This is a genomic window from Streptomyces sp. NPDC101776 (genome assembly GCF_044766845.1).
In the GTDB taxonomy this organism is placed as follows: Bacteria; Actinomycetota; Actinomycetes; order Streptomycetales; family Streptomycetaceae; genus Streptomyces.
In genome coordinates this window covers 1-57,671 of record NZ_JBIWMV010000015.1, presented here as the reverse complement: position 1 = coordinate 57,671, position 57,671 = coordinate 1, and the positions used below count along the sequence as shown (strand labels likewise).

The window sequence follows — 57,671 nt, the reverse complement described above, 5'->3', positions numbered from 1 at the left end:
GCCTTCGGGGGCCGGGAATTCGGGGTACGGCACGTCGCGCCTGCCGGACGGGACGCCGGCCCACGGGATGCCGGGACTGGTCGATGGCACGCCTGCGCGGGGAGTTCCTCGGGTACGGGGTACGGGGCCTGCTCAATGGGGGGCGCGTCCTGATGGGACTCCGGCGCAGGGTGTGCCGGGTTTCCAGGGGCCGCCGTCGGCGCAGGGCGTACCGGGTTTTGAGGGTGGGACCCCGGCGCAAGGCGTACCGGGTTTCCAGGGAGTGGCGCCTGCTCAACGGGGGCCGCGTCTTCCGGACGGGACTCCGGTTCACGGCGTACCGCGCTTCCAGGGGCCGCCGTCCGCGCAGGGTGCGCCGCGTTCTGCGGACGGGACTCCGGCTCATGGAGTGCCGCGTCTTCCTGATGGGACCCCGAGTCACGGAGTACCGCGCTTCCAGGGGCAGTCGCCCGCTCAAGGTGGGCCGCGCCTAGCCGATGGGACCCCCGCTCACGGGTTGCCGCGTTTCTTCGGCGGCGCTTCTGCGGATGGAGGCTCACGTCCCCCTGACGGCACTCCCGCGCGCGGGGTCCCGCGTTCGCCGAATGGCACGCCTGGGCAGGGTGCGCAGGGTTTCGCGGGCGGTACTCCGGCTCACGGAGTTCCCCGGCTTCCGGACGGCACGCCGGCTCACGGGTTTCCCAGGTTGGCTGACGGCACCCCGGCCCACGGGTTTCCGACGCTGCCCGATGGCACTCCCGCGCGCGGTGTCCCGCGTCTCCCCGACGGGACCCCGGCTCACGGCACCTCCCGTACCCACGCCGGGCACCCCGAGCAGCCCGAATCCGGCGGTGGCTGGGGGGAGTTGAGAGGGCGGGCCGGGGCCGGGCGCGGTCAGCCGCGTGGGGCGCACAGCGGGCCCGGTACACCCGGCGCGTCCGGCGTGCCCCAAACCCCCGTTGCCGGTATGCCGGACGGTTCGAGGCCGGGGCTTCCCATACCCCGGCAGCGGCAGGCCCCTCAGGGCGGTTCTCGGCGGCGTGGGCAGGGTGGTCGTGGGCCCCGGCAGGATTACGTCGACGCCTTCGGGGCGGATGTCGACGGTGACGACGTCTTCGCGACCCGTACAAGTGTCGCGACGCACCCCTCCGACCCGTACGCCTCCGTCACCGACTGGACCGAGACCACAGAGGGCTCCGAGAGCGACACCGGCGGCGGTGACACGGGCCCTGCCCGCCCCGACGGCACCCCCGTCAAGGGTCGCAAGGGGCGGACGTACACCGGCATCGCGGCCGCCGCCGTCACCACCGTGCTGGCCGTCATCGTGGCCGGGCAGGTCGTGAAGGACGGTGACAAGAGCGGCGCGCAGTCGCAGGCGGCCACCGACCGGGCGCGCGATGTGCGGAGTTCCGCCTCCGCGCCGCAGCCCAGCGCCTCCGCTTCGCCGCGCGTGGCGACCCTGACGTACGCGCAGAAGATGGACAAGAAGTACCCGCTCAGCGCCAAGCTCACGGGGCCGGACAAGTTCGACGCGGTGCCCGGTGTCGACAAGGCGCCCGGCAAGGGGCGCAAGTACACGTACCGCGTGGACGTCGAACAGGGGCTCGGGCTCGACGGCACGCTTTTCGCGCAGGCCGTGCAGAAGACGCTGAACGACAAACGGAGTTGGGCCCACAACGGGGCCCGTACCTTCGAGCGCGTCTACTCGGGAAAACCGGACTTCGTGATCACTCTCGCGAGCCCTGGTACTACGGCCAAGTGGTGCGCCAAGTCCGGGCTCGACACCACCGAGGACAACGTGTCGTGCGACTCGGCGTCCACGGAACGTGTGTTGATCAATGCGTATCGATGGGCGCAGGGGTCGTCAACATATGGGGACAAGATGTACGCGTACAGAGAGATGTTGATCAACCATGAGGTCGGTCATCGTCTCGGCTACGGGCACGTCACCTGCGACAAGGACGGCGAGTTGGCCCCGGTCATGCAGCAGCAGACCAAGTTCCTCGACCACGACGGGATCCACTGCCTGGCGAACCCCTGGCCGTACCCGGGCAGTTGACAGGCGACGCTTATGTCACATTGACACGAGCCGCTGCTTCCTTCATATTTTTGGGCATGTGGTCTAGTCATGTCGCGCATCGCGCCGCCTTCGAGCTGGCGCTCATTGGCGTGACCCCGCTCTGCGTGGCCGACATCCTCTGTCGCTGAACACCGCCCCTGGCGTCCGTGTCGCGACCGCACCACCTCGCCCTTGACCGTTGACCACGGCAGGGCATTTCCGACGACCTGACGCCGGGGCAGACGCCTGTTCATTTCCGTCTCACTCCTCGTCCATCCGTCTCAATATTCGGGAAACCCCATGAGAATTCCCGAACATCCCCCCCGAGAGGTCGTCATTCCGATGCGTCAACCGTCCGTCATAGCCCGGCGCGTGGCCGTGGCATCCGTCAGCCTGGCCGTGGCGGCGGGCGCCGCCGCCTGCGGGCCGAAGGACAACGATGCCAAGGGCTCCGGCGGCGACTCCACGCCGCGCAAGGGCGGCACGCTCACGGTCCTGAACTCCAACCCCCAGGAGGACTTCGACCCGGCGCGCCTGTACACCTCCGGCGGCGGCAACGTCCCCTCCCTCGTCTTCCGCACCCTTACCACTCGCAACCGTGAGAACGGCGCGGCCGGCGCCAAGGTCGTCCCGGACCTCGCCACCGACACCGGGCGCCCCAACAAGGACGCGACCGTGTGGACGTACACCCTGAAGAAGGGCCTCAAGTACGAGGACGGCACCGCGATCACCTCGGCCGACATCAAGTACGGCATCGAGCGCTCCTTCGCCCCCGAACTCTCCGGCGGCGCGCCCTACTTGAGGGACTGGCTGGTCGGCGCGGCCGACTACCAGGGGCCGTACAAGGACAAGAAGGGGCTCTCCGCGATCGAGACGCCCGACAGCCTGACGATCGTCTTCCATCTCAACAAGCCCGAGGGCGAGTTCCCCTACCTCGCCACGCAGACGCAGTTCACGCCCGTCCCGAAGGCGAAGGACACGGGGACGAAGTACGAGCAGCACCCGATCTCCTCGGGGCCGTACAAGGTCGTCAGCAACCAGAACGACGGTGAGACGCTCCTCCTGGAGCGCAACAAGTACTGGTCCACGGCCACGGACGCCGAGCGCAAGGCCTACCCGGACAAGATCGACGTGAAGTCGGGGCTCGACTCCTCCGTGATCAACCAGCGGCTGTCGTCGTCCCAGGGGGCGGACGCCGCCGCCGTCACGACCGACACCAACCTCGGTCCCGCCGAGCTCGCCAAGGTCACCGGCGACAAGGAACTCGCGGCACGCGTCGGCACCGGGCACTTCGGTTACACGAACTACATCGCGTTCAACCCCACGGTCGCGCCGTTCAACAACGCCAAGGTGCGGCAGGCGATCTCGTACGCCGTCGACCGTTCGTCGGTGGTCAACGCGGCGGGCGGGTCGTCGCTCGCCGAGGCCGCGACCACCTTCCTGCCGAACCAGAAGTCCTTCGGGTACGACCCCTACGACCTCTTCCCGGCGGGCGCGTCCGGCAACGCTGCCAAGGCCAAGGAACTGCTCACGGAGGCCGGTTACCCGAAGGGGATCACCGTCACCCTGACGCACTCCAACGACAAGGACTTCGAGACCAGCCCGGAGATCGCGACCGCGATCCAGGACGCGCTCAAGAAGGCCGGCATCACCGTGAAGCTCCAGGGCCTGGAGAGCAACGACTACTCGGACAAGATCCACAACGTCAAGACCGAGCCCGGCTTCTTCCTCGCCCACTGGGGTGCCGACTGGCCCTCCGGCGGTCCCTTCCTCGCCCCGATCTTCGACGGCCGCCAGATCGTCAAGGACGGCGCGAACTTCAACACCGGCCTGCTCAATGATGAGTCGGTCAATGCCGAGATTGATTCGATCAACAAGTTGACGAATCTTGACGAGGCCGCCAAGCGGTGGGGTGCACTGGACAAGAAGATCGGCGCGCAGGCCCTGACCGTGCCGCTGTTCCACCCCGTCTACAAGCGACTGGTCGGCAAGGACATCAAGAACGTCGTGATCAGCGACTGGACCGGCGTCCTGGACATCTCCCAGGTCGCGGTCAAGTAACCCCATGAGCGAGGCACTTGTCGCCTCCCAGGCCGCCGGGACGGACCTCTCCGTCCCGGCGGGCTCGGGGGCCCGTCAGTTCTGGCGGCGGCTGCGAGCGCAGCGCGCCGCCCTCGTCGCGGCGGCCGTCGTCGCCCTGCTCGTCCTGGTCGCGCTCGGCGCGCCGCTGCTCACCGCGATCGAGGGCCAGGACCCGTTCACCTACCACCCCTCGCTGATCGACTCCGCGCGCGGAGGCGTGCCGACCGGTTCCCTCGGGGGCATCAGCGGCGACCACTGGCTCGGCGTCGAACCGCAGACCGGCCGCGACCTGTTCGCGCGTCTTGCCTACGGCGCCCGGGTCTCGCTCGGCGTCGCCCTGGGGGCGACCGTCGTACAGGTCACCTTCGGAGTCGTCGTCGGAGTCGCCGCCGGGCTCGGCAGCCGATGGGTTGATCAACTGTTGAGCCGGATCACCGACATCATCGTGGCGATGCCGTTGATGATCATGTCGTTGGCGCTGCTCGCGATCGTGCCCAGCAGCTTCCCGCGCCCTCTGCTCGTCGCACTCGTCATCGGACTCATCGCCTGGGGCAACACCGCGAAGATCGTGCGCGCCCAGACGCTCACCCTCAAGGAACTCGACTACGTCTCCGCCGCCCGGCTCAGCGGCTGGGGCACCTGGCGCATCGCCCGCCGCGAACTGCTGCCAGGACTGGCCGCGCCCGTCATCACGTACGCGGCACTCCTCGTACCGATCAACATCAGTACCGAAGCCGCCCTGTCCTTCCTCGGCGTCGGCGTGAAGCCGCCGACGCCCTCCTGGGGGCAGATGCTCACCGCCGCCGACGTCTGGTACCAGGCCGCCCCGCAGTACCTGCTGCTGCCCGCCGGCGCCCTCTTCGTCACCGTCCTGGCGCTGACCGTCCTGGGCGACGGCATCCGCACGGCCCTCGACCCGCGCGCGGCCTCCCGCCTGCGCATCGGCACCGGCCGCAAGCGGGAAGCGAAGACGGACGCAGGGACCAAGGGTGCAGGGACCAAGGGTGCAGGAACCAAGGGTGCGGGAACCAAGGGCGTGAGCGGCAAGGGCACCACTACGGAGAGCACGACTACCAACAGCACGACTACTAAGAGCACGACTACTAAGAGCACGAGTTCCAAGGAGGCCACTTCATGAGCGGCTTCGGAGGATTCGTCCTGCGCCGCGCGGTCGGCACCGTGATCACCCTGCTCGCCATCTCGGTGATCGTCTACGTCGTCTTCTTCGTCACCCCCGGCAACGTCGCCCAGATCAGTTGCGGCCCGCGCTGCTCCCCGGAGCAAGTGCACCAGGTGGCCCAGCAGTTGAGGCTCGACGACCCGCTGTACCTGCGCTACTGGCACTTCCTCCAGGGCATCCTCGTCGGCCAGGACTACTCGACGGGTACCTCCGTGGAGCACTGCTCGGCGCCCTGCCTCGGGCTGTCGTACCAGGGCGACCAGCAGGTCACCCAGCTGATCCTGACGAAGCTGCCGGTCAGTCTGTCGCTCGTGGTCGGCGCGATGGTGCTGTGGCTGATCCTCGGCGTCGGCACGGGCGTCCTGTCGGCGTGGCGGCGCGGCCGGTTCACCGAGCGCCTGCTGACCGGCATCACCCTCGCGGGCGTCGCCACCCCGGTGTTCGTGATCGGCCTGGTGCTGATGATCGTCGTCTGCGGGCAGCTCCAACTGCTGCCCTTCCCGCAGTATGTCGGCCTCACCGAAGACCCCGAACAGTGGGCCTGGAACCTGCTCTTGCCCTGGCTCTCGCTGGCCCTCATCGAGGCCGCCGCGTTCGCCCGGCTCACCCGGGCGTCGATGCTGGAGACCCTCGCCGAGGACCACATCCGCACCTTCCGCGCGTACGGCGTCGGTGAACGGTCGATCATCGGGCGGCACGCGCTGCGCGGGGCGTTCGCGCCGATCATCGCGCTCAACGCCAACAACGTCGGCTCGGCGATCGGCGGCGCGGTGCTCACCGAGACGCTCTTCGGGCTGCCCGGCATCGGACAGGAACTCGTCCATGCCGTCAATGTCGTGGACCTGCCGGTGGTCGTCGGCATGGTCCTCGTCATCGGCTTCTTCGTAGTCATCGCCAACGCCGTCGCGGACGTGCTGTACGCGGTGGCCGACCGACGGGTGGTGCTCGCATGAGTTCGGTGGACAGCTCCGAGGTCGGCTCGGTGGACGTCTTGGTGGAAGTGACCGACCTGACGGTCGGGTTCGGATCGCTGCGTGCCGTCGACGGCCTCTCGTTCCGGCTGGAGAGGGGCGCCGCGCTCGGCCTGGTCGGCGAGTCGGGCTCGGGCAAGTCCACAGTCGCCTCCGCCCTGTTGGGACTGCACCGCGGCACGGGCGCCGACGTCGGCGGCTCGGTACGCGTGGCCGGCATCGACGTACAGGAGGCGTCCGACGCGGACCTGCGGCTGTTGCGCGGCGGCAAGGCCGCGATGGTCTTCCAGGACCCGCTGTCGTCCCTGGACCCGTACTACGCGATCGGCGACCAGATAGCCGAGGTCTATCGCGTGCACACGCGCGTGTCGCGTCGGGCCGCACGCGCGCGTGCCGTCGACGTACTGGACCGGGTCGGAATCCCGGACGCGGTACGGCGATCCCGTTCGCGCCCGCACGAGTTCAGCGGCGGTATGCGCCAACGCGCCCTGATCGCCATGGCGTTGGCGTGCGAGCCGGACCTGCTGATCGCCGACGAGCCGACGACCGCACTCGACGTCACCGTCCAGGCGCAGATCCTCGACCTGCTGCACACGCTGCGCGAGGAGACCGGCCTGGGGCTGCTGCTCGTCACGCACGACGTGGGCGTCGCCGCCGAGAGCGTCGACGAGATCCTGGTCATGCGGCACGGGCGGGCCGTCGAGCACGGCCCGGTGGGCACCGTCCTCGGGGCGCCGACCGAGCCGTACACCCGGGATCTGCTCGGCGCGGTCCCACGCGTGGACGCGCCGCGCGCGCCCTCAGAGGCGTCCTCGGCGGCCCAGGAGGTCGTCCTGGAGGCCACGGGCCTGCGGCGCGAATTCGGGCGCGGGAAGCGGGCGTTCGCGGCCGTGGACGACGTGTCGCTGACGATCCACCGGGGCGAGACCCTCGGGATCGTGGGCGAGAGCGGCAGCGGCAAGACGACACTGGGCCGGATGCTGGTCGGGCTGCTGAAGCCGACGGTCGGCGAGATCAAGCCCGGCGGCGGCGTCCGCCCCGACGTCCAGATGGTGTTCCAGGACCCCGTCTCCTCCCTCAACCCCCGCCGCAGCGTGGGCGATTCGATCGCCGACCCGCTCCGCGCGCGTGGCGAGCGCGACGAGCAGCGCATCCGGGGGCGCGTACGCGAACTCCTGGAGCGCGTGGGGCTCGAAGGGGCGCACTACGACCGCTACCCGCACGAGTTCAGCGGCGGGCAGCGCCAACGCGTGGGCATCGCGCGGGCGCTCGCGGCCGACCCGCGCGTGATCGTGTGCGACGAGCCGGTCTCCGCGCTCGACGTCACCACACAGGCCCAGGTCGTCGCCCTGCTCGGCGAACTCCAGCGCGAACTCGGTCTCGCGCTCGTGTTCGTCGCCCACGACCTCGCCGTCGTACGCCAGGTCAGTGACCGGGTCGCGGTGATGCGACGCGGGAGGATCGTTGAACAAGGCCCCGCCGACGAGGTGTACGACTCTCCGAAGGACCCGTACACGAAGCAGCTCCTGGCCGCCGTACCGGCCCTCGATCCGGAGGTGGCGGCCCAGCGCAGGGCGGCACGGCGGGAGTTGACGACGGCCTGAGGATCGTTGAACGATCTGCCCCCCAGGGTCCCGTAGAGATCTCGTAGAGGGTCTCCTGATGATCCCGTAGTGATCCCTTAGCGCGAGCGAACGCGAACCGCACGGGAAAGTTACGACCGTTCACCCCTTTTGGTGGCGCGATGGACAACCGTCCGTCGCGCCACCGCCTTGTCCGCATACGTTCGTCCCGCTGCGAGCCGCCGGGTCAACGGCGGCTCCCCATATGGGAGATCGGGGGTGTACCCGTGCGCATAGGACTGCTTACGGAGGGTGGCTATCCGTATGTGAGCGGTGACGCCAGACTCTGGTGCGACCGGCTCGTACGCGGGCTCGGGCAGCACGAGTTCGACATCTACGCGCTCAGCCGCAGCGAGCACCAGGAGAGCGGGGGCTGGGTCGAACTGCCGTCCCAGGTGGGCCGGGTGCGTACCGCTCCGCTGTGGAGCGCCGACGACGACGGGGTGACCCTCGGGCGCCGTGCGCGCCGGCGCTTCGGCGAGTGCTACGAGGAGTTGGCGGCGGTTTTGTGCGCGGGGGATGCGCACGGGATGGCGTCGGTGCCTGTTCCTGTTCCTGTTCGTGGTCCTGTTTCTGGGCCGGTGTCTCGCGTGTCGGGGTCGGCCCCGTCCGAGTCGACCGTGTCCGAATCCGCTGTGCCCGCATCTGCTGTGGCCGAGTCGGTCGAGTCGGCCGTGCCCGGCGCGGGGGTGTCCGGCGCGGCCGTGTCGCAGTCGGCCGATTTCGCGTCGCTCGCGGATTTGTCGGAGCCCCTGCCCGCAGGGCCTTCTGTTCTCCCCGGGGCGGGCTCCGCCGATGTGGCGGACCGTTTCGCCAACGCGTTGTACGGGCTCGCGGAACTCGCCCGCGACGAGGGCGGACTCGTAGGCGCACTGCGCTCCGAACGCGCCGTACGTGCGCTGGAAAGCGCTTGTCGTGCGCCGGGCGCACTCCGTACGGCACGCGAGGCGCGCGTACCCGAACTCCTCGCCGTCGCCGCGCACTTGGAACGCGCCCTGCGCCCCCTCTCGCTCGACTGGTACGAGGACGACGCCCTCGGCTCCGTGGACCTCTGCCACGCGACGGCCGGCGGCACCGCGGCCCTGCCGGGGCTGCTCGCCCAGCACTTCGCGGGCGTACCGCTGCTGGTGACCGAGTACGGCGTGCAGTTGCGGACGCACTACCTGGCCTCGGCGGACGCGCCGCCCGCCGTACGGGCCCTGCTCGCCGCCTTCCACGGCAGGCTGGCCGCCGAGATCTACCGGCGGGCCGCGCTGATCACGCCCGGCAACAGCCACACCCGCCGCTGGCAGGAACGCTGCGGCGCCGACCGTACGAAGCTCCGCACGGTCCACCCCGGCATGGAGGCGTCCCGCTTCGCGGAGGTGGGCGAGGCGCCCGACGGCGCGGACCCGGACACGCTGGTGTGGGTCGGCCGTATCGAACCGGCGAAGGACCTGATCTCCCTGCTGCACGCCTTCGCGGAGATCCGCAAGGAGGAGCCCAAGGCACGCCTGCGGATCGTCGGCGCGGCCTCCGGCGCCGAGGGGGCGGCCTACCTGGGGCACTGCCGGGCGCTCGCCGCGCAGCTCTTTCCCGACGAGGCCGAGGGTGTGCACGCGGTCGGCGACAACCCGGTGGCCTTCGAGGAGATCGGCGGCCCCGAGGCCCCCACGCTCGCCGAGGCGTACGCGGCCGGCACGGTGATCGTCCTCTCCAGTGTTGTCGAGGGCTTCCCGCTCAACCTCGTCGAGGCCATGTTCTGCGGCCGGGCGACCGTGTCCACGGACGTCGGCGCGGTGGTCGAGGTCATCGGCGGTACGGGGCTCGTCGTGCCCCCGCGCAATCCGCGGGCGCTCGCCGAAGCGTGCGTGAGCCTGTTGCGCGACCCCGAGCGCCGTGAGCGCCTGGGCGCCGCCGCGCGCGCCCGCGCACTCGAACTGTTCACCGTCGAGCAGAACATCGCGGCATTTCACGGCATTTACCTGGAGGTCGTCTCGCACTCCCCGGTACACCGGGTCGTCCTGAACGAGGCAGGCGAACCCCTCCCCTTCGCGGCCCCAGCCGAGTCCCACGTCCGCGGCCGCTGGACCGGCCCCATGGCCCGCGTCGTGGCACGCGGTGGCCCCACCTGGGCGACAGGATCCCCGGTACGCGCCACCACTCCCGTGCCGACGACGGAGACAGCCCGATGAGCGGCCTCGGCGAACTCGACCGCCCCGCAACACCCGGCGGCGCGGGGGCGTGGGACGCGCGGTCGGAGGAGTTGCTCGGAGGGCGGGGGGAGCTGGAGCGGGCGGGTGAGCGGGGGGCGGCGGGTGTTCCGGAGGCCGGCGACACCGGCGTCGCGGTGGCCGACGAGGTGTTGCGCCCGGCTGCGGGCCAGGGCACCAGCGATGCCCGTGTCGAGACCGTCCGTGACGAGGAGTTGCCGGCTGTCGGCCAGGACCCCGCCTATGTCCGTGTTGCCGCGGCTCGCGACAAGCACCGCCCGGCAGCAGGCCAACGCACCGATACCGCCCCTGCCCCCGTCGACCACGCCGAGCACCCGCCGGTCGCCGACCAGGACACCTACGACTACGACGCCCGTGTCATCGCGGCCCCCGCCCCGCACGCCGCCCGCCCCGACAGCCGCCCTGACAGCCGTCCCGTAGCCGACGCCGAGCAGTCACGCGCCCGTACGGCACCCGGACAGACCTCCCGCGCAACCGACGGCAAAACGGGCGCCACCCGGCCCACCCCCGCCCGGCGCGGTGCCGCCGACCCCGTGAAGGCGCTGATGCACCGTCACCGTGAGCTGTGCGAGCGGGCCGTCGACCCGTTGGAGATCGCGGCGGGGTTGGAGGCGCACGGTGTCACCGATCGGACCGCCGGGCGATTCCGGCACCGGGACGTGTTCTCGCTCGCCGAGGAGATGTACGCGCGCGTGCCCCGCGACGACGCGGCGGCCCCGCCCTCCGACGCCGTGACGGAACCGGCGCCCCGCGCCCGCTGGGCCGTACTCGCCCTCCTGCCCGGAGTCCTGGGCGCCGCGACCGTCACCGGTGTGCGGCTCACGGAAGGTCGGCTGCGGCTGACGGTGGTCGTCGTCGGTGTGCTCGCCGTCGCGCTCGGCGTGCGCGTCGCCCTCCGTCGCGGCCCGCTGAGCAACCCGCCCGGCACGCACGCGTGGCGCACACCCCCGGGCACCCGCCTCTGGACGTACTGGCTGCTGAGCTACGCCCTCCTCGGCGACGGACTGCTCCGCGCCGCGGACGGCGGCGGCCTCGACGCCCTGCCGACCGGCCTCGCGGGCGGACCCTGGTCCACGGCCACCGCACCGGTCCTGGCCCTCACCCTGGCCTGCGCCCCCGCAGCCTGGTGCGCCCACCACTTCGCCGTACGCGCCCGCCGCAAGCTCGCGACCAGCCGCGGCCTGGCGGACTTCGCCGACTCCGTACGACCGCTGCTGCTCGGCACGTTCGCCTTGTTCGTGTGTGCGCTGACCGCCCTCCTCGCCCTCTGCGGCGCGGCCCTGGGCGAGCCCGCCGCGTACGCCCAGGGCATCACCCTGGGCGCCCTGTTGCTGCTCGCCCGCCTCCTCACCGTCCACGGCTTCACCCACGCCCCGACCCTCGCGCTCGGCACGGCGGCCGCGACGGAAGCGACGGCCCTGTCTCTGGACCTCACCGGCCGGCTCCCCGGCTGCGGCTTCCTGGCCGGCCCCGTCGAAGCCGTCCTGGAGTCCTGGGGCCCGGGCGGCATCCCGGCCCTGGCCTGCGGAGCGGCCGCCCTGACCCTCCTGTTCCACACCACCCGCACGCTGACCAGAGCCTCCGCGCACGCGCCGGCGAACGAGCCGCGGTGACACCGCCATGACCTGCACCGATCAGACGCGTCACCCAGTCGCAGGCGCCCGGCCCCACCGCCGGAGGCAACCGCATCACCTTGTGAAGGAGAACACCAGATGATCACCTCCCGATCCGGAGAGTCGGCCCCGGGAGCCGTCCGATGAGGGTCCTGCTGATCGGAGCCAACGGCTACCTCGGTCGCTTCGTCGCCGACCGCCTGCTCGCCGACCCGGCCGTCCAGCTCACCGCGCTCGGCCGCGGCGACGACGCGGACGTCCGCTTCGACCTCGCGTCCGGCAGCCCCGGCGCACTCACCCGCTTCCTGGACGCCGTCCACCCCGGGGTCGTCATCAACTGCGCGGGTGCCACCAGAGGCGGCGCCCGCGAACTCACCCGGCACAACACCGTCGCCGTCGCGACCGTCTGCGAGGCCCTGCGCCGCAGCGGCTGCGGCGCCCGGCTGGTGCAGATCGGGTGCGGCGCCGAGTACGGCCCCAGCCAGTCCGGTTCCTCCACGGCCGAGGACGCCGTACCCCGACCCGGCGGCCCGTACGGCGTCAGCAAACTCGCCGCCACCGAACTGGTCCTGGGCTCCGGCCTCGACGCCGTAGTGCTGCGCGTCTTCTCACCGGCCGGACCGGGCACCCCCGCCGGTTCCCCGCTCGGCCGGCTCGCCGAGGCCATGCGCCGGGCCATGCAGTCCGGCGACGGCGAACTCAAGCTCGGCGGCCTGGGCGCGCAACGCGACTTCGTCGACGTACGGGACGTGGCCCGCGCCGTCCACGCGGCCTCGCTCTCCGCCGCGCAGGGCGTCATCAACATCGGCTCGGGCCGCGCGGTCCGGCTGCGCGACGCCGCCGCCGTCCTCGCCCGCGTCGCCGGATACGGCGGTGCCCTGCACGAACTCGACGCCCCGCCCGGCCCGCTGCGGGCCGCCATCGGCCACCCCCGCACCGACCCCGACCACGCGGCCCCGGTCGCGTACCCGTACCCGGACGGCTGCGGAAGCTGGCAGCAGGCCGATGTGCGCACCGCGCGCGACCGGCTGGGCTGGCGTCCCCGGATCAACCTCGAAGAGTCCCTCGCCGACATCTGGATGGAGGCGGCGTGCCGCATCTGACCAGCACGACCCCGGGCACCGCGAGCACCGGCGTCCGCACCGGCTTCGGCATCCCCGGCTACGCGCACCCCCTCGTCGCCCCCACCGAATGGGGCGAACTCACCCGCCCCGGCACCCCCTTGCACTGGGTCGTCCTCAACGTCTCCTCCGGCCCGGGGACCCGTCCCGACCCGCACTGTCTGGAGGCGGCCGGGCGGCTCCGCAACACGGGCGTCCGGGTCCTGGGCCATCTCGACGCCACCCACGGCGCCCGCGCCTTCGGCGACCTGATCTCCGAGGCGCACCGCTACCTCGACTGGTACCGCGTCGACGGCTTCCTCCTGGACCGCTGCCCCACCGAACGCACCGCGCTCCCCGAGGTCCGCCGCACGGTCACCACGCTCCGCGAGATCAGCGACGGCGCCCACATCGTCCTGGGACACGGCACCCACCCGCACCCCGGATACGCCGAGTACGCCGACCAGTTGGTGACCTTCTCCGGCTCCTGGAGCGACTACCGCTGGTCGCAGGTCGCCGAGTGGACCGCCGACCATCCGCCCGAACGCTTCTGCCACTTCGTGCACGGCGTCCCGCGCGGCCATCTCGACGAGGCGCTGCGCATCGCCCGCTGGCAGGGCGCGTCGACCATCTACTTCACGGACCGCACCGATCACGGTGGCCGCACCGACCCCTGGGAGACGATGCCCGGGTACTGGGACGAGATCGTCTCGCGGGTCGGAACGGGTGTCTCGGAATGAAGAAGGGCGTGGCACTGTTACGGGGAGAACAACTGTAGTGATTGACCGACCAACGGAGTCCCCGTGTCGCTGCCACCCCTGGTCGAGCCGGCTGCCGAGCTCACCGTAGACGAGGTCCGCAGGTACTCCCGCCACCTGATCATCCCCGACGTGGGCATGGACGGGCAGAAGCGGCTGAAGAACGCCAAGGTGCTCTGTGTGGGCGCCGGCGGTCTGGGTTCGCCGGCGCTGATGTACCTGGCCGCGGCGGGCGTGGGCACGCTCGGCATCGTGGAGTTCGACGAGGTCGACGAGTCGAACCTGCAGCGCCAGATCATCCACAGCCAGGCCGACATCGGCCGCTCCAAGGCCCAGTCGGCGCGCGACTCCGTACTGGGCATCAACCCGTACGTGAACGTGATCCTTCACGAAGAGCGGCTCGAGGCCGAGAACGTGATGGACATCTTCAGCCAGTACGACCTGATCGTCGACGGCACGGACAACTTCGCGACCCGCTACCTGGTCAACGACGCCGCCGTACTGCTGAACAAGCCGTACGTGTGGGGTTCGATCTACCGCTTCGACGGCCAGGCCTCCGTCTTCTGGTCCGAGCACGGCCCCTGCTACCGCTGCCTCTACCCGGAGCCCCCGCCCCCCGGCATGGTCCCCTCCTGCGCCGAGGGCGGCGTCCTGGGCGTGCTGTGCGCGTCCATCGGCTCCATCCAGGTCACCGAGGCGATCAAGGTCCTCACCGGCATCGGCGACCCGCTCGTCGGCCGCCTGATGATCTACGACGCCCTGGAGATGCAGTACCGCCAGGTCAAGGTCCGCAAGGACCCCAACTGCGCGGTCTGCGGCGAGAACCCGACCGTCACCGAGCTCATCGACTACGAGGCCTTCTGCGGCGTCGTCTCCGAGGAGGCCCAGCAGGCGGCCGCCGGCTCGACGATCACTCCCAAGCAGCTCAAGGAGTGGATCGACGACGGCGAGAACATCGAGATCATCGACGTCCGCGAGGTCAACGAGTACGAGATCGTCTCGATCCCCGGCGCCAAGCTGATCCCCAAGAATGAGTTCCTCATGGGCACCGCCCTGGCGACGCTCCCGCAGGACAAGAAGATCGTCCTGCACTGCAAGACGGGTGTCCGCAGCGCGGAGGTCCTTGCCGTCCTCAAGTCGGCCGGGTTCGCGGACGCGGTCCACGTCGGCGGCGGCGTGATCGGCTGGGTCAACCAGATCGAGCCCGACAAGCCGGTCTACTAGACCCACGCTTTCCCGGGAGGGGCTCGGCACCACAGGTGCCGGGCCCCTTTCCGCCGCCCGGCCGGAAGTTCGGACAGCGGTCCGGGCGGGCGTGCGGGCTAGGAGGCGCAGACCTTGCCGTCCTTCGGCACCGTCCCCTTCAGCAGATACGCGTCCACCGTCGAGTCGACACAGTCGCTCCCACTCCCGTACGCCCCGTGTCCCTCGCCCTTCCAGGTGAGCTCCACGCCGACGCCCTTGCCCAGCTCGTCCACCATCTTCCGCGCGCCCTCGTACGGCGTCGCCGGGTCCCCGGTGTTGCCGACCACCAGGATCGGCGCCGCACCGGGCGCGCTGACCTCCGGGGTGTCGTACTGCCCGGCCACCGGCCAGTCGTGGCACCACCCGGCCGTGTCCCAGCCCAGGAAGTCGCCGAACACGGGCGAGATCTTCTCGAACTCGGGCAGCTGCTTCTGCGTCTGCTCGGGCGTCGGTCGCTGCTTGTCGTCCAAGCACGATATGACCCGTTGGGAATGGGTCGTCGTGCCGTAGTGCCCCGCGCTGTCACGGTCGTTGTAGCCGTCGGCGAGCGCCAGCAGCTCCGAACCGTCGCCCTCCTCCGCGGAGTTCAGGGCGCTGGTCAGGGTGGGCCAGCTTTCCTTGCTGTACAGCGGGAGGACGATGCCGGTCAGCGCGAGCGTCTGGGTCAGCTTCCGCCCCGTCGAAGTGGCCAGTGGCTCGGCGTCGATCTGCTTCAGCAGAGCCGCGATCTTCTTCGAACCCTGTGCCGGTTGCTGTCCCGTCGACTTGAGATAGTCGTCCAGCGCGCGCTGGAAACCCCGCGTCTGGTTCAGGGCGTGGCCCACCGAGTCGGCGCTCGGGTCGACGACCGCGTCCAGGATCAGCCGTCCCACCTGCTTCGGGAACAAGTGGGCGTAGACACCGCCGAGTTCAGTGCCGTACGAGATGCCGAAGTAGTGCATCTTCGTGTCGCCCAGGACCTGGCGCATCAGGTCCATGTCGCGGGCCGTGTCGGTCGTCGACACATGCGCCATCAGCTTTCCGGCGGCCTTCTCGCAGCCCTTGCCGAAGTCGGTCGCGTCCTGGAAGTACGCCTTCTCCTCGGCCGGTGTGTCCGGTGTGGCGTCCACGTCCTCTGAGGCCTGGATCGCCTTGTCGCTCCGGCAGCGGACACCCTCGCTGGCCCCGACCCCGCGCGGATCCCAGCTCACCAGGTCGTAGCGCTCGTGCAGCGCGGACACTGCGGTGGCGTACGCCGGCATGTAGTCCACGCCCGAGCCGCCGGGGCCGCCGAAGTTGAACAGCAGCGAGCCGATGCGCTCGCCGCCCGTCGACTTGGAGCGGATCAGGGCGAGCCCGATCGTGGAGCCGTCCGGCTTCGCCCAGTCCAGCGGCACCTTCAGCGTCGCGCACTGCCAGTCGCTGCTCGGCGCGGCCGAGTCGGCGGTGGCCTTGCAGCGCCCCCAGTCCAGCTTCTGCGCGGTCAGCGACGCGGGCAGCGCGGCCGTGGTGGACGTAGCGGACGAGTCGGTTGCGGACGGCTTGGCGTCCCCCGCGCCCGCGCCGTCCTTGCCGTCGTCGGACGAGCCGCTGCTACAGCCGGCCGTCAGCAGTGCGGCGGCGGCCATCAGGGCCGTCCACCGTACGAATCGCGCCATGCGCATTCCCCCCTCGCAGGCCGTCCGCGTCACGCCGCGGATGGCGGTCAGGCCATAGTAGGCGGCACGAGCCGAGCCCGTGACGGCCTGTGGATAACCTTTTGACCTGCGGTTTTGCCAGGATTTCCGGGATGGGCTCAGGAACAGACGGTGCCGGCCGCCGGGACTTTCCCGTTCAGCAGATAGCCGTTCACCGCGCTCTGCACGCACTTGTTCTTGCTGTCGTACGCCCCGTGTCCCTGACCCTTGTACGTCAGCTCGACCGCGACGCCCTTGCCCAGCGCGTCCACCATCTTCCGCGCGCCCTCGTACGGAGTGGCCGGGTCGCCGGTGTTGCCCACGACGAGGATCGGCGCCGAACCGGCCGCGCTCACATCGGGATGGTCGGCGGCCCCCGGCACGGCCCAGTCGGTGCAGCTGACCATGCCCCAGGCCAGGAAGTCGCCGAACAGGGGAGAGGCGGCCCGGAACTCGGGCAGCTTCCGCTCCACGTAGGCGGCGGTGTACCGGGGCTTGTCGTCGGCGCAGTTGATGGCGACGTTCGCCGCGGTGATGTTGCTGTACTCGCCGTTCTCGCTGCGCCCGTTCATCGAGTCGGACAGCGCCATGAGCACCTTGCCGTCACCGCTGTACGCCTGTTCGAGGCCCTCGGTGAGGTACTCCCAGAAGTCCTTGGAGTACAGCGCCTGCGCGATGCCGTTGGTCGCGGCGGTCTGGGTCAACTGGCGGGGGAAGATGCCCGGGATCGGCTTGCCGTCGAGGTCCTTGAGCAGCTTGGCGATGCGGTCCTTGACGTCCTGCGCGGTGTCGCCGAGCGGACAGTCCGTGGTCTTCGACGTGCAGTCGTCGGCGAAGTTGTCGAGCGCGAGCTGGAAGCCCTTGGCCTGTCCCAGGGAGCCCTGTTCGGAGTTCTGCGTGGGATCGACGACCGCGTCGAAGACGGCACGCCCCACGTGCTTCGGGAACAAGTGGGCGTAGACACCGCCCAGTTCGGTGCCGTAGGAGATGCCGAAGTAGTGCAGCTTGTCGTCGCCGAGGACCTGGCGCATCAGGTCCATGTCGCGAGCGGCGTCGGTGGTGCGCACCTGGGGGAGCATCTTCTTGGAGTGCTTCTCGCAGGCCGCGTTGAACTGCTTGGTGTTGGCCAGGAGCTTGGCGCGCTCGGCCGTGTCGTCCGGGGTCGCGTCCTGCTGGAAGTACTGGTCGAGCTGGGAGCCGCTCTCGCACTCGATGCCGGCACTGCGGCCCACTCCACGCGGGTCGAAGCTCACCAGGTCGTAGCGGGTGCGCAAGGTCGCGTAGTCCTCGCCGAACGCGGGCAGCGTGGTGACGCCCGAGCCGCCCGGGCCGCCGAAGTTGAAGACGAGCGAGCCGATCCGCTTGCTCGCGGCGCCGCTGGCCTTCGCGCGCACCAAGGCGAGCCCGATCGTGTCGCCCTTGGGCTTGTTCCAGTCGAGCGGCGCCTTCATGGTGGCGCACTGCCACTTGTCGCCGTTCGGCAGCGCTGACGGCGCAGCGCCGCCGCCCTCCGACTCGGACGGGGCCGGACAGTCCTTCCAACTCAGCTTCTGGGCCGTCGGATCCTCGTCCTTGGAGTCGCCGCCGCAGCCCGCCAGCGTGACGGACAACAGGACGACGGTGGCGGTCAGGGCAGCGGCACGCAGCCGGGAGGGGTTCGGCATGGTCCCATCCTGGGGTCGCATGCGGCGGTGCGCTCGGGGCGCGGGCCGTACGAGGTACGCACGCGTGCGTGCCCTACGGCGGGTTCGTGCGCGTGCGCTACAGGGAGCCCTTGCGGGACAGGTGGTTGAAGAACAGCCAGCCCGGCAGCACCGGGATCCACAGCGTCAGCAGCCGGTACAGCAGCACCGCCGGAGCGGCCACCTCCTTGGGGAGGCCCACGGCGATCAGACCGAGGGTCAGGCTCGCCTCGACCGCGCCCACACCGCCCGGGGTCGGGGCCGCGGAACCGAGCGCGTTGCCCGCGAGGAAGACGACGGCGACGCTGGCCAGGCTGAGCGACGTCGAATCGTCGCCGAACGCCCGGATCGACGCGTCCAGGCACATCACGAAGCAGGCCGTCAGCAGCAGCATGCCGCCGATGCCGGTGATCAGCTTCTGGGGCCGCTGCAGCACGTCGAGCATGCGCGGGATGACGCCCGCGAAAAGCGACCGCACGCGCGTGACGAGGAACTTCCGCAGGAACGGCACCGAGGTCACCACGAGCACGAGCACCGCCACCGTCAACAGCCCGGCGATGACCGTCCTGGACGGCGAGAGCGACGGCGTCTTCTCGGTGCCGGTGAGATAGCCGAACGACAGCAGCATCAGGATGTGGCAGCCAAGACCGAACAGCTGCGACGCGCCGACACTCGCCACCGCGAGCCCGGGCCGCACCCCGGCTCGCTGCAGGAAGCGCGTGTTCAGGGCGACACCGCCGACCGCGGCCGGGGCCACGATCTTCACGAACGACCCGGCGACCTGCGCCGCCACGGCCCTCAGGAACGGCACCCGCTCGGGCACGAACCCCAGGAGGGCCATCGCCGCCGCGAAGTAGCTCAGCGCCGAGAACAGCACGGCCGCGGCCACCCAGCCCCACTGGGCGTTGGCGACGAGCGGACCGAACTCGATGTGCGTGAGCTGCGTCAGCAGGAAGTACGCGCCGATCGCGCCCGCGATGAAACTCATCAGCGTGCGCGGCCTCACCCGCTCCAGCCGAGCCGGTTCGACATGCGCCTGCGGTCTGATCAGCAGCACCTGATGACGGATCTGGGTGAGCAGATCCTCCTCGCGCGCCTCGTCCAACGCCTCGTCGATGGCCCGCTTCTCGGCCCGCTGCTCCGCGCGCACGGCCTTCTTGTCGGGCTTCTCCAGTACGGGCGTGGAGCCCTCCGAGACCTCCTCCGCGCGGGCCAGCCTGGTCTGCCGGGACGCCTCCAGGATCGCGTCGCGCTCCCGCTGCGCGCGCTCCCGGGACAGCCGTCGCAGCGTCGCGCGCGTGGAGCGCGTCAACGCGATGGGCTGGAGCATTGGCAGACAGTCGGCCACGGCGTCGGGACCGAGGACACCGACCGCCGAGGCCACCGCGCGTTCGGCGCCCACCCGTAGGCCGACCGTCGTCACCAACTGGGCGACGTCCATGCGCAGCAACAGCTCACCGGCCGCGATCTCGCCGCCCCGCAGGTCGGTCAGGATCACCGTGCCGGAACGATCCACCAGAATCGCGTCACCGGCGAGCCTGCGGTGGGCGATGCGCCGCGACTGGAGTGCCTGCACCTGGTGCCAGGCCAGGCGCAGCAGGTCGTCGGTGATCTCGTCGTCCGCGAGCGAGTCGAGCGTGCGCCCACCGGTGTGCTCGTAGACGAGCATCACGGCGTCGGGGCCGAGTTCCGAGGTCGCGATCAGCTTGGGGGCGTTGGCACCGGCCGCGATCGCCGCGTACGCCAGCAGGGCCTCCTGCTCCAGCGCCTGGCGCAGCGACTGGAGGCTGCTGCGGGTCGCGAAGCCGCGCAGCGTCAGATTGCGCCACGCACGGTAGAAGAAGCCCTGGGCCTGCTGTTCGCGGTCGACCACGGTGACGTCCAGCGGGGGACCGTCCTCCAGGGTCACGAAGTAGCGCCGGCCGCGGTCGCCGTTCTCCGTGTCGACGGCCTCCTCGCGGGCCGCGCCCACGGGGTGGAAGCCGACCGTCCGCAGGCCCGCCATCAGCGTCCGGCCGGTGGGACGGACGTTCGGGGAGCCCACCGCGTACAGCGTCCCGTAGGCGACGGTCCAGCCGATCAGCACCGTCAGGATGATCGAGAACGGAGTCGTGTACCCGGTGACCAGCATCGAGAAGGCGTCGAGCAGCAGCACGATCCACAGCACGGAGCGCCAGCGCGGCCTCCGGGACATGCCTACGGCCGTCATGTAGGCGATGACGGGCGCCAGATAGCCGTGCACCGGGTCGGTGAGGGCGTGGATGTCGCCGGGGGAGGGCTGGGTGAGCGCCTCCTGGATGGAGCCCGGGGCGGCCTTGGCGACCCACAGGTCCGTGGCGAGTGTCACTCCGTGCGCGAGGACCGCGGCGAGCACGCCGTCGGCGATGCGCAGTCCGTCGCGCTTGATCAGCCGCTCGATCGCGAAGGCGACCGGCACCAGCAGGATGGCGATACTGGACGCCAGTCCCGCGATCTTGATCAGCAGGTCGGGCGCCTGCCCGGTGCCCTTGTTGATGTCCTGTTCGAGCCCCGAGGTCGTGCCGTGCGCGAACGCGGCGATGGCGAGCAGTACGACGATCGCGAGAAAGCCCACCAGGAGGCGCATGAGATCGGAGGGGCGGTGCACGCGCGCGGGGAGCAGCGGTTCGTCGCCCTCGACCTCCTCGGCGTGCAGGTCGTCGTCGCAGTCGTCGAGGTCGGGCACGGGGCCGGGTGCGGGCGCTTCGGCGGGGCCCTCCGCGGGGTCCTGCTCGGTCGTACCGCCGGTGTCCGGGCGCGACGCAGCGTCAGAGGTGCCCTCCGCGTCTTCGGGGTGCACACCCTGCTGCTTCATCGTCTCTTCTTGATCTCGTATCACCGGTCACCGCCCGCACGATGGTGGCATGCCCCACCGACACACGGGGGCATCAGGGTGCAAATGCGGGGGCGCACAGTCTGCCCCACGCGCCGCTCCGGGGCGAGGGATACGCACAGTCGCCAGCGCGTCGCATTGTCGGTGGGGTGGGGCAGGATGGGGCGGATGAGCGAGGAGAGCCTTCCGGACGGCACCGGTCCCGAGCGCGGCGACGGTCCCGAGTACGACGATGCCCGCCCGGAGCACGGGGACGCGCTGCCCGAGTACGCCGAGCGCGTCCTCGACGTGGCCGACCGGATTCCGCCCGGGCGCGTCATGACGTACGGGGACGTCGCCGAATGGCTGGAGGAGGGCGGCCCGCGCCAGGTCGGCCGCGTGATGGCCCTCTACGGGGGAGCCGTTCCGTGGTGGCGGGTCGTCCGCGCGGACGGCACGTTGCTCCCGGGCCACGAACTGGAGGCGCTCGACAGCTACCGCGCGGAGGGCACTCCTCTGAAGGAGGCGAGCAGAGCCGCCGAGGGGCACCTGCCACGCGTCGACATGAAACGGGCGCGATGGGACGGCGGCGAGCGCGCGGACGGTCACACCTGACAGCTTCCGCCATCGGACGCGACCCGGGGCGACCTGTGGCCCGTACGGGGGAAACCCGGCACGTCCGCGGCATGCCGTACGTTCGAGGGGCGAGGGACGCGCGGGACGCGAGAGCCGTGAGGGAAGAAGCGGAAGCCCTGCTTCCCTACGACCCGTCGGCGTAGCGTCGGCTGCACCCGTCCCCCTCATCCCGCGGCCACCGCCCTCCACGCGCGGTGGTCGGGCAACCAGCACACCCACCAGGACCGGCGAACCACGTGAGCTCCTCTTCCTCCACCAGGCGCCTGTCGCACCCCCAGGTGCGACAGGGGAGCCGTGGTGCTTACCGACTGGTGCGTACCCCGCCGACCCGGCCGGCTCCCCCTCGTCTGGACGCGCCACAGCGCTCGGTGGTTGACCACGAGGCCGGCCCGCTGCTCGTCCTCGCAGGTCCCGGCACCGGCAAGACCACCACCCTCGTGGAGTCCGTCGCGGCCCGGATCGCCCGGGGAGGTGACCCCGCGCGGATCCTCGTGCTGACGTTCAGCCGCAAGGCCGCCGTCGAACTGCGCGACCGCATGGCGCTGCGCATCGGAGCCGCCCGCGCGCCCCGCGCGACCACCTTCCACTCGTTCTGCTACGCCCTGGTCCGCGCCCACCAGGACACCGACCTGTTCGTCGAGCCCCTACGGCTGTTGTCCGGCCCCGAACAGGACGTCGCCGTACGCGAACTGCTCGCCGGCCAGCCCGACCTGGAGCGGCTCGGTCTCGCCCATGTGCGCTGGCCGGACGAACTGCGGGCCTGCCTCACCACCCGCGGCTTCGCCGACGAGGTCCGCGCGGTCCTCGCCCGCAGCCGCGAACTGGGCCTGGGCCCCGACGCCCTGGACGCCTTCGCCCGCCGCATCGGCCGCCCCGACTGGCGTGCCGCCGCCGCCTTCCTCGCCGAGTACCTCGACGTACTCGACCTCCAAGGAGTGCTCGACTACGCGGAACTCGTCCACCGCGCGGTGCTCCTCGCCCACCGCCCCGAGGTCGCCGAGCGGCTCGCCGCGCAGTACGACGCGGTGTTCGTGGACGAGTACCAGGACACCGATCCGGCCCAGGTACGGCTGCTGCAGGCCCTCGCAGGCGGCGGCCGCACCCTCGTGGCCTTCGGCGACCCCGACCAGTCGATCTACACGTTCCGGGGCGCCGACGTGAACGGCATCCTGGACTTCCCGAGCGCCTTCCCGCGCGCGGGAGGCCGCCCGGCCCCCGTAGAAGTGCTCCGGACCTCCCGCCGCTCCGGTGCCGCCCTGCTGACCGCCACCCGCCTGCTCACCCAGCGCATGCCCCTGACCAGGCTCCCGGCCCAGAAGGTGCGCGCCCACCGCGAGCTGTCCCCGGTACGGGACGGCGGCCGCGTCGAGGTGTACACGTACCCGACCTCCGGCACGGAGCTGGACAACATCGCCGACATCCTCCGTAGGGCACACCTGGAGGACGGCGTCCCCTGGAACGACATGGCCGTCCTGGTGCGCGCCGGCTCCCGGACGATCCCCACGATCCGACGCGCCCTCACGGTGGCAGGCGTTCCCCTCGACATCGACGGCGACGACCTGCCCCTGCGCCACGAGCCCGCGGTGGCACCCCTGCTGACGGCATTGCGCGCGGTGGCGGCAGCGGAGGCATCGACCCGGCCCGAGGGCGACGCCGAAGCCGTACGAGCCCCGGAGAAGGCCGACGACGTAGACGACGAACAGGCCGCGGCGGAAGCCGAACCCGATCCCGAAGAGCCCGCCGCTGCCTCCTCCTGGCTCGACACCGAGACCGCTCTCACCCTGCTCGCCTCCCCCCTCGCCGCCATGGACGCCGCCGATCTGCGCCGCCTGGGCCGGGCGCTGCGCGAGGAGGAGCGGGCCGGGGGCAACCCCGTGCCGCCGCCCTCGGACGAGCTGCTCACGCGCGCGCTCGCCGAGCCGGAGCGGCTGGTCGCGCACGACCCCACGTACGCGCGGGGAGCCCAGCGCCTGGGCGCGCTGCTGCGCAAGGCACGCGAGCGCCTGGCGGGCGGCAGTACGGCCGAGGAGGCGCTGTGGGACCTCTGGCAGGGCACGCCGTGGCCCGGGCGTCTGGAGCGGGCCGCACTGCGCGGCGGCGCGGCCGGGCGCAACGCGGACCGCGATCTGGACGCCGTCTGCGCGCTGTTCGCGACCGCGGCCCGCGCGGAGGAGCGCACCGGAGGCCGCGGCGCCCTCAACTTCCTGGAGGAGATCGACGCCGAGGACATCGCCGCCGACACGCTCACCCGGCGGGCCGTACGGCCCGACGCCGTGCGCCTGATGACCGCGCACCGCTCCAAGGGCCTGGAGTGGCGCCTGGTCGTCGTGGCCGGCGTCCAGGAGGGCCTGTGGCCGGACCTGCGCCGACGCGGCTCCCTCCTGGAGGCCGACCGCATCGGCCGCGACGGACTCGCCGAACCACTCACCCCGGGGGCCCTGCTCGCCGAGGAACGCCGCCTGTTCTACGTCGCCGCCACACGCGCGCGTGAACGCCTCGTCGTCACCGCCGTGAAGGCACCCGCGGACGACGGCGACCAGCCGTCCCGCTTCCTCACCGAACTCGGCGTCGAGCCCAAGGACGTCACCGGCCGCCCGCGCCGCCCGCTGTCGGTCGCCGCACTCGTCGCCGAGCTGCGCGCCACGACCGTCGACCCGAGCGTGTCCGAGACCCTCAGGGAGGCCGCCGCGCGCCGGCTGGCCAGGCTGGCCGGACTCGCCGACGAGGAGGGCCGTGCTCTGGTCCCGTCCGCGCACCCGTACCGCTGGTGGGGGATGTACGACCCGACCGAGAGCAAGGTGCCGCTGCGCGACCGCGACCAGCCCGTCGTGCTCTCCGGAAGCGCCCTCGACCAGCTCGCCAACACCTGCGCCCTGCAATGGTTCCTGGGCCGTGAGGTGAAGGCCGACGCGCCCTCGACCGCCGCCCAGGGCTTCGGGAACGTGGTGCACGTCCTCGCCGACGAGGTCGCCTCCGGACGCACCGCCGCCGACCTCGCCGCCCTCATGGAGCGCCTCGACACCGTGTGGAACGCGCTCGCCTTCGACGCGCCCTGGAAGTCGGCGCAGGAGAAGGACAACGCGCGCGTGGCGCTCGAACGCTTCCTGAGGTGGCACGTCGACTCCAATGGCATCCGCACCGGCCGTACGCCCGTCGCCAGCGAGCACGACTTCGACGTCACCATCGAAGCGGGCGACTACGAAGTACGCATCCGCGGCTCCATGGACCGTGTCGAGACGGACGGTGAAGGACGCGCCTACGTAGTCGACTTCAAGACAGGCAAGCAGACGCCCACTGCCCGTGAGGTGGAGCGCCACCCCCAGCTCGCCGTCTATCAACTCGCTGTCCAGGAAGGGGCCGTGGACGAGGCCTTCGAGGGAGTGCGCCCCGAACCGGGCGGCGCCGAACTCGTCCAACTGCGCCAGGGCGCCGCCCAACGGGACGGCGGTGAGACCGTGCCCAAGGTGCAGGCCCAGAAGCCGCTGGAGGGGGAGTGGGCCGGTGAGCTGCTGGCCACGGCCGCGGGCAAGGTCCTCGACGAACGGTTCACACCCACGGCCGGCCAGCACTGCGCGCACTGCGCGTTCCGGGCCTCGTGCAGCGCGCGGCCCGAGGGACGACACGTCGTCGAGTAACTCGCGTGACGTATCGCACCACATGTGCTGACCTGCGCTTCTTCTGCCCCTGAGGGTGATTGGTCCTCGACTGTCAGTGGCCGCCGCTAGCCTCTCCGACATGCCCGCCCGTATCACCGATCCCGATCAGCTCAAGGAGCTCCTCGGCATCCCCTTCACCCCGGAGCAGACGGCCTGCATCGTCGCGCCGCCCGCCCCGCAGGTCATCGTGGCCGGCGCCGGGTCGGGCAAGACGACGGTGATGGCGGCCCGCGTGGTGTGGCTGGTCGGCACCGGGCAGGTCGCCCCCGAGCAGGTCCTCGGCCTGACCTTCACCAACAAGGCCGCCGGTGAACTCGCCGAGCGCGTCCGCAAGGCGCTGATCAAGGCGGGCGTCACCGACCCCGACGTCATCGACCCGGACAACCCGCCGGGCGAGCCCGTGATCTCGACCTACCACGCCTTCGCGGGCCGCCTCCTGACCGACCACGGCCTGCGCATCGGCCTCGAACCGACGGCCCGCCTGCTCGCCGACGCCACCCGCTTCCAGCTCGCCGCGCGCGTGCTGCGCGAGGCCCCCGGCCCCTATCCGGCACTCACCCGCTCCTTCCCGGACCTCGTCAGCGACCTCCTCACCCTCGACGGCGAGCTGTCCGAACACCTCGTACGGCCCGAGGAGTTGCGCGCGTACGACGCCGAGCTGCTGCGCGACCTGGAGGGCCGCAAGCTCAGCAACGCCGAGCTGCGCAAGGTCCCCGAGGCGGCCGCCGCCCGCCGTGAACTCACCGAGCTGGTGAGCCGTTACCGCACCGCCAAGCGCGAGCGCGACCTGCTCGACTTCGGTGACCAGATCGCCCTCTCCGCGACCCTGGCCCGCACCCGCCCCGAGGTCGGCGACATCCTGCGCGACGAGTTCCGGGTGGTGCTGCTCGACGAGTACCAGGACACGTCGGTCGCCCAACGCATCCTCCTGGCAGGCCTGTTCGGCGCCGGCACGGGCCACCCGGTGACCGCCGTCGGCGACCCCTGCCAGGCGATCTACGGCTGGCGCGGCGCGTCCGTCGCCAACCTCGACGACTTCCCCGAGCACTTCGCCCACACCGACGGGCGCCTCGCCGCCCGCCAGTCGCTCAGCGAGAACCGCCGCAGCGGCGGCCGGCTCCTCGACCTCGCCAACGACCTCGCGGAACCCCTGCGCGCCATGCACGCGGGCGTGGAGGCCCTCCGCCCGGCCCCCGGCGCCGAGCGCGACGGCATGGTGCGCTGCGCGCTGTTGCCCACCCACGCCGAGGAGATCGACTGGCTCGCCGACTCGATCGCCCACCTCGTAGGGACCGGGAAGGCGCCCGGTGAGATCGCCGTCCTGTGCCGTACGGCCACCGACTTCGCGGAGATCCAGGGCGCCCTCGTGGCCCGCGACATCCCGGTCGAGGTGGTTGGGCTCTCTGGGCTGCTGCATCTGCCCGAGGTCGCCGATCTCGTCGCCGTCTGCGAAGTCCTCCAGGACCCCGGAGCCAACGCCTCCCTGGTCCGGCTGCTGACCGGCCCGCGCTGGCGCATCGGCCCGCGCGACCTCGCCCTCCTGGGACGACGGGCCCGGCGCCTGGTGGCCCACACGCGCGTGGGGGCCGACGACGACCCGGACCGCCGACTCGCCGAGGCCGTCGAGGGGGTCGACCCCTCCGAGGTGATATCGCTCGCCGACGCCCTCGACACCTTCCTGGAGACACCCCTGTACGGCGCCGACCGCCACGGGGACGACGACGGGCTGCCCTTCTCACCGGACGCGCGCGTGCGTTTCGCCCACCTGGCCACCGAACTGCGCGACCTGCGCCGCTCCCTGTCCGACCCCCTGATGGACGTCCTGCACCGCGTCCTGGCCGTCACCGGCCTGGAGGTCGAACTCGCGGCGTCCCCGCACGCCCTGGCCGCCCGCCGCCGCGAGACCCTGTCGAACTTCCTGGACGTGGCCGCCTCCTTCGCCGCGGGCGACGGCGAGGCGACCCTGCTCGCCTTCCTCGGCTTCCTGCGCACCGCCGCCCAGTACGAGAAGGGTCTCGACAACGCCCTGCCCGGCGGCGAGAACACCGTCAAGGTGCTCACCGCGCACAAGTCCAAGGGCCTGGAGTGGGACGTCGTGGCCGTCCCCGGCCTGGTCACCGGGACCTTCCCCAGCAGCCAGGGCCGCGAGAAGTGGACCGCCCAGGGCAAGGTCCTCCCGCACGCGCTGCGCGGCGACACCGCCACCCTGCCCGACGTCATGTCCTGGGACTCCAGAGGCCTGAAGGCCTTCCACGAGGCGATGAAGGACCACCAGCACACCGAGGAACTCCGCCTCGGCTACGTCACCTTCACCCGCCCCCGTTCCCTGCTGCTCGGCTCCGGCCACTGGTGGGGCCCCGCCCAGAAGAAGCCCCGCGGCCCCTCCGACTTCCTCCAGGCCCTGTACGGCCACTGCGCGGCCGGGTACGGCGAGATCGAGGCCTGGGCGGATGAACCCGAGGAGGGCGAGGAGAACCCCGCCCTGCACGCGGCCACCGGTGACCAGGCCTGGCCGCTGCCCCTGGACGACGTGGCGATGGCCCACCGCCACAAGGCCGCCAAGAGGGTCCTGGAGCACCTGGAGCACCTCGCCTCCCACGACGAGGGCCACCCCGCGGCCACGCACGACCCGAACACCTACGACGACCCGGACTGGCCCCCACCACCGGAGGACGACGAACCTCCTTACGGAGAGCCCCCTTTCGGGGAGCCTCCGTACGAGGAGTCACTCCCCGAAAGCGAGGCCGGGGCCGAGGACGCCCTCCCGGAGGACGATCCCGCCGACTGGGACGCCTGGACCGCGGACCGCCCGACCGTCCCGCACCAGGCGACGGCCCCGCACGCCGCCGGACACTCCAGTGCGCCAGGAGGCGCGCGCCCGCACCCCGTCGAGCCCCCCGGCATGCCCCTCACCCCCGAGGAGGCCCGCGCCATCGCCTCCTGGGACCGCGATCTCGACGCCCTCACCGGTGAACTCCTGCGCGCCCGGCAGCGAGTCACCGACGTCCCCCTGCCTGCCTCCCTCACAGCAACCCAGCTGCTGCTCCTGGCCGACGACCCGGACGGGCTCGCACAGGAACTCGCGCGCCCCCTGCCGCGCCCGCCGCAACCAGCCGCGCGCCGGGGCACCCGCTTCCACGCCTGGGTGGAATCACGCTTCGAAGCGCTGACCCTGCCCATGCTGGAGCCGGACGAACTGCCCGGCAGTGAGGCCGAGATCGCCGACGAACGCGACCTGGAAGCCCTCAAGGAAGCCTTCGAACTCACCGAGTACGCCCGGCGCACGCCCTACCGCGTCGAGACCCCCTTCCAGCTCGCGATCGCCGGCCGCGTCGTACGGGGCCGTATCGACGCCGTCTACAAACAGGGCGATGGCGACGGGGCGACCTACGAGATCCTCGACTGGAAGACCAGCCGCACCCGCACCGCCGACCCGCTTCAGCTCGGGATCTACCGGCTCGCCTGGGCCGAGCGGCAGGGCGTGCCGCTGGAGGCGGTCACGGCCGCGTTCCTGTACGTGCGCGGCGGCGAGGTCGTACGGCCGGAGAACCTCCCGGACCGGGCCGCACTGGAGAGGTTGCTGCTGGAGGAGCCGGGCGCGCAGGCGGAATCACCGGGCGCGCAAGAGGAGTGACAGGCCGCACAAGCAAACTGTGAGGAACCGCCCACCGAGGATGTCAGTGCGGGCCGATAGGCTCGTGACCATGAGCCACACCGTTGACAGTGCCGTCAGCGCGGTCCGCACGTACATCGAGCAGCACCGCGCAGCCTTCCTCGACGACCTCGCCGAGTGGCTGCGCATCCCGTCCGTGTCGGCGCAGCCCGACCACGCGCCCGACGTCCGGCGCAGCGCGGACTGGCTCGCCGCCGCACTCCGGGAGACCGGCTTCCCGACCGTCGAGGTCTGGCCGACCCCGGGCGCCCCCGCCGTCTTCGCCGAATGGCCCTCCGACGACCCCGAGGCACCCACGGTCCTCGTCTACGGCCATCACGACGTCCAGCCCGCCGCCCGCGAGGACGGCTGGGACAGCGAACCCTTCGAGCCCGTCGTCCGCGAGAACCGCCTCTACGCGCGCGGGGCGGCCGACGACAAGGGCCAGGTGTTCTTCCACACACTCGGCGTCCGCGCCCATCTCGCCGCCACCGGCCGCACCACCCCGGCCGTGCACCTGAAGCTGCTCGTCGAGGGCGAGGAGGAGTCCGGCTCCCCGCACTTCCGCGCGCTCGTCGAGGAGCACGCGGACCTGCTCGCCGCCGACGCCGTGATCGTCTCCGACACCAGCATGTGGTCCGAGGACACCCCCACGGTGTGCACAGGGATGCGCGGCCTCGCCGAGTGCGAGATCCGGCTTCAGGGGCCCGACCAGGACATCCACTCCGGCTCCTTCGGCGGCGCCGTGCCCAACCCGGCGACCGCCGCCGCCCGCCTCGTCGCCGCGCTCCACGACGAGCACGCACGCGTGGCCGTCCCCGGCTTCTACGACGGCATCGTCGAACTCACCGACCAGGAGCGCGAGCTCTTCGCCGAGCTGCCCTTCGACGAGCAGGAATGGCTGCGTACCGCCAAGTCGCACGCCACCCACGGAGAGGCCGGACACACCACCCTGGAGCGCATCTGGGCCCGCCCCACCGCCGAGGTCAACGGCATCGGCGGTGGCTACCAGGGACCGGGCAGCAAGACGATCATCCCGTCCTCGGCCATGGTGAAGCTCTCCTTCAGGCTGGTCGCCGGCCAGGACCCCGACCACATCGAGAAGGTCGTCCGGGACTGGGCCGCCCAGCAGGTGCCCGCCGGAATCCGCCAGGCGATCACCTTCAGCGCGGCCACGCGCCCGTGCCTGACACCCCTCGACCACCCCGCCCTGCAGTCCGTCGTCCGCGCCATGGCCGTCGCCTTCGAGAAACCGGTCCTCTTCACCCGTGAGGGCGGCTCGGGACCGGCCGCCGACCTCCAGGAAGTCCTCGGTGCACCCGTCCTCTTCCTGGGCATCTCCGTCCCCTCCGACGGCTGGCACGCCCCGAACGAGAAGGTCGAACTCGACCTCCTCCTGAAGGGCGTCGAAACCACCGCCCACCTGTGGGGAGACCTCGCCGACACCTGGCGTCATGCGCCCTGACGATCCCGCGCGATCCGGAACGGCCACGCGCGCGGGGCACACTGGAAGAACCGCCCCGCACACCACGTCCCCGCCGGACCCGGTCGCCTCCTGCCGTACGTCCCGCTGAACCGCCCGCCGAAACAATCCGCATTGCCGGGGGAGTTGGAAGCACCCGTGACCACCTGGACCGACCACACAGCCGACCGACCCATCTCGCTCACCGCTCCGAGCGGCATCGACCGAGCCGCCCACCACCGGCTCGACGAGGCCTGGCTCGCCGCGGCATGGAGCCACCCCACCACCCGCTGCTTCGTGGTCTCCGGCGGCCAGGCACTCATCGACGAGACGCCCGACGGCAGCACCGAACTCGTCATGACGCCGTCCTTCGAGGCCCCCCTCACCGAGGCGCACCGCTACTTCCTGGGCACCGACGACGACGGCGTCAGCTACTTCGCCCTCCAGAAGGACGCCCTGCCCGGCCGTATCGACCAGTCGGCGCGGGCCGCGGGACTGCGCGAGGCCGGTCTGCTGCTGTCGCCCCGGGACGTGGGCCTGATGGTGCACGCGGTCGCCCTGGAGAACTGGCAGCGCCTGCACCGCTTCTGCTCCCGCTGCGGCGAGCGCACGGTGATCGCCGCGGCCGGCCACATCCGCCGCTGCCCGGCCTGTGGCGCCGAGCACTACCCGCGCACCGACCCCGCCGTGATCATGGCCGTCACCGACGAGGAGGACCGCATCCTGCTCGGCCGCCAGGTCCACTGGCCCGAGGGGCGCTTCTCCACGCTCGCCGGCTTCGTGGAGCCCGGCGAGTCCATCGAGCAGTCGGTGCGCCGCGAGGTCTTCGAGGAGGCCGGCATCACGGTCGGGCACGTCGAGTACGTCGCCAGCCAGCCCTGGCCCTTCCCGTCCAGCCTCATGCTGGGCTTCATGGCCCGTGCCACCTCGACCGACATCAACGTCGACGGCGACGAGATCCACGAGGCCCGCTGGTTCTCCCGCGAGGAGCTGCGCGCGGCCTTCGAGTCCGAAGAGGTGCTGCCCCCGTACGGCATCTCGATCGCGGCCCGTCTGATCGAGCTCTGGTACGGCAAGCCGCTGCCGACGCGAACCTTCGTCTGAGGGGTCCCCGAGGCGCGGATGACGGTTCGCGGATGACCGACCCGTACTGGAACCACAACGTCCACCACCACCCCGTGGTGGTGGACGTTGTGCCCCACGGCTGCCGCGCGGCCCTGGACGTCGGCTGCGGGGACGGCCTGCTCGCCCGCAAACTGGCGAGCAGGGCCGGATCGGTGACGGGCGTGGACCGCTCGCCGCAGATGATCCGACTCGCCCGCGCCGACGTGCCGGAGAACGTCACCTTCATGGAGGCGGACTACCTCGACGACACCTCGCTCGACGAAGGCACCTACGACTTCGTCAGCGCGGTCGCCGTCGTCCACCACACCGAGTTCGAGGACGCCGTGGGACGGCTGGTGAGCCTGCTGGCACCCGGTGGCCGACTGGTGATCGTCGGCCTGGCGTACAACCGGACGTTCCTTGACCGGGTGATCAGCGGCTGCGGGCTGCCCGTGAGCCGGTTCCTGGCGCGACGGCACGGCGGGAAACTCGGACCCGTCGGCATGCCCATGGAGGACTCGGCCATGTGCTGGGGAGAGGCGCGCGAGGCCGTCCGGCGCCTGCTGCCCGGCGCCCGGTTCCGACGACGGCTCCTGTGGCGCTACGTGGCCGTGTGGGACAAGCCGGTCGCGTGAGGCGGACGACAGACCTGAGGCGAGCGACGAACCTGAGGCGGACGACAAAGAAGGCGGCCCCTGACATCAGGGGCCGCCTTCCGCGGAGTCGCGTCCGGAGCGTCGGTCAGGCGCCGATCTTCTGCTTGACCTGGGCCAGCGAAGGGTTCGTCAACGTGGAACCGTCGGCGAACAAAACCGTGGGGACCGTCTGGTTCCCGCCATTCGCCTTCTCGACGAACGCCGCGGAATCCGGGTCCTGCTCGATGTTGACCTCGTTGTACGCGATGCCCTCGCGGTCCATCTGGCTCTTCAGCCGACGGCAGTAGCCGCACCAGGTGGTGCTGTACATCGTCACGGTGCCCGACATTCTCTCGCGCTCCTCAACAGCTCAGGGAATAGGTCCTCGCAGTGGAGGGAACGTACGCGACGGACCCGCCATTCCCGCCGGGGGTATCCCACGGCACGTGACGCCTGCCGCATTAGTACGACTGCGGGGGCCTCCCTGTGGACAACCGACTCACCTGTCTCCGGCGACCTGGCAGCATGGCCGTGTGACAGCAGCAACGCACTCCTCCCTCTTCCCGCAGGTACCGGATTCGGCCGACGCGGTGCTCGAAGGGCTCGACCCCGAGCAACGCGAGGTGGCCACCGCCCTGCGCGGTCCGGTGTGCGTGCTGGCGGGCGCCGGTACGGGCAAGACACGGGCGATCACCCACCGCATCGCCTACGGGGTGCGCGCCGGGGTCCTGCAGTCCTCCAGCGTGCTGGCCGTCACCTTCACCAACCGCGCCGCGGGCGAGATGCGCGGCCGGCTGCGCCAGCTCGGCGCCACCGGAGTCCAGGCCCGTACGTTCCACTCGGCCGCCCTGCGCCAGCTCCAGTACTTCTGGCCGAAAGCGATCGGCGGCAGCATCCCCCGGCTCGTCGACCGCAAGATCCAGCTCGTCGCCGACGCGGCGGCCGCCTGCCGCATCCGCCTCGACCGCGGCGAACTGCGGGACGTCACCGGAGAGATCGAGTGGTCCAAGGTCACCCAGACCGTGCCCTCCGACTACGCGGCCGCGGCGGCCAAGGCGGGCCGTGACATCCCCCGCGCCCCCGCCGAGATCGCCCAGCTCTACGCCACCTACGAGGACGTCAAGCGCGACCGCGGGGTCATCGACTTCGAGGACGTCCTGCTGCTCACCGTCGCCGTCCTCCAGGACCGGCACGACATCGCCGAACAGGTCCGCTCGCAGTACCAGCACTTCGTGGTCGACGAGTACCAGGACGTCAGCCCGCTCCAGCAGCGCCTCCTGGAGCTGTGGCTGGGCGACCGCGACAGCCTGTGCGTCGTCGGCGACGCCAGCCAGACGATCTACTCCTTCACCGGAGCGACACCGGACCACCTGCTCGATTTCCGCACCCGCCACCCCGGCGCCACCGTCGTCAAACTGGTCCGCGACTACCGCTCCACCCCGCAGGTCGTCCATCTCGCCAACGGCCTGCTCTCCCAGGCCCGCGGCCGTGCCGCCGACCACCGGCTGGAGCTGATCTCCCAGCGCGCCGCGGGCCCCGAGCCCATCTACGTCGAGTACACCGACGAGCCCGCCGAGGCGGAGGGTGCCGCCCGCCGCATCCGCGACCTCATGGACGCGGGCGTCCCGGCGAGCGAGATCGCGATCCTGGTCCGCACGAACTCCCAGTCCGAGACCTACGAACAGGCCCTCGCCGACGCCGGAGTCCCCTACCAACTGCGCGGCGCCGAGCGGTTCTTCGACCGCCCGGAGGTCCGCAAGGCCGGCATCGCCCTGCGCGGAGCGGCCCGCTTCGGCGGCAACGACTCCCTCCTCGACGACGTCATCGACCTGCCTTCCCAGGTTCGTGCCGTCCTTTCCGGCGAGGGCTGGACCACCGAGCCCCCGGCCGGCTCCGGCGCCGTCAGAGAGCGCTGGGAGTCGCTGGCGGCTCTGGTGAACCTCGCCCAGGACTTCGCCGCGGCCAGACCCGGAGCCACCCTCGCCGACCTCGTCGCCGAACTCGACGAGCGGGCGAACACCCAGCACGCCCCGACGGTCCAGGGCGTCACCCTCGCCTCCCTGCACTCGGCCAAGGGCCTGGAGTGGGACGTCGTCTTCCTGGTCGGTGTCGCCGAGGGGATGATGCCCATCACCTACGCCAAGACCGACGAACAGATCGAGGAGGAGCGCCGCCTCCTCTACGTCGGAGTCACCCGCGCCAGAGAGCGGCTGTACGTCTCCTGGGCCCTCTCCCGCTCGCCCGGCGGCCGCCCCAGCCGCCGCCCCAGCCGTTTCCTGAACGGCCTGCGCCCCGGCTCGACCGCCGCCGCGGGCAGACCCGGCACGGTCGCGCCCGGCGGCATCGAGCGCGGCTACGCGGGCGCCGGCCCCAAAGCCGTGCCGCGCCGAACGCAACGCACCGTGGCCCGCTGCCGGGTCTGCGGCCGCACCCTCACCGAGGCCGGCGAGATGAAGCTGATGCGCTGCGAGGACTGCCCCTCGGACATGGACGAGGGCCTCTACGAGCGGTTGCGCGAGTGGCGGGAGGTCCAGGCGCAGCGCAGCGGTCAGCCCGCCTTCTGCGTCTTCACCGACAAGACGCTGATGGCGATCGCCGAGACCGTCCCCGACGACGACGGCGAACTCGCGCGGATCCCCGGCGTCGGCGTCCGCAAGCTCAACCGCTACGGGGCCGATGTCCTGGCCATCTGCTGCGGTCAGGAGCCTGCGGAGGGTGTCGCGGGGGACTGATTCAAACTCGTCGAAAAAATAGTTTGCGCATGCCCCAGCAATCCCCATAGGTTCTTAGACACGGGAACAGGGGGCCTTCTCGAAGGCCCTGATCCCGTGCTGTACTTACATATCCGAAGGACCGGTCTCATCCCCGGTCCCCCGAGACGCCGAGAGGAGGCGATTCCAGTGATCAGCATCAACACCAGCCCCGCCAGCACCGTGAAAATGACCGATCCCTCGGTCGTCTCCCTGTGCATGCTCGGCGTTTCGAACCTGGGCACCGGTCTGTCCGGCATTTCTGCCGCCCGTCCGGCGTCCGCCCTGTCTCTCGCGGTCCTTCCCGTCCGTGAGCGCAATGAGCGACCGACCAAGGCACTGGAAGCAGTAGGAGCACAGGCGCAGGCCTATGCCTTTGCGGCCGGTGCCGGAGGCCGGAAGCAGACGACGACGCAGCACCACCAGATGTGGGCCTTCCGTGGGCCAGAACCCTGGAGTGATCCAGCCTGATTGATCAGGCCGGCGCCTTCAGGGCCGCGGAACCCCATCCGGGATCCGCGGCCCTTCTGTTTTCCCCGAACGGGGACGACGGAGCGAAGGGGCCTCGGGACAAGAAAAGAACCCGGTACCCAGCCGACAACCGGCCCAACAGGGCCGGACCGACCAGACGAGGAAGAACAACCGTGCAACTCGAAGCGCACGCCCCGTCCGTACCGCCTTCCGAAACGATCCCCCCGCCCGGCCTCACGGAGGACTCCACCTTGACTCCGCTCACTACGCTCACCGCGCTCGACGACGCCATCGAGAACCTGGGCGTGCCCGTCCCCTGCCGTTCCTACGACCCGGAGGTCTTCTTCGCCGAGTCGCCGGCCGATGTCGAGTACGCCAAGTCCCTCTGCCGCACCTGCCCGCTGATCGAGGCCTGCCTCGCCGGCGCCAAGGAGCGGCGCGAGCCCTGGGGCGTCTGGGGTGGCGAGCTCTTCGTCCAGGGTGTCGTCGTGGCCCGCAAGCGGCCGCGTGGCCGTCCGCGCAAGAACCCGGTCACGGCATGAGCATCTTCGGAACGATCGACCGCCCCCTCACGCACGACCCCAAGAAGCAGGCCCCGATGAAGCCGTCCACTCCCAGCGAGCCCGCGGGCTCCACGATCCCAGACTTCACCACTCCGGGTGCGACCGAGTCGCGCCAGAACAGGACCCGAGAGATGCAACTCATCCCAGAAGCCATGGCCCGTGCGCATATGCACGAGCGACTGCGGGAGGCCGAGCGGGACCGGCAGGCGCTGCGCCTGCTGGCCGCCCGCCGGATGCAGCGCAAGGCCGAGCGTGCCTCGCTGCGCGCCCGCCGTGCGCTCGCCATGGCCCTCATGCAGTAACCGATCACACCTGAAGCGGTGGCCTCCCGACCCGGGAGGCGAAAGCTCCCCGCGGGGGCCGGTCCGTCCGAACGGACCGGCCCCCGCGGTGCGTTCTGCCCGCCTATCCCCGGCCGCGGCGATATCGTCGCGGCGTGACGAGTCTTCCCGGAGGCAGTGACACCGGCGCCTCCACCGCGGAGCCCCAGCCCCTCGTGTGCGCCCGCTGCGGCGCCCGGTCCGAAGGCCCACAACCCACCTGGACCTGCTCCGTGGAGAACGGAACCCGCAGCTATCTCTGTGACGCCTGCGCCAGGGAGAACCTCAGGGCGATCGAGGGACGGCTGGACCCGGCCTGGTGGTAGGCCGCACTCGCGCCGTCACCCGTCCGCCCCGCATCACCGACTCGGCCCGCGTCGTCCGCGGCCCGGCTCACGCCTCCGCCGCGGGTTCCTCCTCGTCCAGGTACTCCTCGTACTCCTCCGGATCCTCCGGCACGAACCCCGGCAGCCACTCCTCCAGCTCCTCGCGCAGCCGCACCGTCGCGCCCAACTGGCACAGGACGCCGATTGTGCTCAATGTCACTCGATGTATCAGGAGATACGCCGGGGGCAGATTGAGCTGCTTGCCCAACTGGTGGGCGGGGGAGCGGGGGTCGGCGATACGGGCGGCCTGGCTGCGCATCCAGCCGCGGCTGAAGGTGAACGCGTCGACCTGGGCCGGCTCGATGATCGGCACCAGGTAGTCGAGGACGGCGTCGGGGTCCAGCTCTATCGAATCCTTGACGAAGCCCTCCGTGCGCAGCAGCTCGTAGACCGCCTCGGCATCGCCGTCGAGCGTCATGCGCAGGGAGTCGCCGATGGTTGCCGGCAGGCCGCCGGGAAGGCGGTCGACCGTGCCGAAGTCCAGGACACCCAGTCGCCAGTCGCCCTTGCCGTCCGGGTCGGCGGGCAGCAGCCGGAAGTTCCCCGGATGCGGATCCGCGTGGAGCAGGCCGGTGCGGGCCGGGCCGGAGAAGAGGAAGCGGGCCAGCAGCTGGCCTGCCCGGTCGCGCTGCTCCTCGGTGCCGTCGGCGATCACCTCCGACAGCGGGATCCCGTCGATCCACTCCGTGACCAGGACTTGGTCACATTGATGGACCACGGCGGGCACCATGACATCCGGGTCGCCCTCGAACTCCTCCGCGTGCGCCTGCTGGGCCTGCGCCTCCAGGCCGTAGTCCAGTTCCTCGGAGACCCGGTCGCGTAGCTCGGCGATGAGGGGCTTGATGTCCATCCCGGGGATGAGCGGGCCCAACAGGCGGGCGAAACGGCTCAGTTGGGTCAGATCGGACAGCAGGGCCTCGCCGGCGCCCGGGTACTGCACCTTGACCGCGACCTCGCGGCCGTCGTGCCACACCGCCCGGTGCACCTGGCCGATCGACGCGGCGGCCGAGGGCTTGTCCTCGAACTCCAGGAACAAGGCCCGCCAGTCCGCGCCGAGCCGCTCCTCCAGCACACCGTGCACGGTGCGTGTCGGCATCGGCGGCGCGGCCTCCTGGAGCTTGGTCAGCGCGGCACGGTAGGGACCGGCGACCTCCTCGGGCAGCGCCGACTCGAAGACGGACAGCGCCTGCCCGAACTTCATCGCACCGCCCTTGAGCTCGCCGAGCACCTTGAACAACTGCTCCGCCGTGCGCTGTTGCAGCTCGCGGCCGACGATCTCCGCGGACTCGCCCACGATCCTTTTCCCGAGCCCCCACGTCGCTCTCCCGGCGAAGCCGAGCGGGAGCGCGGCGAGCTTGGCGGTGCGGGTGACCGCCTTGCGGGGAAGATCAGACATGCGCCCTCCAAGTCCCGGCCGGCCGGGCCGAGTCTGCCTTACGGCGCACATCCCTCGACGGCCGGTCCCCTCCCATTGTCGCGTGTCGATCCTCGTCCGTAGAGGTGTGTGCCTCCTTACCTTTCTTCGTATCCTTCTCCGCGGCGCCGCACGGGCAGGCGGAATGCGCCCAGACCGGCCGCGCGTGCCAGTGCAGACCCGGCAGCGAGACCTCCCACCGCGCGCCCGCGCTGGACGGTGACCGCCCGTCCAGGAAGGCGAGCGCGTGCGCTGCCGCCAGCCCGGCGACGGTCGTGGCCAGCGTCAGGTCGCAGGGCCGCACCTGAGGCTGCTTCCCGGAGCGCCACTGCGCGACCAGACGGGGCCAGGTCGGGTCCCGGTCGGTGCGCGCGTGGTGCAGACAGCCCGCGCAGGACGTCTCCCCGGGCAGCACCAGCGGGCCCACGACTCCCGTGCCCTCCACCACACCGGCGTACAGATGAGGGGTGCCCGAGACGATCAGGCCGGTGGCGGCGGCCGGGTCGGGCGCGTGCACGGCGACATCGTCCCGTGGGGCGAGGATCACCAGGGAGAAACCGGGGTCGCCCTCCTCCGCCGTGGCCTGCGAGGTCCGGCGCGGTGGGCGGTCCGGTGCCGCCCGGCGTACCGCTCGCCGCGCCGCCTCGTCCCTGCGCTCGCCGACCGCCTCGGGGGGCAGCCCGCCCGGAGCGACGTCCCAGGGCTCGGTGTGACCGCCGTCGCGCACGTCGACCTCGCCGACCCCCGCGCCCGACAGCAGCGCGGCCAGCACCGCGCCCACCCGGCCCGCGCCTCGCACCTGTACGCGCAGTTCGCGACGCGCCGCCAGACGGCCCATCGACTCGCCCGGCTCGCCGGTGATCAGGGAGAGCGACGCGAGGTCCGGGCGCAGCCGGTCGAGGACGTCCTTCTTCGCCCGGAGGGCGTCGGCAGCAGGCCCGCCGCCCTTCGCGTCGTCGAGCAGGCCCGCGTGCGTCAGCCCCTCCACCAGCTGGTCGACATGGTCCTCGGGCAGATCCATCCGGTGCCCCTCCTCGCGCAGGAGGGGCAGTCCGCGTGTGCCGTTGAGCAGGTCCAGGAAACTGCCCGTCGCCGTGTCCATCGGGCCCAGAGTCATCGCGTGCGCCGGTGTCATCCCGAACTGCACGGTGTTGAGATCGCGCCAGCCGCGCCGCAGCGCGGGCTTCACCATCGGATGCATGACAGGCCCCCGTAGCCCTAGGAAGTACGTCCGGTGTGCCGGCGGAACCGGTCCGGGCTCCGCCTGCGATGCCAGACTGCCCGGCCCGGGCGTTGGGCGCCGAAAGTTGTCCACAGGCGGGGGGTATTCGTCGTACAAATCAAACGCTTGGTGGGGGATCGACACCGAACCGTCCCGGGGACGGGACTTCCCGCGTGTGCAGAGGGTAACGTCGGGGCGTGCCCGCCGACCCACTGCACAGCGCCGGAAAACCACAGCGCAGTACGACGAGCCAGCCGCCAAGCGGCTCGGGGGCGAGCGCGATCGAGGTTCGCAGGAGCGCGCGTCGGCGCAGAACGGTCTCCGCGTACCGCGAGGGCGATCGCACCGTCGTGCTGATCCCCGCCCGTATGTCCGAGGCGGAGGAGAAGCGCTGGGTCACCGTCATGCTCGACAAGCTGGCCGCCCAGGAAAGCAAACGCGTGCTCGGTGACGCGGAGCTGTCCGAGCGCGCCGAGCGACTGTCGGCCCAGTACTTCGACGGCCGTGCCCGGCCCACCTCGGTGCGCTGGGTCACCAACCAGAACACGCGCTGGGGTTCCTGCACGCCCTCCGAGGGCAGCATCCGCCTCTCCCATCGGCTGCAGGGCATGCCCGAGTACGTCGTCGACTACGTGCTGCTGCACGAACTGGCGCATCTCCTGGTGCCCGGACACGGACCGCGTTTCTGGCGGCTCCTGGAGGCCTATCCGCGCACCGAGCGGGCCAAGGGATACCTCGAAGGCGTGGTCGCGGCCGAGCGGCTGCCCCATGCGCCGGGCGCCCGCGACGAATGATGGCCCCTTGCGCGGGATTGTGTACCGGGTCTGTACCGACATCCTCCGGTGTCAGAGATTGCCGTTAGCCTGACGCGACGCACTTGCATCGGGATGGGGGACGGTCGTTACGCATGGCCAGGGAATTCCAACGCGGCCACAAGGCCAAGATCAGTGACCTCACTCCGGGCACGGATCTGTACGTAGGTGTGCAGATCACGGGCCCCGGACTGACGTTCGACATCAGCTGCTTCGGTCTCGACGCCGAGGAGCGGCTCTCGGACGACCGCTACTTCGTGTTCTTCAACCAGCCGAAGTCCCCCGAGGAGTCCATCCAGCTCCTGGGTGCCCAGGCGGGCGACTCGGAGTCCTTCCGGGTCACGCTCGACAAGATCCCGCCGCAGATCCACAAGCTGGCGTTCACGGCGACACTCGACGGCGCCGGGCAGATGTCGCAGATCGCTCCTGGGTACGTCCGGATCGTCGCGGGCGGTGAGGAAGTGGCCCGCTACTCGTTCAACGGTTCGGAGTTCACCACCGAGCGGGCCGTGATGCTGGGTGACTTCTACCTGAAGGACGTCTGGCGGTTCGCGGCAGTCGGCCAGGGCTTCGACGGCGGCCTCGAAGCGCTGCTGAAGAACTTCGGCGGCGAGGTCGCCGAGGAGGAGACGCCCGAGCCCCAGCAGTCGCAGCCCGTGCCGCACCAGTCCGGGGCGGCCCCGGGCTTCGCCCCGCCCGCGTTCGGCGCCCCCGCGGCTCCGGTACCCGCCCCGGCGCCTGCTCCGGCACCCCAGCCGGTCGCGCAGGGGTACGCGCCCCCGCCGGCGCCCGCGCCCTCCGTGCATGCCGCGCCGACCATCATCGCGCCCCTGGCCCCGCCCGGGCCGGGCACAGTGCCGCCCCCGGGTCCCGTGCCCGCGCCCTACGGCCAGCCGCAGCCCCCGTACGGACAGCAGGCCCCCGGCCAGAGCCCGCCTCCGCCGCCCGGTTACGCGCAGCCCCAGGCTCCGCACGCGCCGGGCCCGCCGCCCGGCTACGGCCAGCCGACCCCGCCCCCGGGCTACGGTCAGCCGCCCGCGCCGCCCGCGCCGCCCGGCTACGGCCAGCAGCCGCCCGCGTTCGGGCAGGTCCCGGGGCAGGCGGCCGGCTACGGAGTGCCTCAGGGCGTTCCCCAGGGCGCCGGTGTGTCGGCGGCGCTGGAGAAGTTCAAGGAGACGCCCACCGGGCAGCGCTGGACGCAGCAGAACAAGAAGCTCGTCCGCGTCGACCTCGGCATCGGCGGCCAGCCCGTGCTCGCCCGCCAGGGCAGCATGGTGCTCTACCAGGGCAAGGTCGACTTCGGCTACAAGGGCGCCGGGTTCGCCGGGCGACTCGTGGGCAACGCGACCGGCCAGGAGATGCAGCTGATGCGCTGCACGGGCCAGGGCCAGGTGTTCCTCGCCGAGAACTCCACCAACCTGCACCCCGTCGAGCTCCAGGGGGACGCGATCTGTGTCTCCGCCGAGAACGTCCTCGCCTTCGACGAGAGCCTCCAGTACGAGGTCAGACGCATCGAGGGACACGGCATTCCTGGGGGCGCGCTGTTCACGATGCAGTTCCAGGGGACCGGCACCATCGTCGTGAAGACCCACGGTGAGCCCGTCGTCCTGCCGGTCACGCCGACCACGTTCGCCGACTGCAACGCGGTCGTCGCCTGGTCCGCCGCCGCCCAGGTGATCGTCTCCAGCCAGGTCCGGATGCGCCGCAACGCGTACCCCGGAGACACCGGGGAGAGCGTCAACCTGCAGTTCCGGGCCGCCCCCGGCAGCTTCATCGTCGTCCAGCCGTACGAGGTCTGAGGGAGCCCGTCATGAACCAGCCGCTCGCGGGCTTCGCCCCCGCACCCGTCACCGCCCGCATGGAGAACCACGGCAACAACATGCTGAAGGTCGCCATGCAGACCGGAAGCGACCTCTTCGCGCGCGTGGGCTCGATGATCGCCTACGAGGGCTTCATCCAGTACGAGCCCAACCCGCCGGCCGTGCGCCAGATCGCGCGCGACTGGATGACGGGCGAGGGCGCACCCCTGATGAAGTGCTCCGGAGACGGACTGCTCTACCTCGCCGACTACGGCGCCGACGTCGTCGTGATCAACCTCAACGGCGACGGGATCTCCGTCAACGCCACCAACCTGCTCGCCTTCGACACGTCCCTCACCTGGGGTGTCGAGCGTGTCAAGGGGCTCGCCAAGTTCGCCGGACAGGGCCTGTGGAACACCAAGATCAGCGGCCAGGGCTGGGTCGCGCTGACCTCCCGCGGCAAGCCGATCGTCGTCGACTGCGGTGGCGGCGATGACGAGACGTACGTCGACCCGGACGCGCTCGTCGCCTGGTCCCCGAACCTCAAGGTGAAGGGCAAGCGCAGCTTCAAGGCGCAGTCCCTGATCGGCCGCGGCAGCGGCGAGGCCTACCAGATGGCCTTCTCCGGGCAGGGCATCGTCGTCGTTCAGCCCAGCGAGGACAGCACCGACCGACTCCGGCTCCGGGGCTGAGGGGGGAACACGACACCATGCAGAGCCCGCTTTTCGCGTTCAACGACTCGCAGTCCCAGGACCGCTACAGCCTCCAGAACAAGCAGATGCTGCGCATCGTCCTGGAGGGCCACGACGACATCCTCGCCCGCAAGGGCACGATGGTCGCCTACCAGGGACTCGTCGAGTTCGACGCCGAGTACCAGAACACCCAGCAGGCCTACGCGCGTGCGGCCACCGGCGAGGGCCTCAGCCTGATGCGCTGCCACGGGCAGGGCACGGTCTTCCTCGCCAACCTCGCCCAGCACATCCACGTAGTGGATGTGCTGGGCGAGGTTGGCCTCACCGTCGACAGCAGCTACGTCCTCGCGATGGACTCCTCGCTGCATCACGAGGTCATCGCCGTGGACAGCCAGTACGGCATCTCCGGCTCCGGGAAGTACCAGCTCAACATCACCGGACGCGGCAAGGTCGCCCTGATGACCTCGGGCGCGCCCCTGATGATGCAGGTCACGCCCGACAAGTACGTCAACTGCGACGCCGACGCGATCGTCGCCTGGTCCACCGGCCTGCGCGTCCAAATGCAGGCCCAGACGCACTCCTCCGGGGTGTGGCGGCGCCGCGGCAGCACCGGCGAGGGCTGGGAGCTGAGCTTCATGGGCAGCGGTTACGCGCTCGTCCAGCCCAGCGAACTCCTGCCCCCGCAGAACGCCGGGATCGGCCAGGGCCTCGCCGCGCAGTACGGCATGGGCCAGCACGGCGCCCACGCGCAGAACCAGGGCAACGCCTGGAGCTGAGCGTCCGGAAAACCAACGTAAGGGGCGCCCGCAATAGCGGGCGCCCCTTACACGTTCAACGCTTCCCCGCACGCTCAACACGTGCCACACCCCGCTCAGATCCTGGCGCGCGTCGCCTCCAGCAGCCGCAGCACCGACTCGTCCGCCACGGCCGCCACCTCGTCGTAGGGGAACCAGCGCAGGTCGAGGGACTCGTCGCTGATCTCCTGGACGGCGCCCGGAGGTGCCACGACCGCGTACTGGACGTCGTAGTGGAAGTGGCACGGTGCAGGGATGGGGTGGAGGTCGAGGCGGACCGGGCCGCCCGGCAGCAGGGTCAGTTCGGTAATGCCGGACTCCTCCGTGGCCTCGCGCAGGGCAGCCGCCTCCAGGGAGGTGTCCTCCGGTTCGCAGTGGCCGCCCATCTGAAGCCACATCCGCAGCTTCCTGTGCAGGGTCAGCAGCACACGACCCTGCTCGGGGTCGATCACCAGGGCGCTCGCCGTGAGGTGACCGGCATGGCAGGACTTCCACATGCCGTCCGCGTGCGCGGCCAGGTGGTCCAGGTAGGCCTGGCGCAGCTTTGTCTGGTCCTCGTAGCTCTTGAGTACGAGGACCGCGTCGTCGTACAGGCTCACTCGGTGTCGTCGTCCTTGGAGTCCTCGTCCTTCGTCAGGTTCGGCTTCTCCGCGGAGCCGCTCGCCGCCTCGCCGAGCATCTTGTCCAGCTCGGAGAAGTCGAGCTGCTCGCGGTGCACGAAGCCGTCCGGGTCGTCCAGGTCGGAGGCCGTGGGCAGCATGTCCGGGTGGGCCCACAGACCGTCCCGGCCGTCGACACCGCGCGCGTCCGTGAGCGAGGCCCAAAGACGGGAGGCGTCGCGCAGCCGGCGCGGGCGCAGCTCCAGGCCGATCAGCGTGGCGAACGTCTGCTCGGCGGGACCGCCCGTCGCGCGACGGCGCCGCAGGGTCTCGCGGAGCGCGTCGGCCGACGTCAGACGCGGCTTCGCGGCAGCGTGGACCACCGCGTCCACCCAGCCCTCGACGAGCGCCAGAGCCGTCTCCAGACGCGCCAGGGCGGCCTTCTGCTCCGGTGTGTCCTCGGGCTGGAACATGCCCTGCTGGAGGGCGTCCTGCAACTGCTCCGGGTTCTGCGGGTCGAACTGGCCGACCACGTCCTCCAGCTTGGCGGTGTCGACCTTGATCCCGCGCGCGTACCCGTCGACCGCGCCGTACAGGTGCGAGCGCAGCCACGGCACGTGCGCGAACAGACGCTGGTGGGCCGCCTCGCGCAGGGCGAGGTAGAGCCGCACCTCCTCCTGGGGGACGCCCAGGTCCTTGCCGAACGCCTCGATGTTCAGCGGCAGCAGCGCGGCCTTGCCGACCGGGCCGAGCGGCAGACCGATGTCCGTCGAGCCGACGACCTCGCCCGCGAGCGTGCCCACGGCCTGCCCGATCTGCGTGCCGAACATGGCGCCGCCCATCGAGCGCATCATGCCGATCAGCGGGCCCGCCATGGCCTGCATCTCCTCCGGCAGGACATCGCCCATGGCCGCGCCGACGCGCTCGGCGACCGGGTCCACGAGCTCCTTCCACGCGGGCAGGGTCGCCTCGACCCACTCCGCGCGGGACCACGCCACGGCGGAGCCGGCGCCGGACGGCAGCGAGGTCGCGTCGTCCAGCCACAGGTCGGCGAGGCGGACGGCCTCCTCGACCGCGGTGCGGTCGGCGGGGCCGATGCTCGCGTCCTTGACGCCGTCCTGAGTGCCCTGGGAGACCGTCTGACGGGCGATCTGCTTGGCCATGTCCCAGTTCACCGGGCCGCCCTCGTACGAGAGCATCTGGCCGAGCTGCTGGAACGCGGCGCCCAGGTCGTTGGGGTTCAGGGAGCCGAACATGGCTGCGAGCGGATTGTCCGCGCCGGGGCCGCCAAAGCCACCGGCACCGGGCAGCCCGCCAAAACCGAACGGGTTGGCCGGTCCCTGACCACCACCGCTCTCCTGGTCCTTCTTCTTGCCCTCGTCGCCGTCGTCCGGCTCCTCCGGCGGAAGGCCGAATCCGAATGGGGTGTCACTCACGGGATTCCTCGGCTGTTAAGGCCGCCGGTTCTCTCCGACGGCACGACTGCCCTTCAACACCACCCAGCGTAGACACCGCGGGCCGATCGGGCCTCGGTGCTTCGCCGAGACCTGGCCTGCGGCAGGATGGATGCCACCTGGTCCGGACGCGTCACGCGCGTCCGTACTGAAGACAACCGCTGGAGACGCCCGGTGAGTTCCCCAGATCCGCAGGTTCGCGCAGCGCGAAACCACTCAACCAGTCCCGCCGTGCGCGGGCCCGTCGTCGCGGTCACCGGCGCCGCGTCCGGAGTCGGGGCGCTGCTGACCGAGCGGCTCGCCGCGTCCGAGGAGATCAAGCAGGTCATCGCCATCGACGAGCGGCGCGGGGAGTGCGCCGCGGCCCAGTGGCACATCCTCGACGTGCGGGATCCGGCCATCGCGGAGAAGCTGCGCGGCGCCGACGTCGTCGTCCATCTGGCGCTTGACCTCGATCTGGAGACCGACCCGGCCGCCCGTTCGGCGTACAACGTGCGGGGGACGCAGACCGTGCTGACCGCCGCCGCGGCGGCCGGTGTGCACCGGGTCGTGCTGTGCACCTCGGCGATGGTCTACGGAGCGCTGCCCGACAACGAACTGCCCCTCTCGGAGGACGCCGAACTGCGCGCCACCGCGGAGGCCACCGGGGTCGGCGACCTGCTGGAGGTCGAGCGCCTCGCCCGGCGCGCGCCCCGGGCGCACCCCGGGCTCAATGTCACCGTCGTCCGCCCCGGAGTGCTCGTCGGCGGCACCGACACCGCGCTGACCAGGTACTTCGAGTCACCCCGGCTGCTCGTGGTGGCCGGGTCACGCCCCGCCTGGCAGTTCTGCCACGTCGAGGACCTGTGCAGCGCCCTGGAGTACGCCGTCCTGGAGAAGGTCGACGGGGAACTCGCCGTCGGCTGCGACGGCTGGCTGGAGCAGGAGGAGGTCGAGGAGCTCAGCGGCATCCGCCGCATGGAGCTGCCGTCCGCCGTCGCGCTCGGCGCCGCCGCCCGGCTGCACCGGATCGGGCTCACCCCGTCCCCGGCCGGCGACCTGGCCTACACGATGTACCCCTGGGTGGTCAGCGGGAGCCGGCTGCACGACGCGGGCTGGCGGCCGCAGTGGACCAACGAGGAGGTCCTCGCCGAGCTGCTGGAGGAGGTCGCAGGGCGCCACACGGTCGTCGGGCGACGGCTCGGCCGCAAGGACGCGACGGCGGCCGGTGCCGCGGGCGCGACGGTCGCGCTGCTCGGCGCGGCGGCGGTCGTACGACGCGCGCGCAAGGCCCGGCGGCGGATCTGAGCAGCGCGAGCCGCTGATGCGCGTGCTCCTGTAGGACGCTCCAAACGGGCACCCGCGCGTGCCTGTCGAACGTGCTATTCCGGGCTGTCGGTGGGGTGGGGCACGATGGGGGTATGGCATCCACGATCGACCATCCCGGTGAGAAGGCCGCGCAGGATCCCGTCAAGCTGATCGGGATCCGGGACACGCCGCTCTCCGTGGACGAGGTCTTCAAGGCCGTCGGGGACGACGCGGCCGGTGGGACCGCCCTCTTCGTCGGGACCGTGCGCAACCACGACGGCGGAGCCGATGTCGACGAACTGGGGTACTCCTGCCACCCCAGTGCCGAGGCCGAGATGCGCCGCATCGCCGAGAAGGTCGTCGCGGACTACCCGGTGCGGGCGCTGGCCGCCGTCCACCGGGTGGGGGACCTGCGGATCGGGGACCTCGCGGTCGTCGTCGCCGTGTCGTGTCCGCACCGGGGTGAGGCGTTCGAGGCGTGCCGGAAGCTGATCGACGACCTCAAGCACGAGGTGCCGATCTGGAAGCACCAGAAGTTCTCCGACGGCACCGAGGAGTGGGTCGGCGCCTGTTGACGCACGCTCACCGACTTCTCAGCCGCCCTCCGGTTGCGTAACCGGCCCCCTGCCATGAGCGTTGTCAGTGGGGCTGGCTAATCTGCAGATCAGTCAGTTGAGTTCACTCATCCGGGGTTGGGAGGTCGGCATGGCGGCACTCGCCTGGTTGTTGATTCCGCTGGTGGCCGCGATAGGTGCCGGCCTGTGGGGCAGCTGGGCCAACAGAACCCGCAAGGCACGCAGCGACGGCCCGGAACTGGACGGCTACGCCCGCTTCCGCGAGGCCATGGAGAAGTCCCACTCGGGCACATGAACGGACGCGTGAACGGAGAGCGGCCCTGACGGTGCGCTGACAGAAGCGTCCCGTACTGTCGTGCCATGCCACGCCGCACCGCGACGATGCTCGCCTCCACCCTGATGCTGATCGCGCTCCTGTGCGCGGGAGTCCTCATCAACGTCCCGTACGCGGAGATGTCGCCGGGCCCGACGGTGAACACGCTCGGGGACCACGACGGCGAGCCGGTGCTGCAGATCACCGGGCGCAAGACCTACCCGACGACCGGTCACCTGAACATGACGACGGTCCGGGTCACCAGCGCCGACTACAACATGAACCTCATCGAGGCCATGTACGGCTGGCTCGCCCACGACGACAAGATCGTCCCGCACGACACGCTGTACCCCGACGGCAAGACGGAGCAGCAGTCGACCCAGGAGAACGCCGAGGAGTTCAGCCAGTCCCAGGAGAGCGCCAAGGTCGCCGCCCTGGACCAGTTGGGCGTCCCGGTGAAGTCCTGGGTGATCGTCTCGACGGTCGTCAAGGGGACCCCGGCCGAGGGAAAGCTGCACGCCGGTGACGTGATCAAGGCCGTCGACGGTACGACGGTGAAGCAGCCCGACGATGTCGCGAAGCTGGTCACCAAGCACAAGCCCGGCGAGAACGTCGTGTTCACGATCGTGCCGGCCAAGGAGCAGGCCGACGCCGTGAAGGCGAACAAGACGGCGACGGCGACGAAGAGCATCACGATCACCACCGCGACCTCCGACGACACCGGCGCCAAGCGCGCCATCGTCGGCATCTCGGCCGGAACCGATCACACGTTCCCGTTCACCATCGACATCAAGCTCGCCGACGTCGGCGGCCCGAGCGCCGGCCTGATGTTCGCGCTCGGCATCTACGACAAGCTGACCCCGGGCGACCTCACCGGCGGCAAGTTCGTCGCGGGCACCGGCACGATCGACGACGACGGCAAGGTCGGCCCGATCGGCGGCATCTCGATGAAGACGGTCGGCGCGCGCAGCAAGGGTGCCCAGTACTTCCTGACGCCGGCCGACAACTGCGCCGAGGCCGCCAAGGACACCCCCAGCGGTCTCAGGCTCGTCAAGGTCAACACCATCAAGGACGCGATCAGCGATCTCAAGCTGATCAACAGCGGCAAGACCGACGACCTCCCGAAGTGCAGCACCAAGGGCTGAACTAGCCCCTTCTTTAGAACACGCCTCTTCTTTAGAACGAGCCTCTTCTTTAAGAAGACGTCTCTTCAGAAGGCCTCGCGTACGACTCCGGGGGCGCCCCCAAGCAAAGGGCGCCCCCGGAGTCGTACGAAAAGAACCGGAACCAGTAGGGGACGTCAGTCCTCGAAGGTCGCCGACAGGGCCTCCGCGAGGCCCGGGACCAGGGCGCCGCCGGTGAGGACCTCCGTAGGGGAGTCCTTCTCGCGCAGGCGGAGGGCCGAGTCGCGGGTGCCGTCGCGCAGGACCGCGACCGTCATGCGGACCTCCTGGCGGTCCGGGTGCTGGGCGACCCACTGGGTGAGCTTCTTCTCGCTCAGGCCGTCCGGGACGGAGGCCTCGGCGGACGGTGGCAGCATCAAACGCTCGACCGTGAGCGCGCAGCCGGCCACCGCGTCGGGCCAGGCGATCGTGCCGAGGAACTCGTCCAGCGGCTTTCCGGCCGGGATCTCCTCCTGCTCGATCGGGGTGAGACCGGTGGTCTCGGGCGCGTCCCGCAGGCCGAGTTGGGCCGCGAGGCCGGGTTCCTGGGCCCGCAGGCGCGCGGTGTCTACCAGGGCGAAGAGGCGAGCGGGCTGGTCCCAGCCGAGGCCGGAGGCGTACTCGTCGATCTCGAGTACGGCCCGGGTGAGGGGGTTCGCTGCCATGGGAGTGTTGGACATGGTCACAATCCTGCCTCGTTCATGGCCGGAATCGGGAACCGAGTAAACGGTGAGTAAGTTGCATAGGTGTGGGCCCGCGATCACGCGGGGCTACGGAGGGTCCCCGAAACCGGGGACCTGACGCAACGACAGCGACCAACAGCGAACTTCGAGGTGCGCACCTTGGCTTTCCAGATGCCGGACCGCGGCGGAGGCCCGCAAGGGCCGCGGATCAGAGTGGGCCGCCCGTCCCGGCGTGTCCGGACTTTGCTCATGACACTGGGCGTCCTTGCCGTACTCGGCATGGCGTTCACGATGTTCGCGGGCTTCTGGACGGACTGGCTCTGGTACCGGTCGGTGCATTACTCGTCCGTGTTCACTACCACCCTGACGACGAAGATCGGCCTGTTCTTCGTCTTCGGTCTGCTGATGGCGGCCGCGGTCGGGGTGAACATCTGGCTGGCGCACCGTCTGCGCCCGCCGCTCAGTGCCATGTCGATGGAGCAGCAGAGCCTCGACCGCTACCGCATGGGCATCGCGCCGTACAAGAAGTGGCTGCTGCTGGCGGTCACCGCTCTCGTCGGGCTGATCGCGGGCGCCTCGGCGTCCAGTCAGTGGCGGGTCTGGCTGATGTGGGTCAACGGCGTGCCCTTCCACCAGAAGGACCCGCAGTTCGGCCTCGACGTCTCCTTCTACGCGTTCGACCTGCCCTGGTACCGCTTCCTGCTCGGCTTCGGCTTCGCCGCCGCGATCCTTTCGCTGCTGGCCGCCGCGCTGACGCACTACCTGTACGGCGGCCTGCGGATCACCAGCCCGGGCGCGCGCGCCACGGCCGCGGCCACCGGGCATCTGTCGGTGCTGCTCGGCATCTTCGTCGCCCTCAAGGCGGTCGCCTACTGGCTCGACCGGTACGGACTCGCGGTCAAATCCAGCGACTTCAAGGCGACCGGTGACTGGACGGGCCTCAGGTACGTCGACGCGAACGCGTATCTGCCGGCCAAGACGATCCTGTTCTGCATCGCCGTCATCTGCGCGCTGCTGTTCTTCGCCACCCTGTGGCGGCGCACCTGGCAGCTGCCCGTCATCGGCTTCGGCCTGATGGTGCTCTCCGCGATCCTCATCGGCGGCCTGTACCCGGCGATCGTCCAGAAGTTCACGGTCCAGCCGAACGAACAGGCCAAGGAAGCCCCGTACGTCCAGAAGAACCTCAAGGCGACGCGCGAGGCCTACGGCATCGACGACACCAAGGTCACGGAGTACTCGGGGACGAGCACCACCAAGGACAAGACCAAGCTGCGGTCCGACGTCGACTCCACGGCGAGCATCCGGATCGTGGACCCGAACGTCGTGTCGCCCACGTTCCAGCAGCTCCAGCAGATCAGGAACTACTACGCGTTCCCGACCAACCTGGATGTCGACCGCTACAGCGAGGACGGCAAGGACCAGGACACGGTCATCGGTCTGCGTGAGCTGAACCTCAACGGCATTCCGAAGAACAACTGGATCAACGACCACTTCCGCTACACGCACGGCTACGGCGTGGTCGCCGCCAAGGGCACCGAGGTCGACTCCGAGGGCCGGCCGGTCTTCACCGAGTCCGATCTGCCCTCCACGGGTGACCTCGGCCAGTACGAGCAGCAGATCTACTACGGCGAGAAGACCACCACGTACTCGATCGTCGGCGGTCCCCAGAAGGAGATCGACTACTCCGACGACAGCGGTGAGAAGACCACCAGTTACACGGGCAAGAGCGGGGTCAACCTCTCCAACCCGCTCAACCGGGCCGCGTACGCCGTGGCGTTCAACGAGCCGCAGATCCTCTACTCGGGTGCCATCGGCGAGGGTTCGCGGATCCTGTACAACCGCACGCCCAAGGAGCGCGTCGAGGCGGTCGCGCCCTGGCTGACCATCGACGGTGACGCCTACCCGGCGGTCGTGGACGGCCGTATCCAGTGGATCGTCGACGCGTACACGACGAGCAACGGATACCCGTACGCCTCGCGGACGACCCTCGGGGACACCACGGCCGACTCGCTCACCGCGACCAACAACAACCGCGCGGTGGTGGCCCAGCAGAACCAGGTCAACTACATCCGCAACTCGGTGAAGGCGACCGTCGACGCGTACACCGGTGCCGTCAAGCTCTACCAGTGGGACACCGAGGACCCGGTCCTGAAGACCTGGATGAAGGCGTTCCCCAACACGGTCGAGCCCAGGAAGGACATCTCGTCCTCCCTGATGGCCCATCTCCGGTACCCGCAGGACCTGTTCAAGGTCCAGCGCGAGCTGCTCACCCGCTACCACGTGACGGACGCCCAGACGTTCCTCAGCGGCAGCGAGGTGTGGCAGGTGCCGGACGACCCGACCAACAAGTCGGGGAGCGCGGTCCCGCCGTACTACCTGAGCATGAAGATGCCGGACCAGGCCGCGCAGGCCTTCTCGTTGACGACGACGTTCACACCGAACGGCAGAGACAACCTGAGCGCCTTCATGGCCGTCGACTCCGAGGCCGGCACTCCGGACTACGGCAAGATCAGAATCCTGAAGCTGCCGACCAGTACGACCGTCGGCGGACCTAAACAGGTGCAGAGCGCCTTCAACTCCGAACAGGACATCGCCGAGTCGATCAAGCTCCTCAAGGGCGGCGACTCCGACATCGAGTACGGCAACCTGCTGACGGTGCCGCTCGACGGAGGACTGCTGTACGTGGAGCCCGTCTACGTACGCGGTGGCGGGCTCAAGTACCCGCTCCTGCGCAAGGTGTTGGTGGCCTACGGAGGCAAGACCGCCTTCGAGGACACGCTGGACGAGGGGCTCAACAAGGTCTTCGGGGCGGAGACCACCACGACTCCGCCACCGGACGAGACCACCACTCCACCGACATCCAGTAATCCCACGGTCCAGGCGGCGTTGAGCGACGCCCAGAAGGCCTTCGACGCCGGGCAGGCGGCGCTGAAGAAGGGCGACTGGGAGGCGTACGGGCAGGCGCAGAAGGATCTCCAGTCCGCGTTGAAGCGGGCCGAGGAGGCGCAGGCCGCGGCGGGCAAGAGCAAGAGCAGCCCGAGTCCCAGCAGCAGCCCCAGCAGTAGTCCGAGTGCCGGCAGCAGTCCCAGTAGCAGTCCGAGCAGTTCGAGTGGTTAGCGCAGCTCAGACGGCAGTTGATCACTAGGTCAGAGGTCCACCCCGCACCGTGGTACGGTTGCAACACAACGGCGCGGGGTGGAGCAGCTCGGTAGCTCGCTGGGCTCATAACCCAGAGGTCGCAGGTTCAAATCCTGTCCCCGCTACTGATCGAGAAGGCCCGGATCCTTTCAAGGATCCGGGCCTTCTCGCTGTGCGAACGCGTGTGCCGACGAGGGTGACGGCCGTGCCGCCGGGGGGACTTGGTGAAACCGTGTTTCGCTTGTCTCTCTGTGGGCATGTCGACAAAACGCTGTAGAGACCTCACTGGCTGCGGTATACCAGGTGTACCCAGGTTGCAGGTGGTGCGACGATGGACGTTATGGGGGACAAGGCAACTCTGTTGGATACAGGGCGTTTTGTGCAGCCTTCCGACCGGGACGAGACCGGTGACGGAGAGGCTGTCGACGAGGCACGCACACGGCTCGCCGCACAGGCCGGCGACGTCGAGGCGACGAGTGTCCTCGGAGCGATGCTGCTGCGCCGCGGTGATCTCGACGGAGCCGAGCCGCTGCTGCGTGCCGCCACCGCCGAGGGCGACCGGGCCGCGGCCAACAACCTGGGTGTCCTCCTCCACCAGCGCGGATACACCGACGACGCCGCCGGCTGGTGGCGGATCGCGGCCGTGGCCGGTTCCGCCGCTGCCGCGCACGCGCTCGGCCGGTACCACCGCGAGCGCGGCGACGAGCCCGCCGCCGAGTACTGGCTGCGCCAGTCCGCCGAACAGGGCCACGCGCTGGGCGCCTACGCGCTCGCCGATCTGCTGGAGCACCGCGGGGACACCGCGGCCGAGCGCTGGATGCGGTCCGCCGCCGAACGAGGGCACCGCGAGGCCGCGTACCGGCTGGCGCGGGCGCTCGATCGCCGGGCGCCGCACGAGGACGAGCGTGCGTACCCGTACGAGTACCAGGGCCGGGGCACGGGCGGGGACGGGGCCGACAACGGTGTCGCATCGGGTCCTGGAGCCTCGGGAGGCCCTGGTGCCTCTGGCGAACCCGGGGACTCGGGAGGCGAGGCCGAGCAGTGGTACCGGCAGGCCGCCGCGCGCGGGCATCAGCGGGCCGCGCTTCAGCTCGGGGCGATCCTGGAGAAGCGGGGTGAGCTCAAGGAGGCCGGGCGCTGGTATCTGACGTCCGCCAAGGACGGGGAGGCCCGCGCCGCCTGCGCGCTCGGGTTCCTGCTGCGTGACGCCGGCGACACCGAGAGCGCCGCCGTGTGGTGGCTCCGGGCCGCCCAGGACGGTGACGGCAACGCGGCCAACGCGCTCGGCGCGCTGCACGCCGAGCGCGGCGAGACACAGACCGCCGAGCGGTGGTACCGGGCCGCGATGGACGCCGGTGATGTGAACGGCGCGTACAACCTCGGGCTCCTGTGCGCCGAGCAGACGCGCACCGCGCAGGCCGAGCAGTGGTACCGGCGGGCGGCCTACGCCGGACACCGCGAGGCGGCGAACGCGCTGGCCGTGCTGCTGCTCCAGGGCGGCGACGCGACCGGGGCCGAGCCGTGGTTCTCCAAGGCGGCGGAGGCCGGGAGCGTGGACGCGGCGTTCAACCTCGGGATCCTCTTCGCCGGGCGCGGCGAGGAGACCGTCGCGCTGCCCTGGTACGAGCGGGCCGCGGCCGCCGGGCACACGGAGGCGGCGTTGCAGGTCGGGATCGCCCGGCTGCGGGACGGGGACGAGCGGGAGGCCGAGCGGCATCTGCGGTGTGCGGCGGGTGGGGGGAGTGCGGAGGCGGCTTATCGGCTTGCCTCGGTGCTTGACGCGCGGCGGCCTCCCACGCCCGCGCACGAGTTGGGTGAGCAGGTGCACGAGAAGACCGAGTGCGAGGAGTGGTACGAGCGGGCGGCTTCTCAGGGGCATCGGCGGGCGCAGGTGCGGGTGGGGATGCTTGCCGCTGCCCGCGGGGATGTCGTCGAGGCGGCTCGGTGGTACCGGGAGGCCGCGGAGGCCGGGTCTCGTAACGGGGCTTTCAATCTTGGGCTGTTGTTGGCTCGGGAGGGGAGTGAGCCGGAGGCGGCCGTGTGGTGGGCTCGGGCGGCTGATGCGGGGCATGGGCGGGCTGCGTTGCGGTTGGCGCTGGTGTACGCGCGGCGGGGGGAGTTGGCCGAGGGGCAGCGGTGGGCTGATCGGGCCGTTTCGCTGGGGCCGGCTGAGGTGTCTGAGCGGGCGGCTCGGTTGCGGGATGCGTTGCGGCAGGAGTTGACGGCTTAGGGGTGGGGATTTTCGCCCCCGCCGCCCCTACCCGTCCCATCCCCAGGGGCTGCCGCCCCTTCCGCCCCGCCTGGGGGCTGCGCCCCCAGACCCCCATCGGCCCCGAAAGGGCCTCGTCCTCAAACGCCGGACGGGCTGAGTGATGCCGGCCTGCGCTGGAAGTGTTGCGGCCTGCGCCGCAAGGGGTGCGGCCTGCGCCGCAAAGTGAGCGCCGGGCGGGCTGGCTCTGTCGGCACGGGTGAATAAGCGATTTGCTTCTCTCCGTACGTCTGACGTAGCGTTGCAAACACAACGGCGCGGGGTGGAGCAGCTCGGTAGCTCGCTGGGCTCATAACCCAGAGGTCGCAGGTTCAAATCCTGTCCCCGCTACTAAGGCCGAGGGCCGGAATCCAGAAATGGATTCCGGCCCTCGGTGTTTCTACGGCCGGTGGCCCGCCGCCTCTTCGTACAGCGAGCGGTCGACGGTCCTGGACTCCGGAAGTGTGGCGCCCTTCGAGACGCCCGCCGCCTTGTACGCGGCCTGTAGTCGGGTCGTCGTGCCGGCGCGGATCTCCCAGTCCATGGTCAGCGACGGGGTTGATCTCAGGACCGACTCGTCCGTCTTCAGGAGTTTCGCGAGGTACGTGACGAAGGTCGGGTCGCTCTTGTAGTCGTCGGCGTAGTACGTGTTCACCGTGCGGATGTAGGCCCGGAGGAGGGCTACGCCGGCGTCCACGTCGGCGTTCAGGAGCGTGCGGCCGTAGAGCATGCCGCCCAGGGGCTCGCCGAGGGGCTGGCCGCCCAGGAAGGCGTACGCGGGATCGTCGTCGACCTTGCGCCAGACCGGGTCGAGGAGCCAGGCGGAGTCGACGCCGCCGTTCTGGAGCGCGGTGAGGACGTCGGCCGAGCCGAGTTGCTGGTACTGGATCTTGTCGAGGCCGCCGCCGTGGGTCGCGAGGGCTTTCTCCATGGGGTATGCGATCACCGAGCCCTTGCCGATCATCGTGCCCATCCTGCGGCCCGCCATCCGGACGTCGGCCGCCGCCTCGCCGTTCTTCAGCTTGACCCACAGGCCGCTCTTCGACGTCGGGTCGGGTGAGAAGTTCCCGGCGACCCACTTGATGTCGAAGCCGCCCTTGATGCCGTTCATGACGGCGGCTTCCGGGGCCGCCCACATCGCGTCTATGTCCCCCTTGGCCAGCAGGGGCAGCGCGTCCGGGGTCGGCAGGACCTTGAGGGTGACGTCCAGGCCCTCCTTCTTGAACTCGCCCTTGTCCAGGGCGACTTCGAGCGGGGCGACATACTCCGCGCTCAGCGTTCCGGTCGCGATCGTCACCTTGCGTGTTTTGGGGAGGGGCTGGGGGGTGGGGGTGAGGGGGCGGCAGCGGGCCGGGGCGCGGGTGGGGGAGAGGTTCGCCGGGTCCGTCCAGGAGGACGGGCCGCAGCCGGCGACGGGGGTGACGGTGCGGGGGCCCGAGCCCGAAGTCCCGGAATCCTGGGCGGACTTCGACGAGCAGCCCGCCGACGCCAGCACGGCCGCCACGACGACCGCCACACCGTACACACGTCGTCGTCTCATGACTGTCCCCGTCCTCGGTCCCGTGGTGCCAACGGTGTGAGCAACCGGCCTGCCAGCCGCACCAGTTCGGAGAAGACGACGCCCAGGACCGCCACGCACACGATGCCCACGAACATCACGTCGTTCTCGAACAGGGCGCGGGAGTCGAAGATCAGGTGGCCCAGTCCGTTCGTCGCGGCGATCTGTTCCGAGGCGACGATGACCAGGACCGCCACGCCCGCCGCGATGCGCGCGCCCACCAGGACCGCGGGGAGGGAGGCGGGGAGGAGGACATGGCGGAACATCTGCCAGGGGCCGGCGCCGAACACCCGGCCCGCGTCGCGGTGTCCGGGGGGGATCGCCACGACCGCCGACATTGTCGAGATCCAGACGAAGAAGAAGACCGTGGTCGCGACCAGGGCCACCTGCGGGCCCTCGCCCAGGCCGAACATGTTCAGGAAGACCGGCAGCAGGGCCAGTTTCGGTACGACGTACAGGGCGTCCAACAGCGGTTCCAGCGCGGCCCGGACGAGGGAGAGGGAGCCCATCAGGAGGCCCAGGGCATAGCCGGCCGCCGTGCCGATCGCGTAGCCGGCCAGGACGCGCCGGGTGGTGGCCCACACGTCCGGCCACAGGTCGCCGGCGGCGGCCCGGGTCCAGCCGTCGGAGAGGATCGTCGAGGGGGCCGGGTAGACGCGGTCGTCCAACCAGCCCTGGGTGGCGGCCAGTTGCCACCACAGGATGAGAGCCATGGGTACGGCTGCGGCCAGGGTCAGTTCCAGGGCGCGTCTGCGGCGGTGGGTGCGTACCGGACGGAGTTCGTGCGGGCCGGGGCGGCGGACCAGGACCGACTCCTCGCGGTCGGGGGCGACCGTGCTCATGCGGGCACCGCCTCCTTGCGCAGCAATTCCCACAACTCGGCTTTCAGGGCGGTGAATTCGGGGGTGTCGCGGATGTCGCCGGTGCGGGGGCGCGGGAACGGCGGGCGGTGCTCCGCGATGATCCGGCCCGGGCGGGCGGACATGACCAGCACGCGGTCGCCGAGGACGAGCGCCTCCTCCAGGCTGTGCGTGATGAAGAGGGTGGTGGTGCGCAAGGTCTGGGTGAGGCCGAGGAGTTCGTCCTGGAGGATCACGCGGAGCTGCGCGTCCAGGGCCGCGAACGGCTCGTCCATCAGCAGGAGTTCGGGTTCTACGGCGAGGGCGCGGGCGATCGCGACCCTCCCCCAGTGCCTAAAGGGCAATGCCGTTGCTTTAGTGGTCGTGCCACCGGTTGTTCAGGGTGACGACGACCGGCGGGCGGCGGCTGCTGGCGGGTTCGCCTGGGGCTTTGCTG

43 protein-coding genes, 2 tRNA genes and 1 pseudogene are annotated in these 57,671 nt (G+C 70.8%); 34 read left to right on the top strand and 12 right to left on the bottom strand.

Annotated features, from left to right (window positions below):
* Positions 1-388 precede the first annotated feature (388 nt).
* The 11 genes from ACIRRY_RS35225 to moeZ all read left to right on the top strand — a co-directional run bounded on the left by ACIRRY_RS35225 (position 389) and on the right by moeZ (position 14,801).
* Positions 389-2,038 (top strand): DUF3152 domain-containing protein, encoded by a 1,650-nt coding sequence (locus ACIRRY_RS35225; RefSeq protein ID WP_403980992.1) that lies wholly within the window; start codon positions 389-391, stop codon positions 2,036-2,038.
* A gap of 56 nt (positions 2,039-2,094) precedes the next feature.
* Positions 2,095-2,187: an Ms4533A family Cys-rich leader peptide gene (locus tag ACIRRY_RS35220; RefSeq protein WP_403980989.1), complete on the top strand. Its 93-nt coding sequence runs from the start codon at positions 2,095-2,097 to the stop codon at positions 2,185-2,187.
* A gap of 193 nt (positions 2,188-2,380) precedes the next feature.
* Complete coding sequence (locus ACIRRY_RS35215) at positions 2,381-4,099, top strand: ABC transporter substrate-binding protein (protein ID WP_403980987.1); 1,719 nt, start codon at positions 2,381-2,383, stop codon at positions 4,097-4,099.
* Positions 4,100-4,103: 4 nt separating this feature from the next.
* Positions 4,104-5,258 carry an ABC transporter permease gene (locus ACIRRY_RS35210; RefSeq protein ID WP_403980984.1) on the top strand — a complete coding sequence of 385 codons (1,155 nt, stop codon included), beginning with the start codon at positions 4,104-4,106 and terminating at the stop codon, positions 5,256-5,258.
* Entirely contained in the window at positions 5,255-6,253 is a 999-nt protein-coding gene (locus tag ACIRRY_RS35205; RefSeq protein WP_403980982.1) for an ABC transporter permease, read from the top strand. Before ACIRRY_RS35210 ends, ACIRRY_RS35205 begins: the two co-directional genes overlap by 4 nt.
* Positions 6,250-7,875, top strand: a complete 1,626-nt coding sequence (locus ACIRRY_RS35200) for a dipeptide ABC transporter ATP-binding protein (RefSeq protein WP_403980979.1) — start codon at positions 6,250-6,252, stop codon at positions 7,873-7,875. The genes ACIRRY_RS35205 and ACIRRY_RS35200 overlap by 4 nt, the downstream gene beginning before the upstream one ends.
* A 245-nt stretch (positions 7,876-8,120) precedes the next feature.
* Positions 8,121-10,067 (top strand): DUF3492 domain-containing protein, encoded by a 1,947-nt coding sequence (locus ACIRRY_RS35195; RefSeq protein ID WP_403980977.1) that lies wholly within the window; start codon positions 8,121-8,123, stop codon positions 10,065-10,067.
* 398 nt (positions 10,068-10,465) lie between these two features.
* Positions 10,466-11,719 (top strand): hypothetical protein, encoded by a 1,254-nt coding sequence (locus ACIRRY_RS35190; protein WP_403981473.1) that lies wholly within the window; start codon positions 10,466-10,468, stop codon positions 11,717-11,719.
* 143 nt (positions 11,720-11,862) lie between these two features.
* Positions 11,863-12,822, top strand: a complete 960-nt coding sequence (locus ACIRRY_RS35185; RefSeq protein ID WP_403980975.1) for an NAD-dependent epimerase/dehydratase family protein — start codon at positions 11,863-11,865, stop codon at positions 12,820-12,822.
* Positions 12,810-13,559 carry a spherulation-specific family 4 protein gene (locus ACIRRY_RS35180; protein ID WP_403980972.1) on the top strand — a complete coding sequence of 250 codons (750 nt, stop codon included), beginning with the start codon at positions 12,810-12,812 and terminating at the stop codon, positions 13,557-13,559. The genes ACIRRY_RS35185 and ACIRRY_RS35180 overlap by 13 nt, the downstream gene beginning before the upstream one ends.
* Before the next feature lie 63 nt (positions 13,560-13,622).
* Positions 13,623-14,801 (top strand): adenylyltransferase/sulfurtransferase MoeZ, encoded by a 1,179-nt coding sequence (moeZ, locus tag ACIRRY_RS35175; RefSeq protein ID WP_403980969.1) that lies wholly within the window; start codon positions 13,623-13,625, stop codon positions 14,799-14,801.
* A 98-nt stretch (positions 14,802-14,899) separates the two neighbouring features.
* On the opposite strand, the gene ACIRRY_RS35170 is transcribed toward moeZ, so the two are convergent.
* The 3 genes from ACIRRY_RS35170 to ACIRRY_RS35160 all read right to left on the bottom strand — a co-directional run bounded on the left by ACIRRY_RS35170 (position 14,900) and on the right by ACIRRY_RS35160 (position 20,992).
* Positions 14,900-16,459 carry an alpha/beta hydrolase gene (locus ACIRRY_RS35170; RefSeq protein WP_403980966.1) on the bottom strand — a complete coding sequence of 520 codons (1,560 nt, stop codon included), beginning with the start codon at positions 16,457-16,459 and terminating at the stop codon, positions 14,900-14,902.
* Positions 16,460-16,596: 137 nt separating this feature from the next.
* Positions 16,597-18,141, bottom strand: coding sequence for an alpha/beta hydrolase (locus tag ACIRRY_RS35165; protein WP_403980964.1), 1,545 nt, complete (start codon positions 18,139-18,141; stop codon positions 16,597-16,599).
* A 97-nt stretch (positions 18,142-18,238) separates the two neighbouring features.
* The gene (locus tag ACIRRY_RS35160; protein WP_403980962.1) at positions 18,239-20,992 is read right to left on the bottom strand and encodes a lysylphosphatidylglycerol synthase domain-containing protein; all 2,754 of its coding nucleotides are present in this window, start codon (positions 20,990-20,992) and stop codon (positions 18,239-18,241) included.
* A 186-nt stretch (positions 20,993-21,178) separates the two neighbouring features.
* Here ACIRRY_RS35160 and ACIRRY_RS35155 point away from each other — a divergent pair, with 186 nt between their 5' ends.
* The 6 genes from ACIRRY_RS35155 to ACIRRY_RS35130 all read left to right on the top strand — a co-directional run bounded on the left by ACIRRY_RS35155 (position 21,179) and on the right by ACIRRY_RS35130 (position 32,134).
* Positions 21,179-21,604, top strand: coding sequence for an MGMT family protein (locus tag ACIRRY_RS35155; protein WP_403980960.1), 426 nt, complete (start codon positions 21,179-21,181; stop codon positions 21,602-21,604).
* Between the two features lie 257 nt (positions 21,605-21,861).
* Positions 21,862-25,260, top strand: a complete 3,399-nt coding sequence (locus ACIRRY_RS35150) for an ATP-dependent helicase (protein ID WP_403980958.1) — start codon at positions 21,862-21,864, stop codon at positions 25,258-25,260.
* Between the two features lie 100 nt (positions 25,261-25,360).
* Complete coding sequence (locus ACIRRY_RS35145) at positions 25,361-28,915, top strand: UvrD-helicase domain-containing protein (protein ID WP_403980955.1); 3,555 nt, start codon at positions 25,361-25,363, stop codon at positions 28,913-28,915.
* Between the two features lie 70 nt (positions 28,916-28,985).
* Complete coding sequence (locus ACIRRY_RS35140; RefSeq protein WP_403980952.1) at positions 28,986-30,398, top strand: dipeptidase; 1,413 nt, start codon at positions 28,986-28,988, stop codon at positions 30,396-30,398.
* A gap of 156 nt (positions 30,399-30,554) precedes the next feature.
* A complete protein-coding gene (nudC, locus tag ACIRRY_RS35135; protein WP_403980950.1) occupies positions 30,555-31,499 on the top strand; it encodes an NAD(+) diphosphatase in 945 nt (314 codons plus the stop codon).
* Positions 31,500-31,531: 32 nt separating this feature from the next.
* Positions 31,532-32,134: a class I SAM-dependent methyltransferase gene (locus ACIRRY_RS35130; RefSeq protein ID WP_403980947.1), complete on the top strand. Its 603-nt coding sequence runs from the start codon at positions 31,532-31,534 to the stop codon at positions 32,132-32,134.
* Between the two features lie 106 nt (positions 32,135-32,240).
* Here the strand turns inward: ACIRRY_RS35130 and ACIRRY_RS35125 are convergent, their stop codons facing one another.
* Positions 32,241-32,483: a mycoredoxin gene (locus tag ACIRRY_RS35125; RefSeq protein WP_403980944.1), complete on the bottom strand. Its 243-nt coding sequence runs from the start codon at positions 32,481-32,483 to the stop codon at positions 32,241-32,243.
* A gap of 184 nt (positions 32,484-32,667) precedes the next feature.
* Between ACIRRY_RS35125 and ACIRRY_RS35120 the strand changes: the two genes are divergently transcribed.
* The 5 genes from ACIRRY_RS35120 (at position 32,668) to ACIRRY_RS35100 (ending at position 36,564) form a co-directional block, all read left to right on the top strand.
* On the top strand, positions 32,668-34,866 hold the full coding sequence (locus ACIRRY_RS35120; protein ID WP_403980941.1) for an ATP-dependent DNA helicase UvrD2: 2,199 nt from the start codon (positions 32,668-32,670) through the stop codon (positions 34,864-34,866).
* Positions 34,867-35,034: 168 nt separating this feature from the next.
* Complete coding sequence (locus ACIRRY_RS35115; RefSeq protein ID WP_403980939.1) at positions 35,035-35,355, top strand: hypothetical protein; 321 nt, start codon at positions 35,035-35,037, stop codon at positions 35,353-35,355.
* 173 nt (positions 35,356-35,528) lie between these two features.
* On the top strand, positions 35,529-35,897 hold the full coding sequence (locus ACIRRY_RS35110; protein WP_019058340.1) for a WhiB family transcriptional regulator: 369 nt from the start codon (positions 35,529-35,531) through the stop codon (positions 35,895-35,897).
* Complete coding sequence (locus ACIRRY_RS35105) at positions 35,894-36,220, top strand: hypothetical protein (protein ID WP_403980936.1); 327 nt, start codon at positions 35,894-35,896, stop codon at positions 36,218-36,220. Before ACIRRY_RS35110 ends, ACIRRY_RS35105 begins: the two co-directional genes overlap by 4 nt.
* Positions 36,221-36,354: 134 nt before the next feature.
* Entirely contained in the window at positions 36,355-36,564 is a 210-nt protein-coding gene (locus ACIRRY_RS35100; RefSeq protein WP_403980932.1) for a hypothetical protein, read from the top strand.
* A 67-nt stretch (positions 36,565-36,631) separates the two neighbouring features.
* On the opposite strand, the gene ACIRRY_RS35095 is transcribed toward ACIRRY_RS35100, so the two are convergent.
* Positions 36,632-38,020: an ABC1 kinase family protein gene (locus tag ACIRRY_RS35095; RefSeq protein WP_403980929.1), complete on the bottom strand. Its 1,389-nt coding sequence runs from the start codon at positions 38,018-38,020 to the stop codon at positions 36,632-36,634.
* Positions 38,013-39,239 (bottom strand): TOMM precursor leader peptide-binding protein, encoded by a 1,227-nt coding sequence (locus ACIRRY_RS35090; RefSeq protein ID WP_403980927.1) that lies wholly within the window; start codon positions 39,237-39,239, stop codon positions 38,013-38,015. Before ACIRRY_RS35090 ends, ACIRRY_RS35095 begins: the two co-directional genes overlap by 8 nt.
* 218 nt (positions 39,240-39,457) lie before the next feature.
* Here ACIRRY_RS35090 and ACIRRY_RS35085 point away from each other — a divergent pair, with 218 nt between their 5' ends.
* From ACIRRY_RS35085 to ACIRRY_RS35070, 4 genes are all read left to right on the top strand, one after another.
* On the top strand, positions 39,458-40,054 hold the full coding sequence (locus tag ACIRRY_RS35085; protein WP_403980925.1) for a M48 family metallopeptidase: 597 nt from the start codon (positions 39,458-39,460) through the stop codon (positions 40,052-40,054).
* 113 nt (positions 40,055-40,167) lie between these two features.
* Positions 40,168-41,871, top strand: coding sequence for a TerD family protein (locus tag ACIRRY_RS35080; RefSeq protein ID WP_403980922.1), 1,704 nt, complete (start codon positions 40,168-40,170; stop codon positions 41,869-41,871).
* A gap of 11 nt (positions 41,872-41,882) precedes the next feature.
* Positions 41,883-42,563 (top strand): AIM24 family protein, encoded by a 681-nt coding sequence (locus ACIRRY_RS35075; protein WP_403980920.1) that lies wholly within the window; start codon positions 41,883-41,885, stop codon positions 42,561-42,563.
* Positions 42,564-42,580: 17 nt separating this feature from the next.
* Complete coding sequence (locus tag ACIRRY_RS35070) at positions 42,581-43,339, top strand: AIM24 family protein (protein ID WP_403980918.1); 759 nt, start codon at positions 42,581-42,583, stop codon at positions 43,337-43,339.
* Between the two features lie 95 nt (positions 43,340-43,434).
* Here the strand turns inward: ACIRRY_RS35070 and ACIRRY_RS35065 are convergent, their stop codons facing one another.
* Complete coding sequence (locus ACIRRY_RS35065; protein ID WP_403980916.1) at positions 43,435-43,956, bottom strand: NUDIX hydrolase; 522 nt, start codon at positions 43,954-43,956, stop codon at positions 43,435-43,437.
* Entirely contained in the window at positions 43,953-45,392 is a 1,440-nt protein-coding gene (locus ACIRRY_RS35060; RefSeq protein ID WP_403980914.1) for a zinc-dependent metalloprotease, read from the bottom strand. The genes ACIRRY_RS35065 and ACIRRY_RS35060 overlap by 4 nt, the downstream gene beginning before the upstream one ends.
* A gap of 192 nt (positions 45,393-45,584) precedes the next feature.
* On the opposite strand from ACIRRY_RS35060, the gene ACIRRY_RS35055 reads away from it, so the two are divergent.
* The 4 genes from ACIRRY_RS35055 to ACIRRY_RS35040 all read left to right on the top strand — a co-directional run bounded on the left by ACIRRY_RS35055 (position 45,585) and on the right by ACIRRY_RS35040 (position 48,730).
* Complete coding sequence (locus ACIRRY_RS35055) at positions 45,585-46,697, top strand: SDR family oxidoreductase (RefSeq protein WP_200689626.1); 1,113 nt, start codon at positions 45,585-45,587, stop codon at positions 46,695-46,697.
* A gap of 113 nt (positions 46,698-46,810) precedes the next feature.
* Complete coding sequence (locus tag ACIRRY_RS35050) at positions 46,811-47,272, top strand: molybdenum cofactor biosynthesis protein MoaE (RefSeq protein ID WP_403980912.1); 462 nt, start codon at positions 46,811-46,813, stop codon at positions 47,270-47,272.
* Between the two features lie 130 nt (positions 47,273-47,402).
* Complete coding sequence (locus ACIRRY_RS35045) at positions 47,403-47,567, top strand: hypothetical protein (protein ID WP_403980910.1); 165 nt, start codon at positions 47,403-47,405, stop codon at positions 47,565-47,567.
* Between the two features lie 65 nt (positions 47,568-47,632).
* Positions 47,633-48,730, top strand: coding sequence for a PDZ domain-containing protein (locus ACIRRY_RS35040; RefSeq protein ID WP_403980908.1), 1,098 nt, complete (start codon positions 47,633-47,635; stop codon positions 48,728-48,730).
* A 155-nt stretch (positions 48,731-48,885) separates the two neighbouring features.
* Here ACIRRY_RS35040 and ACIRRY_RS35035 read toward each other — a convergent pair whose 3' ends face one another.
* The gene (locus tag ACIRRY_RS35035) at positions 48,886-49,428 is read right to left on the bottom strand and encodes a PPA1309 family protein (protein ID WP_403980906.1); all 543 of its coding nucleotides are present in this window, start codon (positions 49,426-49,428) and stop codon (positions 48,886-48,888) included.
* Positions 49,429-49,602: 174 nt separating this feature from the next.
* Between ACIRRY_RS35035 and ACIRRY_RS35030 the strand changes: the two genes are divergently transcribed.
* The 4 genes from ACIRRY_RS35030 to ACIRRY_RS35015 all read left to right on the top strand — a co-directional run bounded on the left by ACIRRY_RS35030 (position 49,603) and on the right by ACIRRY_RS35015 (position 55,168).
* A complete protein-coding gene (locus tag ACIRRY_RS35030) occupies positions 49,603-52,548 on the top strand; it encodes a UPF0182 family protein (protein WP_403981470.1) in 2,946 nt (981 codons plus the stop codon).
* A 72-nt stretch (positions 52,549-52,620) separates the two neighbouring features.
* Positions 52,621-52,694: transfer RNA gene (locus ACIRRY_RS35025), tRNA-Met, on the top strand.
* Between the two features lie 206 nt (positions 52,695-52,900).
* A complete protein-coding gene (locus ACIRRY_RS35020; RefSeq protein ID WP_403980904.1) occupies positions 52,901-54,799 on the top strand; it encodes a tetratricopeptide repeat protein in 1,899 nt (632 codons plus the stop codon).
* Positions 54,800-55,094: 295 nt separating this feature from the next.
* Positions 55,095-55,168: transfer RNA gene (locus tag ACIRRY_RS35015), tRNA-Met, on the top strand.
* Between the two features lie 49 nt (positions 55,169-55,217).
* Here ACIRRY_RS35015 and ACIRRY_RS35010 read toward each other — a convergent pair.
* The 3 genes and pseudogenes from ACIRRY_RS35010 to ACIRRY_RS35000 form a co-directional block, all read right to left on the bottom strand.
* On the bottom strand, positions 55,218-56,357 hold the full coding sequence (locus tag ACIRRY_RS35010; RefSeq protein ID WP_403980902.1) for an ABC transporter substrate-binding protein: 1,140 nt from the start codon (positions 56,355-56,357) through the stop codon (positions 55,218-55,220).
* Positions 56,354-57,217 carry an ABC transporter permease gene (locus ACIRRY_RS35005; protein ID WP_403980899.1) on the bottom strand — a complete coding sequence of 288 codons (864 nt, stop codon included), beginning with the start codon at positions 57,215-57,217 and terminating at the stop codon, positions 56,354-56,356. Before ACIRRY_RS35005 ends, ACIRRY_RS35010 begins: the two co-directional genes overlap by 4 nt.
* A pseudogene (locus tag ACIRRY_RS35000) lies at positions 57,214-57,558 on the bottom strand (ABC transporter ATP-binding protein); the annotation flags it as partial. The gene ACIRRY_RS35005 and the pseudogene ACIRRY_RS35000, both read right to left, overlap by 4 nt.
* Positions 57,559-57,671: the final 113 nt, after the last annotated feature.

Coding starts and splice junctions, on each gene's coding strand:
- ACIRRY_RS35125 (WP_403980944.1), bottom strand. CDS start 32,483: ATGTCGGGCACCGTGACGATGTACAGCACCACCTGGTGCGGCTACTGC.
- ACIRRY_RS35010 (WP_403980902.1), bottom strand. CDS start 56,357: ATGAGACGACGACGTGTGTACGGTGTGGCGGTCGTCGTGGCGGCCGTG.
- ACIRRY_RS35040 (WP_403980908.1), top strand. CDS start 47,633: ATGCCACGCCGCACCGCGACGATGCTCGCCTCCACCCTGATGCTGATC.
- ACIRRY_RS35210 (WP_403980984.1), top strand. CDS start 4,104: ATGAGCGAGGCACTTGTCGCCTCCCAGGCCGCCGGGACGGACCTCTCC.
- ACIRRY_RS35155 (WP_403980960.1), top strand. CDS start 21,179: ATGAGCGAGGAGAGCCTTCCGGACGGCACCGGTCCCGAGCGCGGCGAC.
- ACIRRY_RS35160 (WP_403980962.1), bottom strand. CDS start 20,992: ATGAAGCAGCAGGGTGTGCACCCCGAAGACGCGGAGGGCACCTCTGAC.
- ACIRRY_RS35215 (WP_403980987.1), top strand. CDS start 2,381: ATGCGTCAACCGTCCGTCATAGCCCGGCGCGTGGCCGTGGCATCCGTC.
- ACIRRY_RS35220 (WP_403980989.1), top strand. CDS start 2,095: ATGTGGTCTAGTCATGTCGCGCATCGCGCCGCCTTCGAGCTGGCGCTC.
- ACIRRY_RS35105 (WP_403980936.1), top strand. CDS start 35,894: ATGAGCATCTTCGGAACGATCGACCGCCCCCTCACGCACGACCCCAAG.
- ACIRRY_RS35095 (WP_403980929.1), bottom strand. CDS start 38,020: ATGTCTGATCTTCCCCGCAAGGCGGTCACCCGCACCGCCAAGCTCGCC.
- ACIRRY_RS35020 (WP_403980904.1), top strand. CDS start 52,901: ATGGACGTTATGGGGGACAAGGCAACTCTGTTGGATACAGGGCGTTTT.
- ACIRRY_RS35165 (WP_403980964.1), bottom strand. CDS start 18,141: ATGCCGAACCCCTCCCGGCTGCGTGCCGCTGCCCTGACCGCCACCGTC.
- ACIRRY_RS35090 (WP_403980927.1), bottom strand. CDS start 39,239: ATGCATCCGATGGTGAAGCCCGCGCTGCGGCGCGGCTGGCGCGATCTC.
- ACIRRY_RS35050 (WP_403980912.1), top strand. CDS start 46,811: ATGGCATCCACGATCGACCATCCCGGTGAGAAGGCCGCGCAGGATCCC.
- ACIRRY_RS35080 (WP_403980922.1), top strand. CDS start 40,168: ATGGCCAGGGAATTCCAACGCGGCCACAAGGCCAAGATCAGTGACCTC.
- ACIRRY_RS35035 (WP_403980906.1), bottom strand. CDS start 49,428: ATGTCCAACACTCCCATGGCAGCGAACCCCCTCACCCGGGCCGTACTC.
- ACIRRY_RS35030 (WP_403981470.1), top strand. CDS start 49,603: ATGCCGGACCGCGGCGGAGGCCCGCAAGGGCCGCGGATCAGAGTGGGC.
- ACIRRY_RS35130 (WP_403980947.1), top strand. CDS start 31,532: ATGACCGACCCGTACTGGAACCACAACGTCCACCACCACCCCGTGGTG.
- ACIRRY_RS35185 (WP_403980975.1), top strand. CDS start 11,863: ATGAGGGTCCTGCTGATCGGAGCCAACGGCTACCTCGGTCGCTTCGTC.
- ACIRRY_RS35200 (WP_403980979.1), top strand. CDS start 6,250: ATGAGTTCGGTGGACAGCTCCGAGGTCGGCTCGGTGGACGTCTTGGTG.
- ACIRRY_RS35005 (WP_403980899.1), bottom strand. CDS start 57,217: ATGAGCACGGTCGCCCCCGACCGCGAGGAGTCGGTCCTGGTCCGCCGC.
- ACIRRY_RS35170 (WP_403980966.1), bottom strand. CDS start 16,459: ATGGCGCGATTCGTACGGTGGACGGCCCTGATGGCCGCCGCCGCACTG.
- ACIRRY_RS35145 (WP_403980955.1), top strand. CDS start 25,361: ATGCCCGCCCGTATCACCGATCCCGATCAGCTCAAGGAGCTCCTCGGC.
- ACIRRY_RS35075 (WP_403980920.1), top strand. CDS start 41,883: ATGAACCAGCCGCTCGCGGGCTTCGCCCCCGCACCCGTCACCGCCCGC.
- ACIRRY_RS35045 (WP_403980910.1), top strand. CDS start 47,403: ATGGCGGCACTCGCCTGGTTGTTGATTCCGCTGGTGGCCGCGATAGGT.
- ACIRRY_RS35070 (WP_403980918.1), top strand. CDS start 42,581: ATGCAGAGCCCGCTTTTCGCGTTCAACGACTCGCAGTCCCAGGACCGC.
- ACIRRY_RS35140 (WP_403980952.1), top strand. CDS start 28,986: ATGAGCCACACCGTTGACAGTGCCGTCAGCGCGGTCCGCACGTACATC.
- ACIRRY_RS35205 (WP_403980982.1), top strand. CDS start 5,255: ATGAGCGGCTTCGGAGGATTCGTCCTGCGCCGCGCGGTCGGCACCGTG.